At 67.1% G+C, this 56830-nt stretch carries 57 protein-coding genes, 1 tRNA gene and 3 pseudogenes (2 of these 61 only partly in view); 39 read left to right on the top strand and 22 right to left on the bottom strand.

Going from position 1 to position 56830, the window contains the following annotated elements; genetic code table 11:
- Positions 1-1471: pseudogene (locus tag BJF89_RS15645) on the bottom strand (aconitate hydratase); it reaches 1329 nt to the left of the window's first position.
- Between the two features lie 333 nt (positions 1472-1804).
- Here BJF89_RS15645 and BJF89_RS15650 point away from each other — a divergent pair.
- Both BJF89_RS15650 and BJF89_RS15655 read left to right on the top strand, forming a co-directional pair.
- Positions 1805-2287: a DUF6676 family protein gene (locus BJF89_RS15650; protein ID WP_075816003.1), complete on the top strand. Its 483-nt coding sequence runs from the start codon at positions 1805-1807 to the stop codon at positions 2285-2287.
- A gap of 519 nt (positions 2288-2806) precedes the next feature.
- The gene (locus BJF89_RS15655) at positions 2807-4672 is read left to right on the top strand and encodes a DIP1281 family NlpC/P60 protein (protein WP_255372694.1); all 1866 of its coding nucleotides are present in this window, start codon (positions 2807-2809) and stop codon (positions 4670-4672) included.
- 26 nt (positions 4673-4698) lie between these two features.
- Here the strand turns inward: BJF89_RS15655 and BJF89_RS19045 are convergent, their stop codons facing one another.
- Positions 4699-5562: a hypothetical protein gene (locus BJF89_RS19045; RefSeq protein WP_187344725.1), complete on the bottom strand. Its 864-nt coding sequence runs from the start codon at positions 5560-5562 to the stop codon at positions 4699-4701.
- 25 nt (positions 5563-5587) lie between these two features.
- Between BJF89_RS19045 and BJF89_RS15665 the strand changes: the two genes are divergently transcribed.
- The 3 genes from BJF89_RS15665 to BJF89_RS15675 are packed head-to-tail and all read left to right on the top strand — an operon-like array spanning position 5588 to position 8166.
- Complete coding sequence (locus BJF89_RS15665) at positions 5588-6454, top strand: DUF3097 domain-containing protein (RefSeq protein ID WP_187344726.1); 867 nt, start codon at positions 5588-5590, stop codon at positions 6452-6454.
- A gap of 17 nt (positions 6455-6471) precedes the next feature.
- On the top strand, positions 6472-6909 hold the full coding sequence (locus tag BJF89_RS15670; protein WP_075816005.1) for an NfeD family protein: 438 nt from the start codon (positions 6472-6474) through the stop codon (positions 6907-6909).
- Between the two features lie 3 nt (positions 6910-6912).
- On the top strand, positions 6913-8166 hold the full coding sequence (locus BJF89_RS15675) for an SPFH domain-containing protein (RefSeq protein WP_075816006.1): 1254 nt from the start codon (positions 6913-6915) through the stop codon (positions 8164-8166).
- Here the strand turns inward: BJF89_RS15675 and BJF89_RS15680 are convergent.
- The 3 genes from BJF89_RS15680 to BJF89_RS15690 all read right to left on the bottom strand — a co-directional run bounded on the left by BJF89_RS15680 (position 8063) and on the right by BJF89_RS15690 (position 9571).
- Entirely contained in the window at positions 8063-8701 is a 639-nt protein-coding gene (locus BJF89_RS15680; RefSeq protein ID WP_075816110.1) for a DNA-binding protein, read from the bottom strand. The genes BJF89_RS15675 and BJF89_RS15680 overlap by 104 nt on opposite strands.
- Positions 8702-8724: 23 nt before the next feature.
- The gene (locus BJF89_RS15685) at positions 8725-9402 is read right to left on the bottom strand and encodes a TVP38/TMEM64 family protein (protein WP_255372695.1); all 678 of its coding nucleotides are present in this window, start codon (positions 9400-9402) and stop codon (positions 8725-8727) included.
- An 80-nt stretch (positions 9403-9482) separates the two neighbouring features.
- Positions 9483-9571, bottom strand: a tRNA-Leu gene (locus BJF89_RS15690).
- Between the two features lie 278 nt (positions 9572-9849).
- On the opposite strand from BJF89_RS15690, the pseudogene BJF89_RS15695 reads away from it, so the two are divergent.
- Positions 9850-10377: pseudogene (locus BJF89_RS15695) on the top strand (YbhB/YbcL family Raf kinase inhibitor-like protein); the annotation flags it as partial.
- 14 nt (positions 10378-10391) lie between these two features.
- On the opposite strand, the gene BJF89_RS15700 reads toward BJF89_RS15695, so the two are convergent.
- On the bottom strand, positions 10392-11498 hold the full coding sequence (locus tag BJF89_RS15700) for a quinone-dependent dihydroorotate dehydrogenase (RefSeq protein ID WP_075816111.1): 1107 nt from the start codon (positions 11496-11498) through the stop codon (positions 10392-10394).
- Positions 11499-11538: 40 nt separating this feature from the next.
- Positions 11539-12681, bottom strand: coding sequence for a hypothetical protein (locus BJF89_RS15705; protein ID WP_255372697.1), 1143 nt, complete (start codon positions 12679-12681; stop codon positions 11539-11541).
- A 140-nt stretch (positions 12682-12821) separates the two neighbouring features.
- Between BJF89_RS15705 and BJF89_RS15710 the strand changes: the two genes are divergently transcribed.
- The 3 genes from BJF89_RS15710 to BJF89_RS15720 are packed head-to-tail and all read left to right on the top strand — an operon-like array spanning position 12822 to position 15392.
- On the top strand, positions 12822-13649 hold the full coding sequence (locus BJF89_RS15710; protein ID WP_075816009.1) for an undecaprenyl-diphosphate phosphatase: 828 nt from the start codon (positions 12822-12824) through the stop codon (positions 13647-13649).
- Positions 13650-13701: 52 nt separating this feature from the next.
- Positions 13702-14997 (top strand): cysteine--1-D-myo-inosityl 2-amino-2-deoxy-alpha-D-glucopyranoside ligase, encoded by a 1296-nt coding sequence (gene mshC, locus BJF89_RS15715; RefSeq protein ID WP_075816010.1) that lies wholly within the window; start codon positions 13702-13704, stop codon positions 14995-14997.
- Positions 14994-15392 carry a hypothetical protein gene (locus BJF89_RS15720; RefSeq protein ID WP_075816011.1) on the top strand — a complete coding sequence of 133 codons (399 nt, stop codon included), beginning with the start codon at positions 14994-14996 and terminating at the stop codon, positions 15390-15392. Before mshC ends, BJF89_RS15720 begins: the two co-directional genes overlap by 4 nt.
- A 13-nt stretch (positions 15393-15405) precedes the next feature.
- On the opposite strand, the gene BJF89_RS15725 is transcribed toward BJF89_RS15720, so the two are convergent.
- Complete coding sequence (locus BJF89_RS15725) at positions 15406-16227, bottom strand: thioesterase family protein (RefSeq protein WP_075816012.1); 822 nt, start codon at positions 16225-16227, stop codon at positions 15406-15408.
- 37 nt (positions 16228-16264) lie between these two features.
- Here BJF89_RS15725 and BJF89_RS15730 point away from each other — a divergent pair, with 37 nt between their 5' ends.
- The 6 genes from BJF89_RS15730 to BJF89_RS15755 all read left to right on the top strand — a co-directional run bounded on the left by BJF89_RS15730 (position 16265) and on the right by BJF89_RS15755 (position 21559).
- Entirely contained in the window at positions 16265-16957 is a 693-nt protein-coding gene (locus BJF89_RS15730; RefSeq protein WP_075816113.1) for an HAD family phosphatase, read from the top strand.
- 42 nt (positions 16958-16999) lie between these two features.
- Positions 17000-17263, top strand: a complete 264-nt coding sequence (locus BJF89_RS15735) for a phosphoribosyl-ATP diphosphatase (RefSeq protein WP_075816112.1) — start codon at positions 17000-17002, stop codon at positions 17261-17263.
- 59 nt (positions 17264-17322) lie between these two features.
- A complete protein-coding gene (hisG, locus tag BJF89_RS15740) occupies positions 17323-18168 on the top strand; it encodes an ATP phosphoribosyltransferase (protein WP_075816114.1) in 846 nt (281 codons plus the stop codon).
- Positions 18169-18212: 44 nt separating this feature from the next.
- Positions 18213-19733, top strand: coding sequence for an aspartate ammonia-lyase (gene aspA / locus BJF89_RS15745; protein ID WP_075816013.1), 1521 nt, complete (start codon positions 18213-18215; stop codon positions 19731-19733).
- Positions 19734-19828: 95 nt separating this feature from the next.
- Positions 19829-20620, top strand: coding sequence for a DUF1266 domain-containing protein (locus tag BJF89_RS15750; RefSeq protein WP_075816014.1), 792 nt, complete (start codon positions 19829-19831; stop codon positions 20618-20620).
- A gap of 9 nt (positions 20621-20629) precedes the next feature.
- Entirely contained in the window at positions 20630-21559 is a 930-nt protein-coding gene (locus tag BJF89_RS15755; RefSeq protein WP_075816015.1) for a Sir2 family NAD-dependent protein deacetylase, read from the top strand.
- A 14-nt stretch (positions 21560-21573) separates the two neighbouring features.
- On the opposite strand, the gene BJF89_RS15760 is transcribed toward BJF89_RS15755, so the two are convergent.
- The 3 genes from BJF89_RS15760 to BJF89_RS15770 are packed head-to-tail and all read right to left on the bottom strand — an operon-like array spanning position 21574 to position 25177.
- Complete coding sequence (locus BJF89_RS15760; protein ID WP_075816016.1) at positions 21574-22380, bottom strand: RecB family exonuclease; 807 nt, start codon at positions 22378-22380, stop codon at positions 21574-21576.
- Positions 22377-23771: an FAD-binding oxidoreductase gene (locus BJF89_RS15765; protein ID WP_075816017.1), complete on the bottom strand. Its 1395-nt coding sequence runs from the start codon at positions 23769-23771 to the stop codon at positions 22377-22379. Before BJF89_RS15765 ends, BJF89_RS15760 begins: the two co-directional genes overlap by 4 nt.
- A complete protein-coding gene (locus BJF89_RS15770) occupies positions 23768-25177 on the bottom strand; it encodes an FAD-binding oxidoreductase (RefSeq protein WP_075816018.1) in 1410 nt (469 codons plus the stop codon). The genes BJF89_RS15765 and BJF89_RS15770 overlap by 4 nt, the downstream gene beginning before the upstream one ends.
- Positions 25178-25262: 85 nt before the next feature.
- Here BJF89_RS15770 and BJF89_RS15775 point away from each other — a divergent pair, with 85 nt between their 5' ends.
- The 17 genes and pseudogenes from BJF89_RS15775 to BJF89_RS15855 all read left to right on the top strand — a co-directional run bounded on the left by BJF89_RS15775 (position 25263) and on the right by BJF89_RS15855 (position 44226).
- On the top strand, positions 25263-27233 hold the full coding sequence (locus BJF89_RS15775; protein WP_075816019.1) for a thioredoxin domain-containing protein: 1971 nt from the start codon (positions 25263-25265) through the stop codon (positions 27231-27233).
- 69 nt (positions 27234-27302) lie between these two features.
- Positions 27303-28139 (top strand): tRNA (adenine-N1)-methyltransferase, encoded by an 837-nt coding sequence (locus tag BJF89_RS15780; protein ID WP_075816115.1) that lies wholly within the window; start codon positions 27303-27305, stop codon positions 28137-28139.
- 87 nt (positions 28140-28226) lie between these two features.
- Positions 28227-29884: pseudogene (gene arc, locus BJF89_RS15785) on the top strand (proteasome ATPase).
- A complete protein-coding gene (gene dop, locus BJF89_RS15790) occupies positions 29881-31419 on the top strand; it encodes a depupylase/deamidase Dop (protein ID WP_255372698.1) in 1539 nt (512 codons plus the stop codon). Before arc ends, dop begins: the two are co-directional and overlap by 4 nt.
- A gap of 59 nt (positions 31420-31478) precedes the next feature.
- Entirely contained in the window at positions 31479-31703 is a 225-nt protein-coding gene (locus tag BJF89_RS15795; RefSeq protein WP_075816020.1) for a ubiquitin-like protein Pup, read from the top strand.
- Between the two features lie 29 nt (positions 31704-31732).
- A complete protein-coding gene (gene pafA, locus BJF89_RS15800; RefSeq protein WP_075816117.1) occupies positions 31733-33139 on the top strand; it encodes a Pup--protein ligase in 1407 nt (468 codons plus the stop codon).
- Complete coding sequence (locus BJF89_RS15805) at positions 33136-34137, top strand: YafY family protein (protein ID WP_075816021.1); 1002 nt, start codon at positions 33136-33138, stop codon at positions 34135-34137. Before pafA ends, BJF89_RS15805 begins: the two co-directional genes overlap by 4 nt.
- The gene (locus BJF89_RS15810; protein WP_075816022.1) at positions 34134-35189 is read left to right on the top strand and encodes a WYL domain-containing protein; all 1056 of its coding nucleotides are present in this window, start codon (positions 34134-34136) and stop codon (positions 35187-35189) included. The genes BJF89_RS15805 and BJF89_RS15810 overlap by 4 nt, the downstream gene beginning before the upstream one ends.
- Before the next feature lie 65 nt (positions 35190-35254).
- Positions 35255-35515 carry a Sec-independent protein translocase subunit TatA gene (gene tatA, locus BJF89_RS15815; RefSeq protein WP_038548646.1) on the top strand — a complete coding sequence of 87 codons (261 nt, stop codon included), beginning with the start codon at positions 35255-35257 and terminating at the stop codon, positions 35513-35515.
- A 3-nt stretch (positions 35516-35518) separates the two neighbouring features.
- Positions 35519-35728, top strand: a complete 210-nt coding sequence (tatA, locus tag BJF89_RS15820) for a Sec-independent protein translocase subunit TatA (RefSeq protein ID WP_075816023.1) — start codon at positions 35519-35521, stop codon at positions 35726-35728.
- Between the two features lie 85 nt (positions 35729-35813).
- Entirely contained in the window at positions 35814-36731 is a 918-nt protein-coding gene (gene tatC / locus BJF89_RS15825) for a twin-arginine translocase subunit TatC (RefSeq protein ID WP_075816024.1), read from the top strand.
- Positions 36718-39456 (top strand): RNA helicase, encoded by a 2739-nt coding sequence (locus BJF89_RS15830; protein ID WP_075816025.1) that lies wholly within the window; start codon positions 36718-36720, stop codon positions 39454-39456. Before tatC ends, BJF89_RS15830 begins: the two co-directional genes overlap by 14 nt.
- A 30-nt stretch (positions 39457-39486) precedes the next feature.
- Positions 39487-40590: a Xaa-Pro peptidase family protein gene (locus BJF89_RS15835; RefSeq protein ID WP_075816026.1), complete on the top strand. Its 1104-nt coding sequence runs from the start codon at positions 39487-39489 to the stop codon at positions 40588-40590.
- Complete coding sequence (locus BJF89_RS15840) at positions 40587-41336, top strand: SDR family NAD(P)-dependent oxidoreductase (RefSeq protein ID WP_075816027.1); 750 nt, start codon at positions 40587-40589, stop codon at positions 41334-41336. The genes BJF89_RS15835 and BJF89_RS15840 overlap by 4 nt, the downstream gene beginning before the upstream one ends.
- A 10-nt stretch (positions 41337-41346) precedes the next feature.
- Positions 41347-41838, top strand: coding sequence for an FxsA family protein (locus tag BJF89_RS15845; protein ID WP_075816028.1), 492 nt, complete (start codon positions 41347-41349; stop codon positions 41836-41838).
- Positions 41835-43406, top strand: coding sequence for an apolipoprotein N-acyltransferase (gene lnt / locus BJF89_RS15850; protein WP_075816029.1), 1572 nt, complete (start codon positions 41835-41837; stop codon positions 43404-43406). The genes BJF89_RS15845 and lnt overlap by 4 nt, the downstream gene beginning before the upstream one ends.
- A gap of 7 nt (positions 43407-43413) precedes the next feature.
- Positions 43414-44226, top strand: a complete 813-nt coding sequence (locus BJF89_RS15855) for a polyprenol monophosphomannose synthase (protein ID WP_255372699.1) — start codon at positions 43414-43416, stop codon at positions 44224-44226.
- Here the strand turns inward: BJF89_RS15855 and BJF89_RS15860 are convergent.
- A complete protein-coding gene (locus tag BJF89_RS15860; RefSeq protein WP_255372700.1) occupies positions 44223-45689 on the bottom strand; it encodes an HNH endonuclease signature motif containing protein in 1467 nt (488 codons plus the stop codon). The genes BJF89_RS15855 and BJF89_RS15860 overlap by 4 nt on opposite strands.
- Positions 45690-45828: 139 nt before the next feature.
- Entirely contained in the window at positions 45829-46200 is a 372-nt protein-coding gene (locus BJF89_RS15865; RefSeq protein WP_075816031.1) for an RNA polymerase-binding protein RbpA, read from the bottom strand.
- A 138-nt stretch (positions 46201-46338) separates the two neighbouring features.
- Here BJF89_RS15865 and BJF89_RS15870 point away from each other — a divergent pair, with 138 nt between their 5' ends.
- Genes BJF89_RS15870 through mgtE form a run of 4 tightly spaced genes read left to right on the top strand, consistent with a single transcriptional unit; the run spans position 46339 to position 48987 of the window.
- Entirely contained in the window at positions 46339-46698 is a 360-nt protein-coding gene (locus BJF89_RS15870; protein WP_075816119.1) for a hypothetical protein, read from the top strand.
- A gap of 34 nt (positions 46699-46732) precedes the next feature.
- Complete coding sequence (locus BJF89_RS15875; RefSeq protein WP_075816032.1) at positions 46733-47419, top strand: YceI family protein; 687 nt, start codon at positions 46733-46735, stop codon at positions 47417-47419.
- Positions 47420-47437: 18 nt separating this feature from the next.
- Complete coding sequence (locus BJF89_RS15880; RefSeq protein ID WP_075816033.1) at positions 47438-47623, top strand: hypothetical protein; 186 nt, start codon at positions 47438-47440, stop codon at positions 47621-47623.
- 29 nt (positions 47624-47652) lie between these two features.
- Positions 47653-48987 carry a magnesium transporter gene (gene mgtE / locus BJF89_RS15885; protein WP_075816034.1) on the top strand — a complete coding sequence of 445 codons (1335 nt, stop codon included), beginning with the start codon at positions 47653-47655 and terminating at the stop codon, positions 48985-48987.
- A gap of 445 nt (positions 48988-49432) precedes the next feature.
- Here the strand turns inward: mgtE and BJF89_RS15890 are convergent, their stop codons facing one another.
- Positions 49433-49954 (bottom strand): DinB family protein, encoded by a 522-nt coding sequence (locus tag BJF89_RS15890; RefSeq protein WP_075816035.1) that lies wholly within the window; start codon positions 49952-49954, stop codon positions 49433-49435.
- Between the two features lie 52 nt (positions 49955-50006).
- On the bottom strand, positions 50007-50420 hold the full coding sequence (locus BJF89_RS15895; protein WP_255372701.1) for a DUF952 domain-containing protein: 414 nt from the start codon (positions 50418-50420) through the stop codon (positions 50007-50009).
- Here BJF89_RS15895 and BJF89_RS15900 point away from each other — a divergent pair.
- The 3 genes from BJF89_RS15900 (at position 50419) to BJF89_RS15910 (ending at position 52327) form a co-directional block, all read left to right on the top strand.
- On the top strand, positions 50419-50805 hold the full coding sequence (locus BJF89_RS15900) for a RidA family protein (RefSeq protein WP_075816036.1): 387 nt from the start codon (positions 50419-50421) through the stop codon (positions 50803-50805). The genes BJF89_RS15895 and BJF89_RS15900 overlap by 2 nt on opposite strands.
- Positions 50806-50877: 72 nt before the next feature.
- Positions 50878-52008 carry an aminotransferase class V-fold PLP-dependent enzyme gene (locus tag BJF89_RS15905; protein WP_075816037.1) on the top strand — a complete coding sequence of 377 codons (1131 nt, stop codon included), beginning with the start codon at positions 50878-50880 and terminating at the stop codon, positions 52006-52008.
- A gap of 10 nt (positions 52009-52018) precedes the next feature.
- Entirely contained in the window at positions 52019-52327 is a 309-nt protein-coding gene (locus tag BJF89_RS15910; protein ID WP_075816038.1) for a thiamine-binding protein, read from the top strand.
- Positions 52328-52336: 9 nt separating this feature from the next.
- Here the strand turns inward: BJF89_RS15910 and BJF89_RS15915 are convergent, their stop codons facing one another.
- From BJF89_RS15915 to BJF89_RS15945, 7 genes are all read right to left on the bottom strand, one after another.
- The gene (locus tag BJF89_RS15915; RefSeq protein WP_255372702.1) at positions 52337-53335 is read right to left on the bottom strand and encodes an isopenicillin N synthase family oxygenase; all 999 of its coding nucleotides are present in this window, start codon (positions 53333-53335) and stop codon (positions 52337-52339) included.
- 31 nt (positions 53336-53366) lie between these two features.
- Positions 53367-53747, bottom strand: coding sequence for a hypothetical protein (locus BJF89_RS15920; RefSeq protein ID WP_075816040.1), 381 nt, complete (start codon positions 53745-53747; stop codon positions 53367-53369).
- 222 nt (positions 53748-53969) lie between these two features.
- On the bottom strand, positions 53970-54530 hold the full coding sequence (locus tag BJF89_RS15925; protein WP_075816041.1) for a hypothetical protein: 561 nt from the start codon (positions 54528-54530) through the stop codon (positions 53970-53972).
- A 20-nt stretch (positions 54531-54550) separates the two neighbouring features.
- Positions 54551-55336 carry a class I SAM-dependent methyltransferase gene (locus BJF89_RS15930; protein WP_075816042.1) on the bottom strand — a complete coding sequence of 262 codons (786 nt, stop codon included), beginning with the start codon at positions 55334-55336 and terminating at the stop codon, positions 54551-54553.
- Positions 55337-55338: 2 nt separating this feature from the next.
- The gene (locus BJF89_RS15935) at positions 55339-56154 is read right to left on the bottom strand and encodes a thioesterase family protein (RefSeq protein WP_222843857.1); all 816 of its coding nucleotides are present in this window, start codon (positions 56152-56154) and stop codon (positions 55339-55341) included.
- Positions 56155-56159: 5 nt separating this feature from the next.
- Positions 56160-56822, bottom strand: a complete 663-nt coding sequence (locus BJF89_RS15940) for a response regulator transcription factor (RefSeq protein ID WP_075816044.1) — start codon at positions 56820-56822, stop codon at positions 56160-56162.
- On the bottom strand, positions 56822-56830 hold the 3' end of the coding sequence (locus BJF89_RS15945; RefSeq protein WP_158026089.1) for a sensor histidine kinase. It continues 1206 nt past the right edge of the window; the window shows 9 of its 1215 coding nt (coding positions 1207-1215); its start codon lies off the right edge, out of view; its stop codon occupies positions 56822-56824. The genes BJF89_RS15940 and BJF89_RS15945 overlap by 1 nt, the downstream gene beginning before the upstream one ends.

Here is a 56830-nt window from a genome sequence, read left to right on the forward strand (position 1 = left end):
AGCTCGGCGGCCTTGCGGGCCAGCAGGCCGGCGCCGACCATGACGGAGGGGTTCGAGGTGTTGGTGCAGGACGTGATGGAGGCGATGCCCACCATGCCGTGGTCGAGGACCATGTCCTTGCCGTTGTAGTTGACCTCGATCGGGTTGGACGGACGACCCTGGTTGCCGGCGGCCGCGGACGGGAGGTTGCCCTTGGCGTCGGCGGCGGTGGTGGGGGTGCCGGTGTGTCCACCGACATTGCCGCCCTCGGCGACGAAGTCCTGCGCGTCCGGGTTGCCGGAGTTGCTGTCGGCGTAGTTGTGCAGGTCCTTGCGGAACTGTGCCTTGGAGTCGGAGAGCTCGATGCGGTCCTGGGGGCGCTTCGGGCCGGCGATGGAGGGCACGACGGTGGAGAGGTCGAGCTCGAGGTACTCGGAGTACACGGCGTCGTTCTCCGGGTCGAGCCACATGCCCTGTTCCTTGGCGTAGGCCTCGACGCGGTCCAGGGTCTCCTGGTCGCGACCGGTCAGTGCCAGGTAGTCGACGGTTTCCTTGTCGATGGGGAACATCGCGGCGGTGGAACCGAACTCCGGGGACATGTTGCCGATGGTGGCGCGGTTGGCCAGGGGCAGCTCTGCGACACCCTTGCCGTAGAACTCGACGAACTTCCCGACCACGCCGTGCTGGCGCAGCATGTCGGTGATGGTCAGCACCACGTCGGTGGCGGTGACGCCCACGGGGATCTCACCGGAGAGCTTGAAACCGACGACGCGCGGGATGAGCATGGAGATCGGCTGGCCGAGCATCGCGGCCTCGGCCTCGATGCCGCCGACGCCCCAGCCAGGATGCCCAGGCCGTTCTCCATCGTGGTGTGGGAGTCGGTGCCGACGCAGGTGTCGGGGTAGGCCATGCCGTCCTTGTCGAAGATCGACCGTGCCAGGTACTCGATGTTGACCTGGTGGACGATGCCGGTTCCGGGCGGGACGACGCGGAAGTTGTCGAAGGCACCGGTGGCCCACCGCAGGAGCTTGTAGCGCTCCTCGTTGCGCTGGTACTCGATCTCCACGTTGCGCTCGAGGGCGTTCTCGTCACCGAACGCCTCGATGATGACGGAGTGGTCGATGACCATCTCGGCCGGGTTCAACGGGTTGACCTCGTCTGCGTCACCGCCGAGGGCGACGACCGCGTCACGGATCGTCGCCAGGTCGACCACGCAGGCCACACCGGTGAAGTCCTGCATGACGACACGGGCGGGGGTGAACTGGATCTCGATGCTGGGGTCCGCGGACGGATCCCAGTTGGCGATGGCCTCGATGTGCTCGCGGGTGACGTTCGCACCGTCCTCGTTACGGAGGAGGTTCTCACCGAGGACCTTCAGCGAGTAGGGAAGCTTCTCCATGCCCGGGACCGCGCTGAGACGGTACATCTTGTAGGACCGGTCACCGACCTCGAGAGTCCCCTCTGCTCCAAAGGAATTCTTGCTTTCAGTCACGACAGTGCTCCTGAATCTCTTCTCGTTATCGTCGTCAGTTGTGTGACGTTCGTCTGACGTCATCCCGCCGCGTGGACCTCCGGACCTCGTCTGGACCTTGTCCCGGCACCGGGAAGAGTGGCGCCGACGCGGACTGCCACCATTGTGTCAGCAGTCGTCGCGGATTCCGTCAGAACCACTATAACAGTACGACCGTAATGCTTCATAACTGCAGGACGGAGTGATTCCGGCTCTCGCACGCCCGCGTGTCGGCACCCCCGAACGTCCCGTCCGGATGCTAAAAATCTATACAGCCAGATAACAACTCCCGCCCCGCCAGGAAATGAGTCAACCGTGGATTTCGAGAATGTCGACCTTCAGGCGGTGCTCGACGACATCGCCGAGTCCGGGTTCTCGGACTCACAGGCAGGCGATGACCTCACCCCGTCAGAGATCTCCGGATATCGCGAGCTGGCACACCAGGGGATAGATGTCGTGATCCTCGACAGCACCTCCGCAGAGGGGACGGGGCTGCGGAATCTCGCGCAGACCGTCAAGGACTCCACCCGTTCCGACGACTCCGACGGGGCACAGACCGTCGTGGTGCGGGCCCCACACAACACCCAGGTCGTCAGCGACGACATGTCCCGTTTCCAGATCGAGTCCAACCAGGGGATGCTCCATGGCTCGACGGCCCCGCAGGACGTCGCGGACTTCCTCGCCGATGCTGATGCATCCGAGCCGGACTTCACCGCCATTGTCGTGGCCGTCATCGTCGGCATCCTCCTCACCGTGGCAGTGTCCGCCGCGTTCGCGGCCCTGAGCTACCGCCGCTGACCACGCGGCACGGACCGTTTCCACACCAGTCCCGACCGACCCCAGGACCGGGGACAGCGAACGATGTTGCTCCCTAGGTCAAGGTCGGTGACTTGTCGATGCTCAAGTCAAGGTTCAGACTTTGAGTATGATGCGCCGCATTGTCGCAATCAGACACGCCGATGGCACCATCAATGTGACAAAGATCACAATATGGTTGTATGTGATCTCCCCTGCAGGTCAAGGCACACAGCGTGACAAGTGTTCCTCGTGATTCTTATGTGATTAGTGAGGTTCGGGTTTCGCATGTGTCTTGAGTGTCTTACGGTTCAGTTGTCGTCAATTGGTAACGATCCGATATCGGAACGAGACCTGTTCGTGACAATTCCGGCGGTGAACAACCGGCCCTCCGGAACCTGGGTATCGGGCCCTGGACCACCTCGCGGGGAAGCGCGGTGGACAGGTGGCCGTACCGGGATATGTCAAGGACGACGGCTTGACCTAGTTGACCCGGTACGCCACCCCAAGGAGAGACTCACCGTGGCACTTCGACTGAACGCCCGCGGCACAGCCCGCAGGTCGACCGTCCGGTCCACTCGGGCACTGCTGTCTTTCGCGGTGGCCGCAGGACTCACCGTCCCCGCGGCGACCGCCGTCGCGGCCCCCTCCGACAACTCCTCGAGCTCGTCAGACCAGACCGCCGAGGCCTACCTCGCTGACCTGGTCGGTGCCGTGTCCACGACAGAGGGTGAAGTCTCCTCCCTGGAGCTGGAACTCGGCGGCCTCCGCGAATCCGTGAACAAGGCCCGTGTCGATGTCGACCGGAGCCAGCGCGCAGCCCAGGAGGCCCAGAACAACGTCACTGAGGCCCGTGGACGCCTCGATGACTCGGACTCTGACGTCCAGGACGCGCAGTCGACCCTCGACGACATCGCTCGCTCCGCCTACACCCAGGGCGGAGACGCGGCCCCCGTCGTCCTCGCCTCCGGATCGGACGCGACGGCCGACAACATCGACCGCGCAACCTACATGCGACTGGCCGCAGAGAAGCAGCAGGCGGACATCGACCGCCTCGACCTCGCGCGGACTCAGGCAGCCAACGAGGAATCGTCGCTCCGTGTGTCCCGTGACGACGCCGACGGTCTCGTCCAGGACGCGCTGAAGGCGCACAGTGCGGCCGAGCAGGCGTTCACTGACGCACAGTCGTCGATCGCGGAGAAGTCCAAGGAGCTGACCCGGGTCAAGAACTCGCTCTCCGAAGCGAAGGACCGGCTGGCGGCGGCGAAGAAGGCGGTGGACAAGGTATCCGCGAACGCCGCAGCCAGTTCCTTCGACAAGCGTAGGGCCGCCGAGGCCGCCGCCGACCGCGTCGAAGCGAGCGACGACACTGACGACACTGACGACTCCGCAGACACCGGGTCTGCCGGGACCACCGGCGCCTCAGGTACCTCCGGCGCAGTCGGTATGAAGGACGAGGTCGTCGGACCCGAGACCCCCGACCCCTCCTCCGGCTCCGGCGACGGCTCCGCTGTCCCTGACGATGATCAGACGGTTCCCGAGGACCCGGATGAGGCCACCGACGGCAGCGTCGGAAGTGACGGGGCCGAGGTGGATCCTGAGGGTGAGGGAGTCCCCGACGTCGAGGGCGATCCCGCCGAGGATCCTGCCGCAGGCTCGGCGGAGGTCCCCGGGGTCGACGCGATCCCCGGGAGTTTCGAGGGCAGCTCCGAAGGCGATGAACTCCGACAGGCGGCGATCGACGGTCTCGTCAACGCCGCCGGCCAGGCGGCGTTCGCGGGAATCAACTCCCACCTCGAAGGCAACCCCGACGGAGCGTTCGAGGCCGCGGCTACCGCAGGACGGGACGCGGCGGCAGAAGCGTACGCGAATCTCCCGCAGGGGCAGGAGGGTGTCGATCCCGGCCTGCCGCCGTCGAACCCCGGTGGGGAACAGCCCGCCGAACCCGATGCCTCCGGTACGCGCGAGGAACAGATCGAACGGGTCATTGACCGTGGCATGGGCCAGCTCGGCGTGACGTACGCCTGGGGTGGAGGTAACCAGGACGGTCCCACCCTCGGGGTGCGGGACGGTGGGGTCGCCGACTCCCACGGCGACTACTCGAAGGTCGGCTTCGACTGCTCCGGCCTCATGGTCTACTCGTTCGCCGCGGTCGGGATCCAGCTCGAGAAGTACTCCGGCTACCAGTACACCTCCGGCACACAGGTTCCCGTCGGCGACGCCCAACGCGGCGACATGCTCTTCTGGGGAGCGGGCGGAAGCTCACACGTGGCGCTCTACCTCGGCGACGGGACGATGCTCGAGGCACCCCAGTCCGGCGACGTCGTCAAGGTTTCGCCGGTCAGGTGGGACGGTATCGAACCCATGGCAGTGCGCATGATCGAGTAGCCGGTACCGACGTACCGACTGCAGCGTCACCGCAGGAGTTCACGCATCGCGTGATCGACTGCGGTGATTCTCGCGGTGCGTACCGCGCCCGCCAGGGGGAGCAGATGGGGGTCGAGCGTCGCACCCTGATCCGTCGAGCGGGTGACCTCGATGACCGAGGCGACGACATCCGCCCGGGCCATGAGCTTCTCGGCGCGCGGGGACACCCCGGCGGGCAGACCGGGAAGTCCGAAGAAGTCCGTCAGTGCACCGACGGCGAGACGGGGGGAGCGGTGCCGGATCCGCGTGTTCCCCGACTGCTCGACCAGGGTCGCCGCAGCGTCGGTGGCCTCCCTGAGCTTCGCGTCGGCCTCACCGGGACCGTAGAACTCACCGGCCGGGACGCGTCCGACACAGCGGTACCAGACCCACTGCACCAGGGACGTGTCCACGACCTCCGGCACCACGACGTGGGTGACCAGGGGATCTGCGTCCGCCACAGCTATTCCCGCTCCTGCCCGTGAGACAGCGGTCGCCCCACGTGACCCTGCGGGGAGTGCCGGTGGGTCACCGGGTCCGGCGAGGACGAGGCTGACCAGTGGGCGGGAGGAGATCTCGACGGGCAGATCCCTGGTCACCTCGCGCACCGCGTGGAGCAGGTCGACGAGCCCCGTCGGCCGGTCGCTGAACCGGCCGTCGAAGGGGTCGTCACCCCCGGGATCGACGAGCAGGGCATGGGCCGGCCCCTGGACGTCCTGGAATGCGTCGATGACGTCATCGGCGGACACCACTCCGTGGAGCCACCATCCCAGCCATACGGTGGTGTTCTGCACCGGGGACCACAGTTGTTCACGCAACGGGGTGCCCCTCATCATGCCGGTGGTGTCACCGGCGGGGTTACTGGACGACATTGCACCTAGCCTAGAGTCGGTGTCCATGAGCTTCAACGACAGGTACGGCCGTGACATTCTCGGAGGGTCCGCATCCTCCCGAACCTCTGTCTCCTCCGGGCACGCCCGGCGCCCGGACCTACCTGAGGTACCGGCAGCGCCCGGCACCGTCGTGGAGGTCGCGGACGGTGGCTGGGTCGGTGCGGTGGTCGGCTTCGAGAAGACCTATGACGGGCAGTTCGTGCGTCTGGAGGACCGGCACGGGCGCGACCGGCTGTTCAAGATGCGCCCGGGCGGATTCCTCATCGACGGACGGCCGGTGACTTTGACCCGCCATGTGGCGACGTCGGAGACCCCGCAGGACCCGCAGCGGTCGAACTCCGGTTCCCGACGGGTCAAGGACGTCCGTGCCAAGGTCGCCGCACCGTCCAGGATCTGGGTCGAAGGCCTGCACGACGCCGCCATCGTCGAGCAGGTCTGGGGGCATGACCTACGTGTCGAAGGAGTCGTGGTGGAGTTCATCGAAGGTCTCGACAACCTCCCGGCCATGCTCGAGGACTTCCGTCCCGGTCCCGGACGCCGGGTCGGGGTCCTCGCCGACCACCTGGTGGAGGGCTCGAAGGAGTCCCGCCTCACCCGGGGACTCGGGCCGGACGTCATGGTGACCGGGCACCCGTACATCGACATCTGGGAGGCCGTGAAACCCGAGACGGTCGGTATCCGGGCCTGGCCGACGGTTCCCTACGGTGAGGACTGGAAGACCGGGGTGTGCCGACGCCTGGGATGGGGCACCCCCACGGACGGCTGGCGACACGTCTATTCGAAGGTGAAGACATTCCGCGACCTGGATGCCACCCTGATCGGTGCGGTGGAACGCCTGGTTGACTTCGTCACGGAGCCTAACCTCCCGTGAACTGATATTCTGCGGCCATGGGCCCGATTATCTGGTTGATTGCAGCGGCCGTCCTCGCGGTCGGCGAGTTCCTCATCATGGACTTCACGCTGCTGATGCTCGCGGTCGCCGCCCTCACCACCGCCGGTGTCTCGGCCATCGGTATACCGGTATGGGCCGAGGTCGGGGTGTTCGGCGTCACCTCCGCCGCATCCCTGCTGCTGTTGCGGCCGGTGTTGCGCCGCCGCTACATCGCCCAGGGGGAGGCCCGCGAGTTCACCTCCAAGGAGCTCGAAGGGCAGTCCGCTGAGGTGCTCAGCGTCGTTACCTCCGACAGTTCCGCCGGACAGGTGAGTATCGCCGGCGACATCTGGTCAGCCCGGGCGGCACACCCCGGAACATCATTCGCTGAAGGGGACCGTGTGCAGGTCGTCTCCATCGAAGGCACCACGGCTGTGGTGTGGAAGGGAGTGTGAACCATGGGTCCGTTGAGCATCCTGCTCATCATCCTCGTGATCCTGGTGGCGGTCGCGCTGTTCAAGTCCGTGGCGCTGATCCCCCAGGGGGAGGCGGCCGTCATCGAACGCCTCGGCCGCTACACCAGGACGGTGTCGGGTGGCCTGACCATCCTGGTCCCGTTCATCGACCGGGTACGCGACCGGGTGGACACCCGTGAACAGGTGGTCTCGTTTCCTCCACAGGCCGTGATCACGCAGGACAACCTGACCGTCGCCATCGACATCGTGGTGACGTTCCAGATCAACGACGCCGCACGCGCCATCTACGGGGTCAACGACTACATCATCGGTGTCGAGCAGATCTCCGTCGCCACGCTGCGCGACGTGGTCGGTGGCATGACGCTCGAGGAGACGCTCACCTCGCGCGACGTCATCAACCGTCGGCTGCGTGGGGAACTGGACGCCGCCACGACCCGGTGGGGCCTACGGATCAGCCGCGTGGAGCTCAAGGCGATCGATCCGCCGCCGTCGATCCAGCAGTCGATGGAGATGCAGATGAAGGCCGACCGTGAGAAGCGGGCGATGATCCTCACCGCGGAAGGTCAGCGCGAATCCGACATCAAGACCGCCGAGGGCAAGAAGCAGGCCCGGATCCTCGGAGCGGAGGGCGACAAGCACGCACAGATCCTCTCCGCCGAGGCGGAACGGCAGGCGCGGATGCTGCTGGCCGAGGGTGAACGCGCCGCGAAGTACCTCGAGGCACAGGGACAGGCGAAGGCCATCCAGAAAGTCACCGCGGCCATCAAATCGTCCCAGGTCACCCCGGAGGTGCTGTCCTACCAGTACCTGGAGAAGCTTCCCGAGATGGCCCAGGGCGACGCGAACAAGGTGTGGATGCTGCCGATGCAGTTCGGGGACTCCCTCGAGCAGTTCGCCAAGGCATTCGCGAACAAGGACGACGACGGCACCTTCCGCTATGAACCGGCGCCGGTGGACGAGTCCCTGCGGGACGTGGCCAATGAAACGACGTCCGACGACTGGTTCAGCACCGAGTCCGCCCCGGAAATCGCCAAGGCGGTGGCTGAGGCGAATGCCGTGGCCAACCGGTCGGTCGACGACCCGGACAACCCTCCGGTCCCGTCAGGGACCGATCAGACGGCACAGGCCGCGGTCACGCCGGGTGAAGAGTCTCCGTCCTGGCCAACATATGGACAGCAAGAAGCCACCCCGCCTGCTCAGCCTGCCACCCCGCAGCAGCCAGACGCTGAGACATAGCCTGTTTCGAGATCCCCACCATCTCAGCGGCCTCGCTCTGCAGATGGCCCTGCCTCACCAGTGCCGTCGCTTCCCTCCCTTCGGAGGTACGGCGGCTCAGCACGTGGGAGACGAGGGTGAACGCCGCCGCGATGTCTCCGGCGATGTCCGCCCCGAGCCCGGACGCCTGCACACCTCCCGGGCCGGGCGTCTCGACCCTCGCCTGGATGACGCCGGGACGACGCGCACCGCGGACCGCACGTGCCGCAGCGGCGACGAGATGGTCCCGTAGGGCCGCGTCGGCAGGGTCATCCGTGCCGTCCCCACCGTCGCCGAGGACCGCGCCTATTCCGACCGCGAAATCGCCGGCCTGGATGAGGTTCATGACCACGCCGGCCGCGCTGTCCGCGTCATCGGCGAGAACCGTGAACTCCTCGGGACCGTGGACCCGGACCTCGACGACATTGTGGGCGTTCCCCAGTGCGTCGGCGACCTGTCGGACATAGTCGGCGCGTCGGAGCGAGGAGCCCCGGTAGGTGGCGTGGACGGAGTACATGCCCGCCATCATACAGTTTCTGTCTACGGTGAGGGCTTGACCGGAGTGGGTTCCACGGACAACCGCGCACGTACCCGCCGCCATTCACCGGCCGTCAGCAGGACACCGGTCGCCGCGAGAGCCGCACTGACCGCGAGGAACCAGGGTTCGCCGCCGTTGACGAGAACGTCGGAGGACGCAACGACGGCCACCGTCAGCGGCGTTGATCCGACGACGGTGGCCAGCACACACGGGAGCAGGGGGATTCGACTGAGCCCGCAGGCGTAGTTGAGCAGACTGAAGGGGACCACGGGGATCATCCGCAGGCCGAGCACCGCAACCCATCCACGGTCCTCCAACGCCGCCTGGAGAGACCTGAAGCGCGGACTGCGTTCGGCCCGTCGTACCGCCGGGCCGCCGATCCACCGGAGGAGGACCAGTGACAAGGTCACCGACGCCGCCATGCCCGTGAGTGCGAGAAGGCTGCCCACGACCGGTCCGAAGAGCAAGCCTGCAGACACGGTCCACACGGTGCGGGGAACGGGCAGCTGCGTCGCACCGACCATCAGCACCAGAAAGGTGCCCCAGGCGAGGGTCCCGGTACCCCGGACACTGTTGCGGACCGTGTCGAGCCCCGGGGTGGGGAGCAGGATCGTCGCCACGACGACGACCAGTGCGAGAAAGACGAGTCCGATGAGCGACAACCGCTGGTTCCTGGTCATGTCCTGCCTCATTTCCACGACGGTGCCCTCCGCACGCGGGGTGAACGAAAAAAGAGACCCACCGTAGTGGGTCTCTTCTGTGGTGTCCGGAGGGGGACTTGAACCCCCACGTCCGTTAATAGGACACTAGCACCTCAAGCTAGCGCGTCTGCCATTCCGCCACCCGGACATGGATGCGGACGCCGGACACGGTAACGGTTGAATTTCAACCCTGTGTCCGTCGCACTCCGGTAACTATAACGAGTCGGCACGACGGTGACAAATCATCGGCCCGTCGCACCAGGAACCACAGGTCAACCAGGCGATTGGGGAGCCCGGGCGGGGGACTCGGCCAGGAACCTCCGGACATCATGACACCTAAATATATGAACAGAATCAGTTTCTGCAGGGCAGGTACTCCTGCGGCATACTGGGGGACATGAGCGACTCACCCCGTAACCACCAGCCACGTACCTCGACGACCGCTTTCCTGCGGCGGATCCGTACGCTCCAGTCACGGACCTCCCCGCGCTCACCGTCACCAGCGCGGACTTCAACGACGGCGACCGGCTCCCCGCCGCCCAGCTCGGTGGCAGTGACGTCTCCCCGCAGCTGTCCTGGTCCGGCGCCCCTGAGGGCACCGTCTCCTACGCCGTCTCCTGCTACGACCCGGACGCGCCGACGACGTCGGGTTACTGGCACTGGGCCGTGTTCAACATCCCGGCGTCCGTCACGTCGCTGGACGCGGGGACCGGTGACGCGGAACTGGCGGGGCTCCCCGACGGTGCAGTCGCCCTCCGGGGAGATTCAGGCAGCCGTGGGTACTACGGTGCCGAGCCCCCTGCCGGCCACGGGCCCCACCGCTACATCTTCGCCGTCCACGCACTCCCGCAGTTCCTGGAGATCGACGACAGGTCCACGCCGACGATCCTCGGCTTCAACCTGAACTTCACCGCCACCGCCCGGGGCCTGCTGTGGGGTTGGGCGGAGAACTGACCGGCTGAACGGCGTCAGTCGATCCAGGGGAGGTCGGCACCCACGGCTTCCGAGAGATTCATCAGGCCGTGGCGGCGGACCTGCTCTGCCAGCCCCCGGTGAATGTCGCGGATCCAGTCCGGCCCACCGTAGATGAAACCGGTGTACCCCTGAAGCAGTGTGGCACCGGCCCCGATGCGCTCCCAAGCCTGCTCCGGGGTCTCGATGCCGCCGACGCCGATGAGGACGAGCTTGTCTCCGGCGCGTGACCGGATTCTGCGCAGAACCTCCAGGGACCGGGCGGCGACGGGGGCTCCCGAGATGCCACCGGCGCCGAGCGCGGCCACGTCGGACGACGGTGTGCGGAGGTTCTCCCGGCTGATGGTCGTGTTGGTGGCGATGAGCCCGGTGAGCCCGAGTTCCAGGGCCAGGTCGGTCACCGCGTCCACGTCCGCGTCGCTCAGGTCAGGCGCGATCTTCACGAACAGGGGACGGTCGCTGGCCCGGCGGACGGCGTCCACGATCGGTCGGAGACTCTCCACCGCCTGCAGGTCCCGGAGCCCCGGGGTGTTCGGGGACGACACGTTGATCACCAGATAGTCGGCGACCTCGTCGACGGCCCTGGCCGACTCGAAGTAATCCGCCGGAGCCCGGTCAGCCGGGGTCGCCTTCGTCTTCCCGAGGTTCACCCCCACGGGCTCGGACTCGACCCGGGTCCGTAGACGGTTCGCGGCAGCCTGCGCCCCGTCATTGTTGAAACCCATCCTGTTCAGCAGGGCCCGGTCCTCGGACAACCTGAACAGTCGGGGAGTGGGGTTGCCAGGCTGGCGTACGGCGGTGACGGTGCCGACCTCGGCAGATCCGAATCCCAACGGGCCCCAGACGTCGACCTCCGTCGCATTCTTGTCGAATCCGGCGGCCAACCCCAGCGGGCGTGGGAAACGGACACCCGCCACCGTCTGGGCGAGCACCGGGTCGGTGACGACGAGGCTCCGCCGCAGAGCCGCACGCACCGACGCCGACCGTGCACCGGCGGAGAGGGCACCCGACATCAGCCCGTGAATCCGCTCGGCCCGGAGACGGAAGAGCTGTTTCAGGGAGGCGTCGTAGACCGTCCCCCGAATCTTGCGGAAGCTGGTCATCGAGGTCACAGAGGTCACAGGGGACACAGGGGACACGGGGTCAGTCCTTTCGGGGGAGGTCGGCAGAGGAGATCAGTTCACGTGTGCCGTCGGCGGTCACCAGGAGCAGATCCCCGCTGCCGTCATCGATGATGTGTCGGACGTCGGGCGCGGTGGGCACCTGCCCGACCTCGACCGGGGTCCCGGTGGACAACTCATAGCCGGTCAACATGTTGTCTCCGGTGGTGGACACCCACATCACCTCGCGCTCCGAATCCCACAGCACCGCCCAGGCCCCCTCGCCGGTGGGGACGGACTGGGTGTGCCGGATGACGTCGGTGAGCGTGTAGACCAGTGCCTGGTTGCGGCGCGCGTCGGACGCGACCAGCACACCGTCCGCCGCGGTCCCCGCCGAGACGGTACCCACCCCCTGGCCGATGCGCAGTGCCGCGACTCGGCTGTGGTCGGTGATGTTGATGTCGGTGACACTGGTCTGGGCCGCGTCGATCAACGCGGCCCGCCACTGCGGGTCATCGCCCTCGTCGTCACGGGTGTTGCCGACCAGCTGCATCGCGCTGGCGGTGGCGGTCATGTCCTCGGACCCTGCCTCCTCACCCTCGGGCGTGAACCAGTACACGTCACTGTCCGAGTCCACGGTCAGCGCCACCGTGCCGTCGGGATGGACTGCCGCCGAGGTCACCTCACCCGGGGCGTCGACGCGGCGTTGTTCCTTGCCCTCCGCGTCGAGGATGCGCACCGACGTCCCGCACCCCAGAACCACCCCGTCCACAGCTCCGGTGACGGTGGTGCAGCTGTCGTCGACGTCGACCGTGTCGGCCCGTCCCGCGGCGACGTCCTCGAGCGGCCCGATGCTCAGTCGACCCTGTTCCAGGGCTGCGACCGGAGCGGGGGAGTCCGCCGAGACCGTGTCGCCGAGACCAGCACGGACCAGGCCGAGGACCTCGTCCCCGTCGTCGAGTGTCCCCGTCGCGTCGGACGCCCCGGATGAACCGGGGGAGTCCGACGGCTCTGCGGCGACGCCCACCACGGTCTCACCTTCGCCGTCGGGACCGTCCTCACCGTCGGTACCGAACATCTGCTCGGCACATCCGGTCAGTGTCAGGGCCGCGACCGCCGGGAGCGCCACGACCGCCGCCATACTCTTCTGCGGCCACGTCCAGGGCCGGTTCACCAGGCTTCTCACGCCAATCACGCTACTACACCCGGCGCAGTACGCCGCCCCCGCCCGAGGTGAGGCCATGACCCCGGCAAGGTACGCTTCTCTGCCATGGAGCTCTCCTCACATCTCTCGCCGAGGCCGGCGACGCCGTCACCACCACCGACATGGGGTGGCTGCAGACCGTCATCCTGTCGATCGTCCAGGGACTCACCGAGTTCCTGCCCGTCTCATCCTCCGGGCACATGCGTATCGTCTCCCAGCTCCTCTGGGGGGAGGACGCCGGAGCGTCCTTTACCGCGGTGGTCCAGCTGGGTACTGAACTGGCCGTCCTGGTGTTCTTCGCCAAAGACATCTGGATCATCCTGTCCGCCTGGTTCGCCGGGGTCTTCGACCGGACGAAGCGGGACAACCTGAACTACCGCATGGGGTGGATGGTCATCGCCGCGACGATCCCGGTCGGGCTGATCGGCTTCCTCGCCAAGGACCTGATCCGCGACAACCTGCGCAACCTGTGGATCACGGCGATCGTGCTGATCCTGTTCTCCTTCGTCTTCATCTGGGCCGAGAAGGTGGGAACCCACCGGCGCACCTACGAGAAGCTGACGATGAAGGACGCGCTGATCATGGGGTTCGCCCAGTGCCTTGCCCTGATTCCGGGCGTGTCCCGGTCGGGTGCGACGGTGTCCGCGGGTCTTTTCCTGAACCTGGACCGCGAGGTCGCCACACGGTTCTCCTTCCTGCTGGCCATTCCCGCCGTCCTGGCCTCCGGGCTGTTCAGCCTGCCCGATGCCTTCGACCCGGCAGCGGGCCAGGCCGCCAGCGGCGTCCAACTGGTCGTCGGCACCTCGATCGCGTTCGTCCTGGGCTACATCTCGATCGCCTGGCTGCTGAAGTTCGTCGCCAACCACTCCTTCGCGTGGTTCGCCCTCTGGCGCATCCCGGTGGGCGTCGCCGTGATGATTCTCCTGGCGACCGGGACCATCAACGCCTGACGGACGGACCGGTGGGTGGGCGCCACCGTTCCGGTGACTAGAATCAGGCCCCATGCGTTCATGGTCCACCCCCGACGTCCCCGCCCTGGCGGGTGACGGTGTTCCCCTCACACTCCACGACACCGCCGCCGACCGCGTCCTGCCGGTCGACACCGGCCTGCTGACCGGCACGGGGGAGGTGGGGGTCTACGTCTGCGGCATCACCCCCTACGACTCCACCCATCTCGGCCACGCAGCGACCTACGTCACCTTCGACCTGGTGGTCCGTCAGCTGCTCGACAACGGGCACGGCGTGCACTACGTCCAGAACATCACCGACGTCGACGATCCCCTGTTCGAACGTGCCGAACGCGACGGAGTCGACTGGCGTGACCTCGGGTCGGGTCAGATCGATCTGTTCCGCTCCGACATGGAGGCACTCTCGGTCCTCCCTCCCCGCGACTACATCGGCGCGATGGAGTCCGTGGACGAGGTCATCGACATGGTGGACCGGCTTCTCACCGTCGGCGCCGCCTACCGGATGGACGACGAATTCCCGGACATCTACGTCGACTACACCTTCACCGAGCAGTTCGGGTACGAGTCCCGTTACGACGAGGAGACGATGAGCCGCTTCTTCGCCGAGCGTGGAGGGGACCCTGAGCGCCCCGGAAAACGTCATCCGATGGACGCGCTGGTGTGGCGTGCCCACCGGGACGGTGAACCCGCCTGGGATTCCCCGTTCGGCCCGGGGCGCCCCGGATGGCACGTCGAGTGCTCCGCGATCGCCACCAACCGGCTGGGGGCCTCCTTCGCGATCCAGGGCGGCGGCAGCGACCTGCGATTCCCGCACCACGAGTTCTCCGCCGCCCACGCCGAGGCCGCCCACGGTGTCGACCGGATGGCCGGCCACTACGTGCACACCGGCATGATCGGTCTGGACGGCACGAAGATGAGCAAGTCGCTGGGCAACCTGGTGTTCGTGTCCCGGTTGACCGCCGACGGCCACGACCCCTCCGCGGTCCGGCTGGGCCTGTACGAGGAGCACTACCGGCACGACCGCGACTGGTCCGCAGACGTCCTGGAACGGGCTGAACAGCGGCTCGAGCGGTGGCGCCGGGCTGCCGTGGCAGCCGGACAGCTTCCGCAGTCCCGTGCCGACCACCTTGTCGCTGACGTCCGGACAGCTCTGGCGGACGACCTGGACACCCCGCGTGCGGTCGCGTTGATCGACGCCTGGAGTGACAGCGTCACGGCCGGGGACGACACCGCGGCCCCTCACGAGGACGCGGACACCACCCCGGCCGACGGATCCGCCGGTGCCACGCTGCGTACCCTGTGCGCCTCCCTGCTGGGGGTGGCACTGTGAGCACCTCCGACGACAACAGCTTCGCGGCGGCCACCGACGCCGCCCGGCATGAGTTCATCGAGAACCTGACCTCGATGGCCACGGGAAGCTACCTGCGGGACGAGGACAGGGAGTTCTGGGAGGCACCTTTCCCCACCTCTGCGGTGGACGAGGCCGCCGAGATCCTCCACCGGCTGGTGTCGGGCGTGCGCGCCGACCCGTCCGGGGAGGTCGTCCTGCAGGTGATCTCCGCACACGACGCCCTGCGGGCGCTGAGCGACCGGCATGCCGGTGCCGTCTACGAGGACGAGGAGGTCGCGGACTTCCGCAGCCTGGTCACAGTCCTGTGCGAGGAGGTCGGTGCCGACGCCCGGCAGGTACTGGACGACCTCGACCGCATCATCGAGCAGGAATGACCTGCTCCGGCGGTTAACCGAACTTCTGGAGCAGGAGCGACTGGTTCGTCGAGCCGATGGGGCCGCGCTCGTCACACAGCCGTCCGATCGTGAGCCCGGCGCCGTCGGGGCCGAAGTTCGCCTCCGCCCGTACGCCGATCCACGCACTGACCGGAAGACGGTGGAGGGACACCGTGAGGTCGGTGTTCATGAACAGCCACTCCTTCGGGTCCAGGACGCGGTCCGTCCCGTTGGCGACGTCCGCCACGGACATCAGACGGCTCCACGGGGTGTCGTCGACACCGGCCACCACCGACATCCTGCTGCGTACCCACAGCTGGCCCGGGGCCGGACGGATGTCGAGTGACGCGGTGTACGGGCCCGGCCAGGCAGTGAGGAACGGGGTGTCCGGGCCCGGTTCGCTGGAGTCACTCAGCGGCACCAGGTCAGCCGCGCTGGGGACGTCGGGGTTCTCCAGTTCCGTGGTGTCGTGGGTTCGTACCCACCAGGCGCTGCCACGGACGACTTCACGTCCGGCGTCGTCCCTGACGACGGCTTCGAGGTAGCAGATGCGGCGCCCGGGCCTCACGATCCGGGCGGTGGCGTGGAGCCGTGCCACCGGCACCGCACCGAACAGCTCGGTGGTCACCCGGACCAGACGACCGCCCTCCGGGGCGATGCGTTCGATGGCGTGGGTGACCAGTGCCGACGGGGGAGCGCCGTGCTGCAGGTCCGGTCCCCACGGACTCACCGTGTGTTCTGTGGCCGTGTATTCGGTCCACACGGTCCCGGAGTCGTCGGTTGAGGATCCGCCCTGCAGGAAGTAGGCGTCGGTGTCGCTGGTGATGAAGCTCATGGTGTGTGATCTTATCGAGCCGGGCATGATGGCAGGGATGAGGGCGATACTCTGGGACATGGACGGCACACTCGTCGACACCGAGCCACGGTGGGGTGAGGCGACATACGCCATGGCTGCGGCCATGGGACGTGAGCTGACTCCCGACGTGCGGGCGGCGACGGTCGGGGGCACCGCCGACGGGACCGTGCGCCTGTGCGCGGAGTGGGCGGGGTTGGATCCCACCGACGACGAGGTCGGGGGCTGGATCAGGTGGCTCTACGACCGGGTCTCGGTCCTGTTCGCCCAGGGCCTCGACCTGCTGCCCGGCGTCCCGGGCCTGCTGGCGGAGGGGAGGGCCACCGGTGTGCCGATGATGGTGGTGACCAACACCTTCCGGTCCTTGACCGACCAGGCCCTCGAGACCATCGGTGCGGACGCGTTCGTCGGTTCGATCTGCGGTGACGAGGTCTCCGCAGGGAAACCCGATCCCACCTGTTATCTCACCGCCGCCGAACGACTGGGGGTCGCGCCCGGCGACTGCCTGGTGCTCGAGGACTCCACCAACGGCATGACGGCGGCGGTACGGGCGGGGTGCCGGGTCGTCGGGCTGCCGGCGGCCGACACCGAGGTTCCGGCAGGTGCCGTGCCGGTGTCCACACTGCGTGGAGGATCCACGGATCTGGACGGTCTGACCATTGCCGACCTGCGGGGCTTCTGGGAACACCTGGGGCGTAGCCGCGTAGGGTGACCGCATCACCGTGTCGGTGCAGGATGTGACAGAATGAGTGCCGTGAAGAACTTCGACTCCCTGTTTGAGGAACTGTCCCAGCGTGCCGCGGAACGTCCCGCCGGCTCCGGCACCGTGGAGGCACTCGATGCCGGCGTGCATTTCCAGGGCAAGAAGATCGTCGAGGAAGCCGGCGAGGTCTGGCTGGCCGCGGAGTACCAGTCCGACGAGGAGCTCTCCGAGGAAATCTCGCAGCTGATCTACTGGCTTCAGGTCGTCATGGTCGGCCGCGGGCTGAATCCGTCCGACATCTACAAGTTCCTCTGAGGGGTCCCGCTGTGACTGTGTCTGAATCTTCGTCGTCTGCTGCCGAAAACCAGCCCGACCTGCTGCGTGTCGCCGTCCCGAACAAGGGCTCGCTGTCCGAGACCGCCACGGAGATCCTCTCCGAGGCCGGGTACCCGGGCCGCGGCGACTCGAAGTCGCTCACCGTCGTCGACGCCGACAACGGTGTCGAGTTCTATTTCCTGCGCCCGAAGGACATCGCGATCTACGTGGCCAGCGGCCACCTGGACATGGGTATCACCGGCCGCGACCTCGCCGCCGACACCCGCGAGGAGACCGAGGAACTGCTCGAACTCGGCTTCGGCGACTCCACGTTCCGTTACGCCGCCCCCGCCGACGAGGACTGGACCGTGGAGGCCCTGGAGGGACGCCGCATCGCCACGTCCTACCCGAACCTGGTGCGCCGTGACCTCTCGTCCCGCGGTATCGACGCCACCGTCGTGCGGTTGGACGGTGCCGTGGAGATCTCCATCCGCCTGGGGGTGGCGGACGCCATCGCCGACGTGGTGTCGACGGGCCGCACACTCCGGCAGCAGGGGCTACGGCCGTTCGGCGATCCGGTGATCAGCTCCACCGCAGTGGTGGTGGGCCGCCGGGGAGCTTCCGTCGACGAACGCCAGCAGGTGCTGCTCAAGCGGATCGAGGGCATCCTGCACGCACGCAACTACGTGATGCTCGACTACAACTGCTCACGCGACATCCTCGACAGCGTCGCGGCAATCACCCCCGGCCTCTCGGCGCCGACCGTCTCACCCCTGGCCCAGGACAACTGGGTCGCCGTGCGCGCGATGGTTCCCCGCCGGGACGCCAACACGCTGATGGACAATCTCTCGGCACTGGGTGCCGAGGCCATCCTCGCCAGCGACATCCGCATCGCCCGTATCTGAGACCACACCACGAGTCGACCCCACCACGAAAGGTTCAGACCACCATGACTGTTCCCGAGTACCGCCCCGAATCCACGCCCGTCACCTCCTCGACGCAGTTGATCACGGCGGCCGAGACCCACTCGCTCAGCGCCCACGCCTCCGACAGCTTCCGCACGGAGGAGGACCTGCTGGGCACGATGCAGGTCCCTGAGCACGCCTACTACGGGATCCACGCGTTGCGCGCCGTGGACAACTTCCAGATCTCCCGGACCACCCTGAACCAGCTGCCGGAGTTCATCCGCGGCATGGTGCAGGTGAAGAAGGCTGCGGCGATCGCGAACCAGCGGTTGCACGCCCTGCCACGGGAGAAGGCGGAGGCCATTGTCTGGGCCTGTGACCAGATCCTCGTGGAGCACCGGTGCATGGACCAGTTCCCGATCGACGTCTACCAGGGCGGTGCGGGCACCTCGACGAACATGAACGTCAACGAGGTCGTCGCGAACCTGGCCCTGGAGTACCTGGGGGAGGACAAGGGCCGCTACGACATCGTCAACCCCAATGACGACGTCAACATGAGTCAGTCGACCAATGACGCGTACCCGACCGGTTTCCGTCTGGGCATCCACACCGCCTTCCAGGACCTGATCCGCCACCTCAGCGCACTGGAGCGGGCGTTCTCCAACAAGGGCGACGAGTTCCGCGACGTGATCACCATGGGACGTACCCAGTTGCAGGACGCGGTGCCGGTGAGCCTCGGCGACGAGCTCACCGCCTTCGCCCAGAACCTCTCCGAGGAGCAGTCACAGCTCAACCGGGCCGCGGACTTCATGCTGGAGGTCAATCTCGGCGGTACGGCGATCGGTACCGGTGTGAACGCCCCCTCCGGATACCAGCAGCAGGTCGTCGCCGCGCTGCGCGAGGTCACCGAGCTCAAGGTGCTCGCGGCCAATGACCTGCTCGAGGCCACCAGTGACACCGGGGCGTACGTCAACGCCAGCTCGGTGGTCAAGCGCGTGGCGATGAAGCTGTCGAAGATCTGCAATGACCTGCGACTTCTTTCCTCGGGGCCCCGCGCCGGACTGAACGAGATCAACCTGCCGGAACGCCAGGCGGGGTCGTCGATCATGCCGGCGAAGGTGAATCCGGTGATTCCGGAGGTCGTCAACCAGATCTGCTTCAAGGTCTTCGGCAACGACGTGACGATCTCGATGGCGGCCGAGGCAGGCCAGCTCCAGCTCAACGTGATGGAGCCGGTCATCGCCCAGTCACTGTTCGAGTCGATCCGTCTGCTCGCCCGTGCGTGCACCACGTTGCGGACGTTGTGTGTCGTGGGAATCACGGCCAACGAGGAGGTGTGCCGGTCCTACGTGGATCACTCCATCGGTATCGTGACCTACCTCAACCCGCTGATCGGGCACCACAACGGCGACCTGGTGGGCAAGGAGTGCGCCCGTACCGGCAAGTCGGTCCGGGAGGTCGTGCTGGAGCGCGGACTGCTCGACGCGGAGACGGTCGACCAGGTACTCAGCAAGGAGAACCTGCTGCACCCGGTGTGGCGCGGAAAGCTGTACGTCGAGTCCTGAACGGACAGCGGGGGTGTTCCCCAGGGGTCCCCGGATGAGGGTGACACCCCTCGTCCCCGCGCCACCAGTTAGTTCGCACAGCTAACATTGTCGGTGTGACATATCCTGCCGACACCTCCGCCACCACTGCCCCCACCTACCGCTCCATCCTGCGGGACGTCCCCTCGTCGGGACGTGGTCTCCGGTTGACCTGGGAGAGCGGCCGCAGCGATGACTCATCCCGGTCCTGGGGGCTGAGCCTGCCGCACGGGCTCACGGACGGCCGGGTCACCAACGGCCCGGCGGAAGCGCACCCCCCGAATGCGGGGTTCCAGAAACTCTTCGTCGTGGACCCGGGGGAAGCTCACCGCCACCACCTGGCGCGGGTGTTCGGCATCCGTACCACCCAGGACGTCCTCGACACCGCGTCCGCCCGCCTCAGGGACGCCGGTGACGCGGCCTACCGGCAGCACCGACCTCTCCTGGAAACACTGTGCAGCACCACGGGCCCGGAGCGTCCCGCGGCCCACACCGTGCTCGGCCCCGTCGATCCTGCGCATCACCACCTGATCATCCCGTTCCTCCAGGACGGTGCATGCACGGCACTCCCGGAGACGCCGCCGCAGGACACGACCGCCTGGGACATCTCGGTCGCGGTGCACCTGCTGTGGTTGGCTCACGGCGGCGGTCTCGTCACCGAAGACCAGTGCTCCGGGATGCTGGCCCGGGCCCTCGGCCTCGCCCAGGCAGCCTGCCCCACGTGGGAGGACTTCGCCGACGGTGTCGTGGTGGGCCGCGCGGTCGCTGACGGGCGGCTGGACGACTCCTGTCTCCGCTTCGTCCGGGACATCGCCGTGGTGCTGAACCACCCCGACTCCCCGTGGTTCCGGCTGCCCTTGCGGGCGTAGCCTGAGGGGATGCTCCCTGATCTCGTGGCTCCGGCACACCGCTCGGCCCTGCGGTCCATCGCCCGCGTGGTCTCCGAGACCACGACGCCGACGTCACCGGAGGTCGCACTGTCGTCGGTCACACACCAGCTCCGCCAGTCACCCGCCCTGGTGGTCACCGGTGCCGGAGTGTCCACGGACTCCGGCGTCCCCGACTACCGCGGGCCCTCGGGGTCACTGACCCGTCACCGGCCGATGACGTTCCAGGAGTTCCGCCATGATCCGGACGCCTCGCACCGCTACTGGGCGCGCTCCTTCGTCGGGTGGCGCCGAATGGCGGCGGCGCGCCCGAACCTCACGCACTTCATTCTCACCGAGCTCGAGCAGGCGGGGCTGGTCACCGGGGTCGTCACCCAGAACGTCGACGGTCTCCACGCCGACGCCGGCACCCGGAACCTGCTCACCCTGCACGGCGACCTCTCACGGGTGGTCTGCCTCCGGTGCGGGCACCTCGAGGACCGCCGGTCGCTCGACGCCCGGCTGGTGGAACAGAACCCCGGCTACCTCGAGAGCATCGACCTGGATCCGTCCCTGGTCAACCCGGACGGCGACGTCACACTCGACGAGACCCACGTCCGTGAGTTCTCCATGGTGGGGTGCCGACGGTGCGGGTCCGTACTTCTCAAACCGGACGTGGTCTACTTCGGCGAACCGGTACCGCAGGAACGTAAACAACGGGCGTCCCGGATGCTGGCCGAGGCCTCGAGCCTGCTGGTCGTCGGATCGTCGCTGGCGGTGATGAGCGGCTACCGTCTCGTCCTGGACGCACGGAGACAGGGCAAGACCGTCTCCGTCATCAACGGCGGTCCGGGACGTGCCGACCCCAAGGCCGATGTCGTCTGGCGGACACCCGTCGCCCCGGCGTTCCTCGACCTCGTCGACGCCCTCGGTATCTCCTGAGGCGGGGCCACCGGTCAGGAGAATTCCTCCGGTACACCCGGGTACTCGGGCGGTGTGCCGTTGAAGGCGGGGCATACCGCCTGGAAGGAGCACCAGCCGCAGAGTTTCGAGGTCTTCGGTGCGAAATCCCCGCTACGGGCGTCCCTCCCGATCTTCGTCCAGATGTCCCCGAGATCACGCTCCACGTAGTTGAGCTCTGTGGGGGTGGGGGAGAGCACCATGTCGTCCCGGACCTTCAGGTACATCAGCCGCAGCTGTTCGGGGATGTGGTCGAACATGCGCCACCACACCAGGGCGTAGAACCGCATCTGGAACACCGCCTGCGCAGAGAACCGCGGGATCGGTTTCTTGCCGGTCTTGTAGTCGACCACCCGCACCTGACCGGTGGGAGCGACGTCGACCCGGTCGATGAAACCACGCACCGGGACCCCGTTCGGCAGGGTGGTGTCCACGAACTTCTCCACCGACTCGGCGTCGAAGCCGGACGGGTTCTCCATCTGGAAGTAGCCTTTGACCAGTGACCGGGCCTCGACGAGGAAGTCCGTCGTCGATTCGTCGGGCACCAGCTCCTCAAGCTGCGCGTCGGACTCCTTCATCGCCGTCCAGTGCGGGGTGAGCATCTTCACCGCGGCGGGGTAGGTGCGCTCCTCCCGCGGCAGGCCGTGCAGGTCCTCCAGAACCGCGTGCACCAGTGTGCCCTTGACCTGCGCGACGGTACTGGGTTCCGGCAGCCGGTCGATCGCCCGCAGGCGGTAGAGCAGCGGACACTGCCGGTAGTCACCGACACGCGAGGGTGACAGGGCGAGGGGACGGCGGGTCACAGGGCCTCCAACATCTTTCCGGGGTTGAGGACGGCGGTGGGGTCGACGGCGTCCTTGATCCTGCGGTGCAGGCGGCGGTTCGCTTCATCAAGTTCTTGCGGAAGCCACGCCGACTTCAGGGCTCCGACACCGTGTTCGCCGGTGATCGTACCCCCGAGTTCAAGCCCGAGCCGCATGATGCGGTCGAAGGCCTCGGTTCCTGCGGCCACGGAGTCCTCGTCGGCGAGATCGTAGAAGACCGACGGGTGGACGTTGCCGTCACCGGCGTGGGCGACGAGAGCGACGGTGGTTCCGGTGTCGTCCCTGATCGCCCCGACACCGGCGCAGAAGTCGGCCAGGCGACTCCGCGGTACGCATACGTCGTCGATCATCTGGCCGCCGCCATGGGCGGCGGCATAACGTTCATTGGCGATCTGCACCGAACGGCGGGCGGCCACGAGGAGCTCGGAGTCTGTGGGGTTGTCGGCGAAGGCGACGTCCACGGCACCGTGTTCCTCGGCGACCGCCGCGAACGCCCGGGTGTCGGTCTCCGCGGTGGCTGAGTCGGACTGCATGATCAGCACGGCGCCGACCTCGGCATCGAGTCCGAAGTCCCCGATCTCGGCGAGCAGACCGATGGTCATCCCGTCCATCATCTCCAGCATCGACGGACGTGCCCCGGTGGCCATGTAGGACGCGACGGTGTCCACCGCGCGTCCCACCGTGGGGAAGGTCGCCAACGCGCTCAACGGGTCCGGCCCCAGGGGCACGACTTTCAACGTGGCCTCGACGATGATCCCGAGGGTGCCCTCGGAACCGGTGAACAGGGAGACCAGATCCAGCCCGGCCACCCCTTTGACGGTGCGGTGCCCCAGCCGGGTCACCTCGCCGTCGGCCAGCACGACGGTGAGCTCGCGGACGTACTCGCGGGTGACCCCGTACTTCACGCAGCACATGCCACCGGCGTTCGTCGCGATGTTCCCGCCGACGGAGGAGATCGCGACCGAGCCCGGGTCCGGTGGGTACGCCAGACCGTGGGGACGCAGCGCGTCCTTGAGGTCCTTGTTGATGATCCCCGGCTCCACGGTGACCGTCATGTTCGCCTCGTCGATGTCCAGGACCCGGTTCATCGACGCCACCGAGAGCAGGATGCAGCCGTGCTCGGCACAGGCTCCGCCCGACAGTCCCGAGCGCGCACCCTGGGGCACCACCGGAATCCCGCGGGAGTGGGCGAACCGCATGGTCACGGCAACGTCCTCCACGCACCCGGCGCGGACGACGGCGAGGGCGTCGCCCGTGCCGGGGTGGACGGATTCATCGGTGGAGAAGGCGGCGATGACGTCCGGGTCGGTACTCAGCGTGCCCTGGAGCCCGGCAGCCAGCGCGGTCAGGGAATCCGGCACGGTGTTCACAGGTGCTCCAGCATCTTTCCGGGGTTGAGGACCCCGGTGGGGTCGACGGCATTCTTGATCTCGCGGTGCAGACGCCGGTTGCCGTCGTCGAGTTCGGTGGCCAGCCAGCGGTTCTTCAGGTTGCCGACACCGTGCTCGCCGGTGATCGTGCCCCCGAGTTCCAGCCCGAGGGCCATGATGCGGTCGAAGGCGTCCTGGGCGGCCGTCACGGAGTCACGGTCAGCGGTGTCGAAGAAAACCGAGGGGTGCATGTTGCCGTCGCCGGCGTGACCGATGACGGTGACCAGAGCGCCGGTGTCGTCCCGGATGTCCTCGACCCGGTCGCAGAACTCGGCGATGCGGGAGCGGGGGACGCACACGTCGTCGAGGAGCTGGCCTCCACCGTGTGCCCGTGCGTAGTGCTCCCAGGCGGGCTGCGCGGAGCGCCGGGCTGCGACGAGGAGTTCGGAGTCTGTGGGGTTGTCGGCGAAGGCGACGTCCGCCGCGCCGTGCGTTTCGGCGACCCGGGCGAAGGCTTCGGTGTCCTGTGCCGCGGTGACCGAGTCGGACTGCATGATCAGCACGGCGCCGACCTCGGTGTCGAGACCGAAGTCGCCGAGCTCGTTGACCATGGCGATGGTGGCGGCGTCCATCATCTCCAGCAGCGAGGGGGTGGCTCCGGTGGACATGTAGGCCGAGACTGCTTCAGCGGCGGACCGTACCGTGGGGAAGGTCGCCAACGCGCTCAGCGGGTCCGGCCCCAGGGGCACGACTTTCAACGTGGCCTCGACGATGATCCCCAGAGTGCCTTCGGAACCGGTGAACAGTCCCGCAAGGTCGAGTCCTGCCACGCCCTTGACCGTGCGGTGCCCCAGGCGGGTGACTGTACCGTCGGCCAGCACGACGGTGAGCTCACGGACGTACTCGCGGGTGACCCCGTACTTCACACAGCACATGCCACCGGCGTTCGTCGCGATATTGCCGCCGATGGAGCACATGGCGACGCTGCCGGGGTCCGGCGGGTACGCCAGCCCGTGGGGACGCAGCGCGTCCTTGAGGTCCTTGTTGATGATCCCCGGCTCCACGGTGACGGTCATATTGGCCTCGTCGACCTCGAGGACGCGGTTCATCGACGCCACGGAAAGCAGCAGGCAGCCGTCCACGGCGTTCGCACCCCCGGAAATACCCGAGCGCGCACCCTGGGGGACCACCGGGACCCCGTGGGCATGGGCGAAGCGCAGGGTGGCGACGACGTCGTCCACCGTGGTGGCGCGGATCAACGCAGCGGGCGCCCCCACGGGACTGTAGAGCGACTCGTCGGTGGCATGGGAGGCGAGGACGTCCGGGTCGGTGGTCAGCGAGCCGGACAACTGCGGACCCAGTTGTGTGGTGATTCCGGTGACAGCGGGGGTAGTCGGAGACGTCATTGACGCCACTCTAGTCGTTGCCGTCCCCCTTCCCGCTCCGCACCGTCCCTGTGGCCGCCGGGCTCCTCCGGCTACCGTGGTGGGCATGAACTCCAACCGTCTCGCCGGATCGACGTCCCCGTACCTGCAGGCCCACGCCGACAACCCGGTGCACTGGCAGCCGTGGGGCCCGGAGCCTTTCGCCGAGGCACGGGAGCGTGGTGTGCCTGTGCTGGTGTCCGTCGGTTACGCGACCTGCCACTGGTGCCATGTGATGGCTGCGGAGTCCTTCACGGACCCGGACATCGCGGCACGGATCAACGACACCATGGTGGCGGTGAAGGTGGACCGGGAGCAGCATCCGGACGTGGACGCCTACTACCTGCAGGCGGCTGTGGCCCTGAGTGGGCAGGGCGGCTGGCCGATGACGGTCTTCACGGACGCTGACGGGCGGCCGTTCTTTGCCGACACCTATTTCCCACCGGAGCCGAAGCAGGGGCGCCCCTCGTTCCGGCAGGTACTCGAGGCGGTCTCGCGGACGTGGTCGGAGGAACGTGCCCGGGTGGACGAGCTGACCGCCCGGCTCAACGAGGCGATCGAGAACAGTGGGGAAGAGGACGGGGCCGAGGCGTCCTGGGCCGCCCAGGACGTCACCGCGGAACTGCCGACGCGGATCGTGCAGAAGATGCGGGCGTCGGAGCACCCCACCGGTGGGTTCGGTGGTGCACCGAAGTTCCCGCCGTCCGCGGCGGTGCTGGGTCTGGTGCGGTGGGCGGAGCGCACCGGGTCCGATACGGCGAGAACCCAGGTGCTCGACATCGTCGGTCGCACGACGGCGGCACTGCTGCAGGGCGGGTTGGTCGACCCCGTCGACGGCGGATTCCACCGCTACTGCGTGGACGAGAACTGGACGGTACCGCATTTCGAGAAGACCTTGTACGACAATGCGCTGCTGCTCCGCGCCCTGGCCGCCTACAGCGCACGACGACCCGACGACGCGCTCGTCGCCGAGGCCGTCGAGCTGACGCGGTCTTTCCTGACCCACGGGTTGGGCACCGGTGTTCCGGGACTGCTGGCCAGCGGGCTCGACGCCGACACCGTCGTCGACGACACACGGGTGGAGGGCTACACCTACACCTGGGACCCCGGCGAGTTGGAGAGTCTGGGACTCTCAGGCGAAGGGGACGTGGACGGACGGGTCGTACTCACCCGGCGCGAGGGGCTGCCGCTGTCGCCCGAGTTGCGCAGGGCCCTGCGGCAGGCACGCTCGTCCCGGCCGCGCCCCGCGGTCGACGACAAGGTGGTCACGGCGTGGAACGCCATGGCCGCGGTCGCACTCACCGAAGCCGGCGACCCGGTGGCGGGGGCTGCGGTCACCGCCGCACTGTGGGACCACGCCGTGACCACTGACGCCGACGGCGGCATTGTCGAGGTGGTGCGGTGCACCGGATCCCCGCAGGCCCCGGGCACTCTCGAGGACTGTGCCTGGCTGTTGCTCGCCCTCGTCCGTCTCTGGGAACACCAGGGGTCCGCCTACGGCACGCTGGAGGTCCCCGCGGCGGTCTCGGAACTGGTGCGCCACATCCAGGTCACCTTCCACCGTGGTCCCGGCACCTGGTACGACGCCGCGGCTCCGGTCGCCGGCACCGGGGTGCGCCCGCGCGACCCCTACGACGGGGCGACGCCCGCGGCGGTGGCGGTGCTGGCGGAGGCCCTGAGCATGGCCGGTACGGTGGCGACCTCCCTCGACGACGCGGATGTCCGCACCGTCGGGGCCCGGTGGTCGGCCGAGGCACGCCGGATCCTCGACGCCCACGCCGGTGTCGTCGACCGGCATCTGGCCCAGGCCGGCGGGTGGCTGTGTGCACTGGAGTGCCACCTCGCCGGACCGGTCGAGGCCACCGTCGCCGCAGCGACACCGGACCAGGTGTCGGCGCTGCGGGCTGAGCTGGGGACGTCCTGTCTCGTCCTGTCCGTGGAACAGGGTGCCCGGCTGCTGGGCGGCGACGGCCCGACCGGGGCAGCGGTGGTCCAGGTGTGCCGCGCGGGGGTCTGTGGGGTCCCCACCGCCCTCTGAGTCCTTGTGCGTCGACCGGCCGTTACACTGATCGGGTCCAACCGCCACACCAACGTAAAGGGGAACACCGTGGCCTACTCCGGCCCGTTCCAGCCCGGTGACCGGGTCCAGCTCACCGACGCCAAACGCCGTCACTACACCATCACCCTGGAGAGCGGTGGCAGCTACTTCACCCACAAGGGTGAGATCAGGCATGACGACATCATCGGCAGTGACGAGGGCACCGTGGTCGTCTCCCACGTCGGTGGCGAGTACCTGTGCTTCCGCCACCTGCTGGTCGACCACGTGCTGTCGATGCCCCGCGGGGCCGCGGTGATCTACCCCAAGGACGCCGCACAGATCCTGGTGGAGGGCGACATCTTCCCCGGCGCCACGGTGCTCGAGGCCGGTGCCGGTTCCGGTGCGCTGTCCATGACCCTGCTGCGCGCCGTCGGCGAGCACGGTCGGCTCATCTCCTACGAGATCCGCGACGACCACCTGGAGTACGCGGAGAACAACGTCGCCGAGTACATGGGGGAGCACCCGGCGAACTGGGACCTGCGCCTCGGCGACCTCAACGACGTCACCGTGGACGACACCGACGGTCCGGTCGACCGGGTCATCCTGGACATGCTCGCCCCGTGGGAGTGCCTGGAGACCGTGCGCGACCTGCTGATCCCGGGCGGGGTGTTCATGACCTACGTCGCCACCGTGCCGCAGCTGATGAAGGTCATGGAGGGCATCCGCGAACTGGGGTGCTTCACCGAACCGAAGGCGTGGGAGTCCCTGGTCCGCGAGTGGAAGGTCGAGGGCCTGGCCACGCGCCCCGAGCACCGGATGAACGCCCACACCGCGTTCCTGGTCTGGGCACGCCGGCTGGCCGACGGCACCGTCGCACCGAAGCCGCAGCGCCGGGCGCGTAAGTAACCGCCTGGTCCGCTCCGGGGGAGACCGAGGGGGCACTTCCGCGGTACTGGATAGGCTACCTTTCCTCCGCATGTAGACTGGCCCCCTATGACGCAGCACACCACGGACCAGAATCTCCACGACGGACCGACCGCCCGGGTCGACTCCGGCCCTGAGTCCTACCGCCAGCTGCAACTGGCCAACCGGACCCTGGGAACCCGCAACGCGAAACTCACCGAGATGCTCAAGTCCAGCCGAGACAAGCTGGACGAACTGAACTCCCGGCTGGACGCCCTCGCCGAACCTCCGAGCACCTACGGCACCCTGCTGGACACCGGCGACGGTGGCCTGACGGCCGAGGTCTACACCGCCGGACGGCGGATGCGGCTCGCTGTCAGCCCCCGCGTCTCCCCGGGCGAACTCCACCCCGGCGCGCTGGTGCGTCTGGGGGAGGGCCAGCAGGTCGTCGAGGTCTGCGGATACGCCGACGCCGGTGACATCGGCACCGTCGTCGAGGTCGTGGACTCCGACCGTATCGTCGTCGCCGACAAGCTCGGTGAGGAGGCGTTGATGAAGTGTGCCGGGGCCCTCACCTCGGAACTGGCGGCGAAGCAGGTGGGCCCCGGTGACAGTGTCATCGTCGACCGTCGCGCCGGGTACGCCTTCGAGGTGATCTCCCGCGCCGAGGTCGAGGACCTGGTGCTCGAGGAGGTCCCGGACGTCTCCTACACCGACATCGGCGGTCTGGAGAGCCAGATCGAACAACTGCATGATGCCGTCGAACTGCCTTTCCTGCACCCGGAGCTCTACCGTGACTACGGCCTGCTGCCCCCGAAGGGCGTGCTGCTCTACGGGCCGCCCGGGTGCGGCAAGACGTTGATCGCCAAGGCGGTGGCGTCCTCGCTGTCCCGCAAGATCAACTCCGACGCGGGCACCCCGGACGCGAAATCCTACTTCCTGAACATCAAGGGTCCGGAGCTGCTCAACAAGTTCGTCGGCGAGACCGAGCGGCAGATCCGGCTGATCTTCGAACGTGCCCGCAAGATCGCCTCCGCCGGCCAGCCGGTGATCATCTTCTTCGACGAGATGGAAGCCATCTTCCGTACCCGCGGCACCGGCGTCTCCTCGGACGTGGAGTCCACCGTGGTGCCGCAGCTGCTGGCGGAGATCGACGGTGTGGAGGGCCTGCGCAACGTCATCGTCATCGGCGCCTCGAACCGCGAAGAGCTGATCGACCCGGCGATCCTGCGCCCGGGGCGTCTCGACGTGAAGATCCGGGTGGAACGCCCCGACCGTGCCGCAGCCGCCGACATCCTGGAGAAGTACCTCACCGCGGACGTCCCGATGTCGGGTGCACTCAGTGCCGCCGCCGGGGGACCCGACGCCGCTGCCGCCCGGCTGCGGGCCCGGGTGATCGACAACCTCTACTCCGACGACCGCCCCTACCTCACGCTGCACTACGCCGACGGCACCCACACCGACCTGTTCTTCCGGGACTTCGCCTCGGGCGCGATGCTGGCCAATATCGTCGACCGGGTCAAGAAGCTCGCCATCAAGGACGTGCTGCGCGGAGACGGCGACGGTGTCACCGAAGCCACGTGGACACCGCGGTGGACGAGGAGTGCCGCGACAACGACGACCTGCCCGACACCACCAACCCCGCCGAGTGGGCCCGGATCTCCGGGCACTCGTCGCGCCGGGTCGTGGAGATCACCATGGCCGACCGTGGGGCTGGCCGTGTCACCGGCCGGGAGGGCGACCAGTGACCGACGCACCACGACGGCTGATCGGCACCGAAACAGAGTTCGGCATCATCGCCCCCGACGACCCCCACGCCAGCCCGATCGAGACCTCAACCCAGGCCGTCGTCGCCTACGCGGGGGCGACGGGCCTCGGCGTGAACCGGCGGACCAGGTGGGACTACAACGCCGAGTCACCGCTGCGTGACGTGCGTGGCTTCGACCTGCGCCGCTACCGCACCGCCCCGGTCATCGACCCCAACGCCCTGGGATCGGCGAATGTGGTCACCACCTCCGGCGCCCGGTTCTACGTCGACCACGCACACCCCGAGTACTCCTCACCGGAGACCACCAACGCCTGGGACGCGGTGATCTGGGACAAGGCCGGCGAGCTGGTGATGCACACCGCCGCCCAGGCCTCCGGGGAGATCGAGGACCAGCCCACGCTGAAGATCCACAAGAACAACGTGGACGGCAAGGGTGCCTCCTACGGATCCCACGAGAACTACCTCTACCCACGGTCCTACGACACCGAGGCCGTGCAGGCCGCCCTGATCCCGCACTTCGTGACCCGTCAGATCTACACCGGCGCCGGGCGCCTCGGTCTCGGGGCGGAGAGCCAGTCACCGGGATTCCAGATCAGCCAGCGCGCCGACTACATCGAGACGACCGTCTCCCTGGAGACGACGCTGAACCGCGGCATCATCAACACCCGGGACGAGTCACACGTCGGTGACGACTGGGCCCGGATGCACGTCATCATCGGCGACGCGAACCTCTCGGAGTACGCGACCTTCCTCAAGCTGGGCACCACCGCCCTGGTGCTCGACGCCGTCGGGGCGGGTGCGGACTTCTCGGACCTGGCACTGTACGACCCGGTGGACGCCGTCCGCCGGATCTCCCGTGACCTGGAGTGCTCGGCACCGCTACGGCTCTACGGCAACGTGGAGCGGACAGCGGTCGACATCCAGCGCGAGATCCGCCGTCGGGTCGCCGACGCCGTCCCCGCCGAGCAGCGGCACGACAAGGACGACCTGGTGCTCGAGCTGTGGGGGCAGGTCCTCGACGACCTCGACCGGGACCCGATGAGCACCGCAGACCGGCTCGACTGGACGGCCAAACTCAGTCTGCTCACCGCCTACCGTGCCCGTGGCCTGGACTGGGACCATCCGACGATGGCGGTGGTCGACATCCAGTACCACGACATCGACCCGGCGAAGGGGCTGTACAACGCCCTGGTCCGGAAGGGCCGGATGCGCACACTGGTCCCTGCCGGGGATGTCGCCGCCGCAGCGGCGCAGGCACCCACCGACACCCGCGCCTGGTTGCGCGGTGAGGTGGCCCGACGGTTCTCCGGTGAGCTGCTGGCGGCGAACTGGGACACCCTGGTGCTCGACACCCCCTACGGGGCGTCGTCGACGACCCGGGTACTGCTCGCGGACCCGTTGCAGGGGACCGCGGGGCAACTGCAGGAGGCCCTGGCCGACGTCGATGACGCCGCCGGCCTCGTCCGGGTGCTGGGCGAACTCATTCCCGGCTCCCTCGACGGTGTCGACTGCTAGCCTGTAGGCATCAGAACGTATTTTCACCGACTCTCCATTCATGAAGGAAGTGGTTCCACATGACAGCCGGATCAGGCTCGACGGGTGGCTCTGGCCAGGGCCAGGTGCACGGGGGCCGCGGGCCCGCCGACGAGGACGCCCCAGGCACCACTGACCCCACCGCCTCCGGCCAGGAGCAGCTCAAGGTCAGCGGTACCGACGACCTGCTCGACGAGATCGACGGCCTGCTGGAGTCCAACGCCGAGGAGTTCGTGAAGTCGTACGTCCAGAAGGGCGGGCAGTAGTCACGGCGACCGTGTTCACCCGGCGGATCATGGGCCTGGAGACCGAGTTCGGCATCACCAGCGTCCTCGACAGCCACCGCCGACTCGGCCCGGACGAGGTCGCCCGGCACCTCTTCGCCCCGGTCGTGGAGAAGTACCGCAGCAGCAACGTCTACTGGCCGAACGCCTCACGGGTGTACCTCGACGTCGGCGCACACCCGGAGTTCGCCACCGCCGAGTGCGACTCACTGCACCAGCTGGTGACCTACGACCGGGCGGGGGAGCACATCTTCCACGGACTGGCCTCCCGGTGCGAGGCGTCGCTGAATGAGCGGGGGATCGGCGGCAAGGTCTACCTGCTGAAGAACAACACCGACTCGGTCGGCAACTCCTACGGCTGCCACGAGAACTACCTGGTGGGCCGCGACATGCCGCTGAAGAGCCTGTCGGCCCAGCTGCTGCCCTTCCTGGTGACCCGCCAGCTGATCTGCGGGGCAGGGAAGATCAGCGTGCCCACCGCCGGCGCCCCGAACGAGAACTTCGGTCCCGGCTACTGTCTCTCCCAGCGCGCGGACCACGTGTGGGAGGGGGTCTCCTCGGCCACCACCCGCTCGCGTCCGATCATCAACACCCGGGACGAACCGCACGCGGACTCCTCCCGGTTCCGTCGGCTGCACATCATCGTCGGCGACTCGAACATGTCCGAGACCACCACCGCACTGAAGGTCGGTTCGACCCTGCTCGTCCTGGAGATGATCGAGGCCGGGATCGCGCTGCCGGACTGCGAGCTGTCCAACGAGATCCGCTCGATCCGCGAGATCGCCCGCGACCTCACCGGCACCACACCGCTGGCCCTGCGCAACGGCGACACCGCAACACCGCTGGGCATTCAGCGCGCCTTCCACGCCGCGGCGACGCAGTGGCTCGACGACCGCCCGGAGCCCGCCGACGGTGAGACCGGAACCCCCCGCGACCAGCTTCTCCCGGTGGTCGACCTGTGGGGACGTGTACTCGACGGCGCGGAGTCCGGTGACTTCTCCGGGGTGGACACCGAGATCGACTGGGTGATCAAGAAGAAGCTCATCGACCGGGTCGCCGACCGCGGCGGCCTCGACATCACCGACCCCCGGCTGGCCCAGGTCGACCTGACCTACCACGACATCAACCCGGACCGCGGCCTGTTCCACATGCTGGCGCGCCGGGGGCAGGTCGCCACCCTCGTCGACCCCGCGGACATCGACACCGCCGCACAGACGGCGCCGCCGACCACCCGTGCCGCAGCACGCGGCCGGTTCCTCACCGCCGCCGAGTCCAGCGCCCGCCAGACCACGGTGGACTGGACACGCCTGAAGGTCAACGGTGACGGCGGCGCCGAGATCGTCCTTCCCGACCCGTTCGCCCCTGACGCCGACGGACTTGACCAGCTCCTCGAGATCCTGGGGGAGGACCCGCGGTGAGCACCCGGAACCGGCCCACGGAGGTCCACTGGGACCCCGCCGCCTCCCGCCTGCTCAATCTCGTCCTGGCGCTGACGGACCGGCCCCGCTCCGTCGGATGGATCCGCACCCACGTCGACGGCTACACCGGCGACGCCGAGACCGTACGTAAACGCTTCGACCGGGACCGCACCCTGATCGACGATCTCGGCCTGGTCATCACCGAAACGACCGGCACCGACACTGACGGACACCCCGAACTGCAGTACGGCATCGACCCCACGTCCAGCTTCCTGCCGGACCTCACGGTCACCGACGCCCAGTGGCAGGCGCTCCGCCCGGCCGCGCAGTGGGTCCCGAACCAGTCCCTGGCCGCACCCGTACGTCACGCACTGCAGAAACTGTCGACCGTGGCACCGGCCTCCGACACCGACGGGGGTCCGGGCTTCTCCGCCCCGGTGCCCGACGCCGTCGACCTCACCGACGCCGACATCGAGGCCCTGAACATCGCCCTGGACCGCAACCTGAGCCTGCGGTTCCACTACTGGCCCGCCCTGACGGAACAACCCCGGCTACGCCACCTGGACCCGTGGGGAGTGGCCGCCGTCGACGGTCGGCTCTACCTCACCGGGTACGACCTCGACCGGGACCAGCAACGCACCTTCCGTCTGTCCCGTATTGCCGGGTTGGAAGCTACCGCGACCCTGATCCGTCACCGCGCGCCGGGCCGTCCCGTCGCCGACCTCGTGACCGAGGGGCTCCGGGACGCCTCATCCATGGTCACCGCCCGCGTCCGGTTCCTCACCGACGGTGCGCAGGAGCTCCGGGTACTCGCCGGACCGGCCGACAGCGACGGCGGGCGCCCGCTCGGGCCGGTCGACCGGCAGTGGCTGATCCGCACGGCCGCGTCCTACGCCACCGACGTCCTCGTGGTCGATCCGCCGGACGTCGTCGCCGACATCATCACGCACCTGGAGGACGCCGTGCGCACCTTCGGGGGAGAGGAGGACCTGAGGTGACCGAGCCTGTTCCCCGTCGACGGAGCGTCGGCTACACCACCTGGCAGGTACGCCGCGTCCTGGCGGTCATCGCCTGGTTCCGGCACCATCCGGACGGTTCGTTGATGCGTGCGGCCGCCCAGTTCGGTGTGACCGTGCCCCAGTTACGCCACGAACTGACGCAGGCGGCCACCTGCGGGGTGCCGCCGTACCTGCCGGGGTCGCTGCTGGAGTTCACGACCTCGGGGATGCATGTCGATGTCGTGACCTCACTCGGGCTCGACCGGGCGCCGTCGCTGACCGCAGCGGAGTCCGGGGTGCTGCTGATCAGCCTGGAACGGCTGGCAAGTGTCGTGACGGGCCCGGGCCGGGCTGACGTCGAGTCGGCCGCCGGGATGATCCGCGACCTGCAGCAGGACGTGCGGGACCGGCGTGACCGGTTCACCCCCGACGAGTTCACCACCCCCTCCCGCGCAGACACCGGCACCAGCTCCGGTGCCGGTCAGGACGGGACGTCCGGTGTACTGGCGGAGAACCTGCCGCCACTGCGTGAGGCGCTCACCACCCGGAGGTGGGTGGAACTGACCTACCGGTCGGCCTCCTCGGACTCGGTGGGCACTCGCACACTGGTCCCGGACCAGCTGGAGTTCATCGACGGCCAGGCGTACCTGTGGGCCCGCGACGACGCCGATGTGCAACGGTGTTTCAACGTGTCCCGGATGTCGCAGGTCACCGTCACGGAACGCGGTGCGCCGGAGATCCGTGAGCGCACGATCGACGCCGACGACCCGTTCGGGTTCGACCGTGACGGACAGCGCTGGGCCGAGATTGACCTGGAGGACGGCGCGGCGTGGATGTTCGAGTACCTGCCCATCTGGCAGGTCGACACCCCCGGGACGCTGCGGGCGGCGATACCGGACACCGGCGACTGGCTGGAACGGTTCCTGCTGGCGTACGCCCCGAGTATCCGGGCGGTCGTCCCGCAGTCCACCGAAGACGCACAGTGTGATCTCGGCCACCGCGTGGCCCGCCGCGCCAGCGCTGCGCTGGATGCCTACCGTTCTCTGGCGTAGGGTTACCGGTATCTGATCCACACCGTGGAACACACGCTGTATGACCGACGGAAAGGCCGGTACTGATGGGTGGCATAGGCCCGTGGCAAATCCTGATCATCGTCCTGATTATCCTGCTCCTCTTCGGAGCGTCGAAGCTGCCGACTCTGGCGCGCTCCGCTGGTCGCTCCATGCGCATCTTCAAGTCTGAAATGACGGAGATGAAGAACGACGGTCAGCCCTCCGTCGAGAGCGCGAAGCCGACCACCAGCACGGACGGAATCTCCGACGACATCAGTGCCGAACCGGAGTTCCGTCCGAACAACAACCAGTCACAGGAGCGGTGACCGATGCCTGGTGCCACTGAATGGCTCATCATCGCCCTGGTCGTCGTGCTCTTGTTCAGCGCGCCGAAGCTGCCGACCATGGCCCGGTCACTGGGCCGCTCCATGCGGATCTTCAAGTCCGAGATGACAGAGATGAAGAACGACGGGGCGCCTGCCGTACCCTCAGCCGCCCCTGTATCTGAACCGAAGGTCACCCCGCCCAGCAATGACTGACAGTTCCCCCGACGCTCCTCGGCGAGTCCGTGTGCCGCGCACACGGCGCTCGCTGAAACGAGGACGTCGCCCCACGGAAGCGGAGATGTCTCTGGTCGAGCATCTCAAGGAACTCCGTCGCAGGATCCTCATCGCTCTCGTCGCGATCGGGGTCGGCACGATTCTCGGATACATGTGGTACGGCAACGGTGTCTTCGGCACTCCCAGCCTTGGTGACCTGCTCAAGGACCCGTACTGCGAACTGCCGCCGGAGTTGCGGTTCGGCGGTGACATCGCCAATGAGTGCCGCCTGTTGGCCACCAGCCCGTTCGAGATGTTCATGCTGCGGCTGAAGATCGGCTTCCTTGCCGGCCTGGTGTTGTCCGCACCGGTGTGGCTGATGCAGTTGTGGGGTTTCATCACACCGGGGCTGAAGAAGAACGAGAAGATGTGGACGCGCACTTTCGTGACTGCGGCGACCCTGCTGTTCGTCCTCGGAGCCGTCCTCGCGTACTTCGTGCTCTACTTCGGTCTGGAGTTCCTGCTCACCATCGGTGACGAGACCCAGATCGCGGCGCTCAACGGTACGGCGTACTTCAGCTTCCTCCTGACGCTTCTCCTCGTGTTCGGTGTGAGCTTCGAAGTGCCGTTGATCACCGTGATGCTCAACCTCGTAGGGGTGCTCAGCTACCAGACGTTGAAGGACAAGCGCCGCTACATTATCCTCATTCTCTTCGTCCTCGCCGCTTTCGCCACGCCCGGCGGCGATCCGGTGTCCATGCTGATCCTGGCGCTCTCGATGTGTCTCATGATCGAGATCGCGATCCAGATCGCCCGGATCAACGACAAGCGACGTGCGAAGAAGGCCGGTATCGACGGTGTCGACCAGGTACCCGAGGACCTCGACGATGAGACAGCATCCTCGATCGCCCCTGCCGCGCCGATGAATGCCCCCCGCACCTCACCGAACCCCACCCCGACAACACCCAGGATGGACCACAACAATCTCGATGACCTCCTCTGACCCGGACACCCTCCCGGCACCGGTCGCGGCATTCGCTGCCGCATACCCTTTCCCTCTGGATGAATTCCAGCTCACCGCGTCCGCCTCCATCGCGGAGGGACGCGGCGTCCTCGTCTGTGCACCCACCGGCGCAGGAAAAACGGTGGTGGGGGAATTCGCCGTGCACGAAGCGTTCCGGCGTGACGGCACCTGCTTCTACACCACCCCGATCAAGGCGCTGAGCAACCAGAAGTACCACGATCTCGTCGCCCGCTACGGCGAGGACCGTGTGGGGCTGCTCACCGGCGACGTCAGCATCAACGGTGACGCTCCGGTAGTGGTCATGACCACCGAGGTGCTACGCAACATGATCTACGCCGGGTCAGACCGTCTCGACACCCTCACCCACGTGGTGATGGACGAGGTCCACTTCCTCGCCGACCCGTCCCGCGGCCCGGTGTGGGAGGAGACCATCCTCAACCTCGACCCGTCGGTGATCCTGGTCAGCCTCTCAGCGACGGTGAGCAACGCCGAGGAATTCGGCTCCTGGCTCTCCACGGTGCGGGGTCAGACCGATCTCGTCGTCACCACCCACCGTCCGGTCCCGCTGCACCAGTCGATGATGGTCGGTTCCCAGATCCTGCCGCTGTACGGGAGCGGGAGGGACGGCGACGTCAACCGCGCGGTCGTCGCCGCAGCCAGCCGTGCGGAGGAGTCGGGACGGCGGCAGGGGCCGAAACGTTCCGACGTCGTCGCCCAGATGCGCAGTGCATCGATGCTCCCCGCCATCTACTTCATCTTCTCCCGCGCCGGTTGCGACGGTGCGGTCCGTCAACTCCTCGTTGACCGGGTCCGCCTGACCACCGACGCCGAACGCGACGCCATCCTCGCGACCGTCGACAGGGGAGTGGAGGGTATCGCCACCGAGGACCTCGGCGTCCTCGGATTCCGCCAGTGGCGACGGGCGTTGGGCAACGGTTACGGGGCGCACCATGCCGGTATGCTGCCAGCCTTCCGGCACATCGTCGAAGAACTGTTCTCCCGCGGGCTGATGAAGGTCTGCTTCGCCACCGAGACCCTGGCCCTGGGCATCAACATGCCGGCACGCACCGTGGTGCTCGAGAAACTCGTCAAGTTCAACGGTGAGGCCCACGTGGACCTCACACCGGGTCAGTACACCCAGCTCACCGGACGTGCCGGGCGTCGTGGCATCGACACCGAAGGCCACGCCCTGGTGCTGTGGTCCAAAGGCATCGACCCGTATGCGGTGGCGAACCTCGCCCAGACCCGCACCTACCCCCTGGACTCGACGTTCCGGCCCGGGTACAACATGGCGGTCAACCTGATCTCCACCAAGGGGTACACCGAGTCCCACCGTCTGCTGGACCGGTCCTTCGCCCAGTACCAGGCGGCATCCACCGTGGTGGAGCAGGCGGAGCGGGCCAGTCGCCGGCGTCGTGACCTGGCCAGCCTCGAACGGGACCTGTCGAAGACCCTGTCCTCCCTGAAGGGCGCGCAGGTCAGCGCAGACGACGTCATCGAGTACGCGGGGCTGCGCCGCGACCTCACACTGGAGGAGCGACGGGCGAAGAAGGACTCGGCAGCGGACCGCCAGGCTGAGACCGCCCGGTTGCTGTCCAGCCTGTCTGTCGGTGACATCATCGCCCTGCCGACGGGGCGTCATCCGCAGCTCGCCACGGTCGCGCGCAGCGACTCCGACCACCGTCACCCCCGGCCGTGGATCATCACCGAGGACGGGTGGTGCGGTCCCGTGACCGCCGAGACGTTCGGAAACGTCCCCGTGCCGCTGGGCCATATGTCGCTGCACAAGGGGGTGCAGCGCAGCCCGAAGCGTAACTCCCGCGCTGTGGCGTCCAACCTTCGGCGGCAGAAGGTCGACCGGCCCCGTGTCCTCAAACCGAAGGCGAAGAGCGGGTCGCGTAAGGCCGCCGAACTCCGGGACAAGGTGCACGTCCATCCCGTCCATCTTCTGGCGGAGCGCGAGGATCTGGTCCGCCCGGCGGAGCGGGTCGTTGCGGCGCGACGTACCCTCGACCGCGAGATGGAGATCGCTGCACCGGAGACCGAGTCCCTGTCCCGGACCTTCGACCGGATACTCGACCTCCTCGGCGAGTTCGACTACGTGGAACAGGACGGTACTGACGACGCTGACAATGCTGACGATGCTGACGATGCTGTCCCGTCTTCCGACCGGACCACGACCCGCATCACGGCTGAGGGCCGACGACTGGCCCAGGTCCACCATGAGGCGGATCTCCTTGTCGCCCAGTGTCTGCGGCGCGGTGTGTGGGATGAGCTCGATCCCGCCGAGCTCGCCGCCGTGGTGTCGACGTGCGTCTTCGAGAACCGTCGGGAGAGCGAGGGCCGTCACGAGGACGGTGTCCCGACCGAGCCGCTGGCCGACGCGGTCACCGCGGTGTTCCGTATCCACGGCGAACTCGTCTCCGACGAGGCACGGCACCGCCTGCCGGTGACCCGCGAACCGGACATGGGGTTCGCCACGGCGGTACACCAGTGGGCCGCCGGCGCACCCCTGGACTACTGCCTGCGTGCTGCGGAGGCGTCCGGTGCCACGCTGAGCGCCGGCGATTTCGTGCGCTGGTGCAACCGGGTCATCGACCTGCTGGAGCAGATCCGTCACACCGGTTACTCGTCGTCGGTGAAGGCCTCCGCCCGGAAGGCTGTACCGGCGATCCGGCGGGGCGTGGTGGAACTGGGCGCGTAGCGGACCGGCTCTGGCCTACACTGGCTTCCCATGAGCTTTCCTGTCTCCACCTACACCGCCCGTCTCGATGCCGTCGGGGACCTCCTCGACGAGCAGGGCATCACCGCGGCTGTCCTCACCCCTGGGCCGGACCTGCGGTTCCTCCTCGACACCGACATCGAGACCCACGAACGTTTCGCCGCCCTGGTGATCACGCCGTCAGCGCGCCGGATCGTCGTACCCGGCGTGGATGCCGCGGTGCTACGCAGTGGCGTGGCGGGGGAGGCCGGAGTGGACGTCGTGCCGTGGAACGACGGGGAGGACCCGGTGGAGTTGCTCGGCCTGCCCGACGGCGCCACCGTCGCGGTCTCGGGCACCATGACCGCCGACCACCTGCTCACCATCCAGGGCAGGGGAGTGCAGACCCTCAACGCCACCACCGTGCTCCGCGACGTCTTCATGGTCAAGGACGACGTCGAGATCGCCGAGCTCACCCGCGCGGGCCACGCCATCGACGCCGTGCACCGTCAGGTCCCGGGTCTGCTGCGCGCGGGACGTACCGAGCGCGACGTGGCCGCCGACCTCACCACCATGATCCTCGCCGAGCACGTCGCCGTGGACTTCGTCATCGTCGGTTCCGGCCCGCACGGAGCCGACCCGCACCACAGCTACTCCGACCGCGTGCTGGCCGAGGGCGACGTGGTCGTCGTCGACATCGGCGGCACCCTCGACTCCGGTTACCATTCCGACTGCACCCGCACCTACGTGCTCGGTGCCGCGTCCCAGGCACAGCAGGACGCCTACCTCGTGCTGCAGCAGGCGCAGGACGCCGGTCGTGCCGCCGCGCGCCCCGGCGTCACCGCCGCCGAGCTCGACGCCGTGGTCCGCGACATCATCGAGGACGCCGGCTACGGCGACTACTTCACCCACCGCACCGGTCACGGCATCGGCGTCTCCGGCCACGAGGAACCGTTCATCATCGCCGGAAATGACACCGTACTGACCGAGGGGATGGCCTTCTCCATCGAACCGGGGATCTACGTGCCCGGACAGTGGGGTGCCCGGATCGAGGACATCGTGGTCCTCACCGCCGACGGCTGCGAGCCGCTCAACACCACCACACACGACCTCACCACCGTGGAGGTGCCCGCATGAGTACTCCGGGATCCCCGAGACGGATCGTCCTGTTCGGCGCCACCAGCGAGATCGGGGAGCAGATCATCACCCGGCTCGCCGCCGGCAATGACCTCGTCCTGGCTGCCCGACGTCCCGACGCCCTGACAGACCTGGTGACGGCCTGTGAGGAGGCCGGGGCGACGCGGGTGGAGACCGTCTACTTTGACGCGTCAGACTGTGCCGGTCAGGCAGACGTCATCGACACCATCGAGGAGTCCGGCCCGATCGACACCGCAATCGCCGCCTTCGGTGTGCTCGGTGACCAGGATCTCGCGGAGCGTGACGGTGCGGAGGTGGAGCGCATCCTGCACACCGACTTCACGGCCCAGGCCGTCCTGCTCACCGACCTGTCCGCCCGTATGACGGCCCGCGGTCGCGGCGATCTGGTCGCCTTCTCGTCGATCGCCGGTGCGCGTGTCCGCCGGCCGAACTACGTCTACGGTTCAGCGAAGGCCGGGCTCGACGGCTTCTGCCAGGGCATGCAGGATGCGTTGCGCGGCACCGGGGTGCGGCTGACGGTGGTCCGTCCCGGTTTCGTCATCGGACGCATGACGGAGGGGATGGACCCGGCACCGATGTCGGTGACGCCGGACGTCGTCGCCGAGGCCACCGTGCAGGCGCTGACGTCACGGCGGTCGGATGTGTGGGTGCCCCGCAGGCTCGCGCTCCTCGCCAGGGTCATGCCCCTGGTCCCGAGAGTCCTGTGGCGGCGGGCACCACGCTAGGGTGGGGAGTATGTCCCGACTGCTGCCCCTGCTGTACATCGTCGCCGAAATCCTCGTGTTCTTCCTGCTGGGAAGCTGGATCGGCTTCGGTTGGACGATCCTGCTGGTTCTGGCGACCTTCATCGGCGGCATGATGCTCGCCGGGTGGCAGTTCCGTGAGCTGGTCCGCCGGTCCATGACCGACCGCGCGCACCCGGGACAGCTCACCGCCGACGCCGCTCTGAGTGCCGTCGGCGCCGTCCTCGTCGCCCTGCCCGGCCTCGTCACCGCGGTGCTCGGCATCGTCCTGCTCCTGCCGCCGACCCGCTCCCTGGTACGTCGTGGCCTGGGCGGTGCCCTGCGTCGCAGGATCACCAGCTTCGGGGGTGCATCCTTCACGACGGTCTCCGGTGTGAGCATGCCGCAGACGAAGGACGTTGACGGGTGGGGTGAGGTCATCGACCACCGGGCCGATGAGTTCGACGACCGGGACGACAGCGACGACTGGGACGACAGGGCGTGATCCGTTTTCTCCTGCTGACGGCCGCTGCAGCGGCCGCCGGGGTGGCTCAGTTCGCCTCCTACCAGCCCACCGGCCTGTGGTGGGCGGCCCCGCTGGGCTTCGCGCTCTTCTTTGTCGCGGTGGACCGCGCGGTGTCAGGCGCCCCCACGGACGCGACCGGGCCCCGCAGCATCCGACGGTGGGTGATGTGGCTCAGCTGGGTCCAGGGCCTGGTGTGCTTCCTGTTCCTGTTGCCCTGGGTCGGCGAGTACGTCGGCGCTATCGCGTGGATCGGGCTGTCCCTCCTCGAATCCCTCTACAGCCTGCTCTTCGGGCTGGGACTGGGACTGATCTGTGTCATGGCACGGACATGGGGCAGCAGCGGTCGTGGAGGTCACGGAAGTCACGGACGATCCGCTCTGCTGCTCGTGATGGTGCCTGCCTGGTTCGTGGCCACGGAGTGGCTCCGCGCCTCGTGGCCCTTCGGCGGATTCGGATGGGCCCGGGTCGCGTGGGGCCAGATCACCGGCCCGTTGGCGGAGTGGTCGACGGTGGCCGGTCCCGCTCTGGTCACTTTCGCGGTGGTACTCACCGGCGTGGCCCTGGCGCTGCTGGTCCGCCGCAGCTACATTACGACCGCCTCCACCGTGGCGCTGACGGTCGGCGGAGGCCTTGTCCTGGGCGCTGTACCCACCTCGTGGGGTGGCGAGGTCGACCAGACGCTGAACGTCGTCGCGGTGCAGGGCAACGTGCCGCGACTCGGCCTGGACTTCAACTCCCAACGCAGCGCCGTCCTGAACAACCACCTCACGCAGACATTCAAGCTGGCCGAGGAGATCGACAGTGGTGAACGACCGCGCCCGGATCTGGTGATCTGGCCGGAGAACGCCTCGGACATCGACCCCTTCGTCAATGAGTCTGCCGCCGAGCAGATCGGCGCCGCAGCCGAAGCCGTCGGAGCCCCGTTACTGGTCGGGACACTCACTCGGGATGAGGGGGGTTCGCGGAACACGGCCGTGGTGTGGGACCCGGAGACGGGGCCGGGCGACCAGCACGTGAAGAAGTTCCTCCAGCCCTTCGGCGAGTACATGCCCTACCGTGATCTGCTGCGCCACGTCAGCCCGTATGTGGACATGGCCGGGAACTTCAAGGCCGGCGACGGGGACGGCGTGGTCGACATGGACGGCGTTCCCGTCGGAGTGGCGACCTGTTACGAGGTGAGTTTCGACGGTGCCTTCCGCGACGCCGTGCGTGCAGGCGCCACGGTGTTCGCGAGCCCGACGAACAACGCGACGTTCGGTTTCACCGACATGACGTTCCAGCAGTTGGCGATCAGCCGGATGCGTGCGATCGAATACGACCGGTCCGTGGTCGTCGCGGCCACCTCAGGGGTCTCGGCGATCGTGTCGCCGGACGGAGCTGTGACGGACCGGACAGAGATTTTCCGCGCGGGTCTTTTGCAGGAGGACGTTCCGGTGAGCGATACTGAGACGTTGTCAGCACGCATCGGCCCCGTCGGCGAGTGGATCCTCGCCGCCGTCGGCGCCGCATTCGTGCTCTATGCAGGTTTCCGGCAGAAGAAGAGGTAGGCAGAGGTTGGCTACGGGACATTCGACGAACCCCAGTGACCGCACCCTGGTCATCATCCCGACCTACGAGGAGTTGGAGAATCTCCCGCTCATCGTGGGTCGCCTCCGTGCGGCTGAGCCCGACCGCGTGGACATCCTCATCGTCGACGACAACAGCCCGGACGGTACCGGGGAACTCGCCGACGAACTGGCTGCCACTGACGGGCACATCAACGTGCTCCACCGTGAGGGCAAGGGCGGTCTGTGCGGCGCCTATGTCGCGGGGTTCCGGTGGGGGCTGGAGCGTGACTACCAGGTGCTCTGTGAGATGGACGCGGACGGTTCCCATGCTCCTGAACAGCTCAACCGACTCCTGGACCAGGTCGACGCCGGTTCGGACCTGGTCATCGGCTCGCGCTATGTGCCCGGCGGCAAGGTCGTCAACTGGCCGTGGAACCGGTGGTTCCTGTCGAAGGCGGGGAACATCTACATCTCCATCGCCTTGGGCGGTGGGCTTTCCGACATGACCGCCGGCTACCGTGCGTACCGTCGGTCGCTGGTGGAGTCCCTGGATCTCGACGAGCTCTCGAACGCGGGGTACATCTTCCAGGTGGACCTTGCGTTCCGCGCGGTCGAGGGTGGGTTCGCCGTGGACGAGGTGCCGATCACCTTCACCGAGCGTGAGATCGGCGAGTCCAAGTTGGCCGGTAGCTTCGTCAAGGACAGCCTGATGGTGGTGACGGCATGGGGGATCCGCCACCGTGCCGCCCAGGTCAGTACTCTTGCCGGGGCGTTCTGGCGGTTGGGCAGGGATTCGGTCAGGCAGAAGATCGGTCTCTAGAACGGCGCCTCTTCCGTGCTCGCTCTGCGTGCCGCAGCGAGTACCGCTTGCTGGGATGCACGTACTGCCTTTCGTCGCTCATTGTGCTCCCGGACTGTCCGGTAGCGTCTGGTCGCACGGCTGGCGAAGCTGGTTCTCGCGAATCCTGCGAGAGGCCCCGTCGGTTCAGTGACGTAGGTGCGCCCGTCGTCGACGCTCGACCACATCACCGCGCCGTCACTTCCCTTGGTGGCATCGACCCAGCCGAGTGTCTTGAGGAGATGGTGGGAACGGCACAGGGGATGGAGGTTCCCGGTGTCGGTCGGCCCGCCGGAGTCCGGATCCTCGTGGTTGTAGCGGCGCACATGGTCGATGTCGCACTTCGCCGCGGGGACCTCGCACCCGGGGAAGGTACAGCTGGTGTACACGCCTTCCAGGAACTCCACCATCCTCCTGGTGGGCGTATAGGTGTCCGTGGCGTCGTGACCGGGAATCCGGAGGTGGGTGACGCGCTCCATGAATGCGTCGGTCGCCACGGCGTCGAGCCAGTGCCCGCCTGATGTCGCAGCGACCTCACTGTTGATCTCGCGGTAGATGTTCAGGGTCACGCTGACATCGGCGGTACCGCGGACGAGGTGAAGCAGACCGTCCGCGCGTGAACACGACATTTCACGGCAGACTGCATCGAGAACGGCAATCACCTCCTCAGCTTCTTCGGGCGGGAGTGTTGCGGTGATGGCGGTGGAGCAGGGGTCATAGGTGTCGACACTGACGCGGCGGGTGGGTGTACCGCAGTCGCGAGGATCAATACCGGCGGGCGGCTCGACGGTGCCGGTGGCGAGGCCCGACTCCGTCGTCCCGATCATCTCCGCGCAACTGACGGGTGGTGGTTCAGGATCCGTGTGGTCGACGGGACGCGCGAGTGCATCGATCCTGTGCACTGCCTTGAGAATCTTCTTCACCATGGCGCGCGGCCCCGGCATCACCTGCTTGTCCCGTCGGGGAGTGAGGACTGCGATCAGGGCTTTCTCCGCTGCGACGGTGTCGTCAGGACGGATACCGTCCGCGCTACGGGCCAGTAACCGGAGATGGTCGAAGCTCAGCATCCCCCGGAGCAGGTGGGTTTTGAGTCGGGGCATGCGGGCACACAGCAACCCGATATCCGTGTAGGTTTCAGCCCTGCACCGCGTCAGCGACAGCCTGGACTGAAGGCGCGCGTGATGAGCCACGACATCGGCGGTGTCGTGAGGAACGCACTGGACAGCGATCTCGATCATGGCACGGTTCATCTTTCTGACTGCGACGGCAGCAGTGTCCGTCGATGACTCGATCGACCACCGTCGGAACGTGAACGAGGGTTCGTACAGTTCACCCCAGTCGATGAGGATCCCGGAAACGAACACGAGATCAGGATGCCCCGGCCTGGCCTGTGGAGGCTCGTGCTCGGGAGGCGGGGGAGCAGGCTGTGACGATGTGTCATCCATATCGAACACACTACCGAACAATGAAGACACAGAATGATGAAACTAAAGGAAGATCGAACATATGATCGAAACTAAAGAAGGCAAAGCAGAAGCCCTCCGGCACCACCGGAGGGCTTCTACCAGGTCGTCATAGAAAGACTCAGGAGTTCGCGGCCTGCTCTTTCATGAGCTTCATCGCCGTACGACGACGCTTGCGCAACAGTTCGATGCGCTCCTCGAGCAAGACGTCGAGCTCTTCGAGCGACCGGCGCTCGCGGAGCATGTCCCAGTGGGTGCGGGCCGGCTTCTGCGGCTTCGCGTCCTGACCGACACCCTCGATGAGCTGGCCGAGCTGCCCGTTCTTGCACATCCACTCGCTGGGGATCTCCGCGTCGTTGGCGAAAGCGACCTCGAAGATCTCACCGGACTCGGTCTGGTATTTGGTCCTCTGGCGGGGGGCCAGGTCGTGGTCGCGGTCCGTCTCGTAGGACACCGCTCCCATTCGACTGCCACGCAGTACACGATCTGCCATCGGTGCATCACCCTTCTCATCATGCGGACGTGGTGGATCATTCCTCCGGTACAACGGACGAGATGCCCGGATAATTCCCGGGCGACACCACAAAGCTCAACCACAACACTCTACCGCAGAAGTGCAATGATGGACGACATGACCGACCACGCCACCGATGCACAGCGGACGACACCTCACCGGTGCGCATGGTGCAACCGCGAGATAGCCCAGGAAGGGCCGGGACGACGGCGCCGCTACTGCAGCCAGTCCTGCCGTCAGCGCGCCTACGAACAACGCCAGTCGCTCAAGGACACGACCATTCCCGCGGACTCCGTCATCCTCTCGAAAGCAGCTGCAGAGGAACTCACTGACCGTCTTTTCGAGGTCCGTTGCGCAGCAGAAGACATCCGCGAAGCCGTCGCCGACGGCGAGCCGTCCGACAGCGTCCTGCAACTCTGTCAGGAACTCGTCACCCTCGCCAGGGATGCGGAGGGGGTCCGGGGGAGAAGCGAATAGGGTTCGCGGGCGGCGGCGGCTAGCATGGACAGACATGCGGAAAGGTATCGTCACGCTGGTCGTTGTCACCGTCGTCGCACTGGCCATCGCCATTGTCGGCCCGCCGGTGTACAGACTTCTCACCAGTGAGGGACTGCAGACCGCATCCATCGCCGACGGAAGCGGCGAGCCGGCTACGGTGGGTGTGGACGGCCACTGGGACGTCGTCAGCGGAGCAGGGGAGAACTCCAGCGAAGCCGGATACACGTTCAATGAGGTCCTTCCGGGCCAGGAGAAGTCAACCTCAGGCAGGACGTCCTCCGTGAGCGGTTCGCTCGTGGTGACCGACGGGATCCTGGAGGAGGGCAAGGTGACTGTCGACGTCGACAGCATCGAGTCCGACATAGAGAAGCGCGACATCCACGTCCGGGACAACATCCTGCACACCGACCAGTACCCTGAAGCGACGTTCACCATCTCCGACCCGGTGGATCTGTCGTCTCTTCCCGAGGACGGTAGTGTTGACACGGTAACCGTCAACGGCGAGCTCACCATGCACGGCAAGACCAATGACGTCACCGCTGAACTGACAGTGCTCAGGACAGGGGAGAACGTCATCGTGGAAGGCCAGGTGCCGGTGGAACGGGAAGCTTTCGGAATTGTCTCGCCGGAGTTCGTCGCGTCACAGATCGCCGAAGAAGGCACCGTGGACCTGCTGTTGGTCTTCGGGCTCCAGAGCTGACCCTGAGAGGACATCACCATGGACAGAGACGTCATGGTCTTCACCCGGTGGATCCGGCTCGTCGCACTTGTCGCGGCCACGGGGTTCATGGTCTTTACGGGCGGAACGCTCGGATATATCTTCGCTGCCGTCTGTGTGGCGTTCCTCGGACTCACCATATGGCAGTTACTGAAGCTGTACAGGGATGACAGATACCGCACGTAACAGGAGACGCACAGCCTTCAGGAGGCCCCATGGGACAGGACATCACGAGCCTTCTGGAGCGGCAGGATGTGGCTGCACTGCAGGTCGAGCTCAACGGAATGACGACCGTCGCCGTCGCCGACGAGATGTCTCGGCGAAGTACCGACGAGCAGGCGGTCATTTTCCGGCTCCTTGACAAAGACCGGGCGATCCAGGTGTTCGAGTACCTGGACGTTGTCCACCAGGCCGATCTGATGACGGGACTGAGAGAGGCCCGCTTCGCCGACCTTCTTCTCACTTTGCCGGACGACGACCGCGCCCAACTGCTCGGCGAGATGCCGGCCGCTGTCGCCGCCCGCATGATGACCGGGCTTCCCGCGGACCGCCGCAAGATCACAGCAGAGCTGCTGGGCTACCCGGATGAGTCAGCGGGTCGCGTCATGACGCCGGTACCGACCGTGATCGACGTCGGCAACAGCAGGGAACAGGCGTTGAAGAAGCTCCGGGGCCGTGAGTTGAGGAACCGGGATATCGCGGTTCTCGCTGTCACGGATTCCACACGGCAGCTTGTCGGCGTCGTGAACCTCGCATCGTTGGTCACCGCCGCCGACGGCACTCCGGTATCCGAGTTGATGAACGTCGAGACCCATGCCGTCAATGCCACCGAGGACCAGGAGGTCGCCGCACGCCTCGTCCAGGAAGCCGACCTGCTCGCACTGCCGGTCGTCGATGACGAAGGGCGTTTCCTCGGCATGATCACGGTCGATGACGCCATGGAGATCCTCGAGCTGGAGGTGACCGAGGACGTCTACCGTTCTGGCGGCTCTGAGCCACTGAAGCAGCCGTATCTGACGGCGACGGTCTTCCACCTGGCCCGCAAACGCGGTGTCTGGCTCCTGGTGCTGATTCTGACGGCTGTGCTGACAGTCAACGTCATGTCTTTCTTCGAGGACACATTGTCGAAGGTGGTTGTGCTGGCGACCTTCGTGCCGATGATCACCGGAACGGGCGGTAACGCAGGATCACAGGCCGCGTCGTCCGTGGTTCGTGCGCTTGCCGTTGATGAGGTCCGGCCACGAGACATCTGGCGGGTCATCTGGCGAGAGGTCCGCGTCGGATTCATCCTGGGAGTCTTCCTCGGTGCATTGATCTTCCCGTTTATCACGCTGTTCTATGAATGGCGCATCGGCGCGGTGATGGCGCTGACGATTGTGGGCATCTGCACCTGGGCATGCATCGTCGGCGGAGTGCTCCCGCTGGTCGCCCGAAAAATCGGCGTGGATCCGGCCGTGTTCTCGACCCCGGTGGTTTCAACGCTGGTGGACGCGACCGGTCTGGTCATCTACTTCAGCATCGCCCAAATTATCCTGTCGAGCATGCTCTGAGCGTGACTGACAAAGGGGAAAGGTCGCTACCATTACGTCACAGTGACGTAATGGTAGCGACTTTCCCCGTGGTGTACGACACGGGGAACTGAACTCCATACGGCGCCATCCGTTACGGCAGACCGGCACATCGCACTCCGAACAGGCTGCCGGCCCATAACGTCGCCATGTCACGACGGGCCGACAAACCCAACGAGATCCAAGGGGTCAGGCGCGACCTGCCAGGCGCGGCCACATCGACACAGCCGTCCGAACAACCAGCATCCGGGAACGCCGAGGTTCAGAGTGCAGACCGGGACGCCGACGCATCAACGTTCGAGGGCGGCCGACGGTACGCGCCACATTCCCGCCCCATCGAGCTCAGTCCATATTTCGCCGATAATATACATTATGACACTTCGAAGGTCTAGACGACTGGTGCCAGACACCGGTGTCGTCGACGTGGCTACCCTCTGCCACCGCTCCCCGTGTCGGTCCCCAGCACATATGCCGCCTGACCAAGGTGTATCACCGCGTCATGCAGGATACTGATGAGGCGAACACCTCTGGTGACGGGCGGATCCCAGGCATCGTCGACGACTGCATCGAGATCCGCGTCACCCAATGTGGAGAGATAGGCGTCCACGGCATCACAGACGGTGGTCACATAGTCGATGACAGGACCAGCCTCAGCGGCAGTCACCTCCCGTGCCTGAGTAGGCGACTGCCCGAAGCCCATCGACTCACCCGCGCCACGAATGCCTGAGGAACTGTCGTACCCCTCGGACGTCCAGACCTGCTCGTCGGACGTCAGCCCGGACAACTGGACATCAAGTTCCCGGCCGGTGTGCCACAACAGCCAGACCAGTGAATTCGGGTGGCCCGCCGGATGCGCATTGACTACCTCTGCGGGTAGGTCCCGCGGAATCTCTCCCGCGGCATCGCGGACTCGACCGGCAAGATCCTGCAGAACTTCTGTCGCCTTCATACCCGTCCACCGTACGCGCAGCGGACTCGGGGTGACCAGCGACAGGCCAGAGTCACCAGACGAAGCGACCGTCTGTTCCAAACTCCCCCGGGTGCACCGTGATGACCCACTCCGGATCCAATGGTCCGTAAATGTGCGGGTACCACTGCCCGTCGTCTCCGCTTTCCTCGCGGATCTCAGTTCCCGAATGTTGGACGGCTGACTCATCAATGGCCAGGACACACAGCGGGACGGTCTCATCCTGATAGAAACGTTCCGCGGTCGGCACGACCTGAGCTGCCGTAGAAGCATGAATGTACCCGACCTCATCCAAGGACATACCTGATGTCGAGACGCGGTACTCCCCTTCCCTCTGCGCATCGGTCCAGTCGGGAACGCGGGCGATGTGGTAGATCGTCATTCCTCCACTCTGCCGCAGACCGAGCTGCTGCGGGGCGTGTCCCGTCAGTTTAAGCTGAATTGCCATGGATCACTTCTTCAGCACCATGCTCCATCAGTCCTCGGCACCGTTCTCTCACCTGACCACACACAACGGGGTCGCATACACCGCTGGGATCATCGGTCAGGACCGTTCGACCGGCGAGCTCACATCGAACAACGTGAGTAAGCAGTGCGAACTGATGATGGAGAACCTCGGTGTGCTTCTCACTGAGAATGATCTCACCTGGTCCCAGGTCATGAGAACGACGGTCTACCTGACCTCCTACGACGACTTCGACGCCGTCAACAAGGAGTACGCCCGCTGGCTCACAGAGCCGTATCCGGCACGGACGACCATTCAGGTCGCTGCACTCCCCCTCGGCGCATCCGTCCAGATCGACGCCATCATCGCGACCGATGACAGAGCCTGACCACGTCGAATCACCCGGGCAGTTGTCACCCCTCATGCTGAGAGACAGATCACTCTGTGGGAGAATAAGAGCATGAACCTCCCACACAATGATATCGACCCCGATGGACTGCTCGAATACTCCGTCGTCTTCACGGACCGGTCCCTCAACCACATGTCGGCCCGGTTCACGAAGGTCATGCAGGATATCCGCGACATCCTGACAACAACCTACGACGCCGCCACCGTCGCCGTGGTGCCCGGCGGCGGCAGCTACGCCATGGAGGCTGTCGCGCGCCAGCTCGTCACGGGGAAACGCGCACTCATCGTCCGCAACGGTCTGTTCTCCTTCCGCTGGTCGCAGATCATCGACGCAGGCAGGATCACCGACGACGTGACCGTCCTCAAGGCCCGGCAGACCGGTGACGAGCCGACCTCCACCTGGGTCCCCGCCCCGATCGAGGACGTCACCGCCGCGATCCGTCGCGAACGTCCTGAGGTGGTCATCGCCCCGCACGTGGAGACCGCCGCCGGCATCCAGCTCACCGACAGCTACATCACCGCCATGGCCGAGGCCGCCCACGAGGTCGGCGCACTCGTCGTCCTCGACTGCGTCGCCTCCGGCGCCTCCTGGGTCTCCATGACCGACACCGGTGTCGACGTACTGGTCAGTGCCCCACAGAAGGGATGGAGTGGCACCCCCTGCGCCGGCTACGTCATGCTCAGCGAAGCAGGACGCGACGCCGTGAACAACTCCACCTCCACCAGCTTCGCCGTCGACCTCAAGAAGTGGCTGTTCATCACCGACGAATACGGCGAGGGTCGTACCCCCTACCACGCCACGCTGCCGACCGACGGACTGGCGCACAACGCTGAGCTGATGGCCGAGGCACGCGACCGCGGGTTGGAGAACCTGCGCGCGGCACAGATCGACCTCGGCACCAAGGTCCGCGCCCTGCTTGACGAGCACGGCATCACCACGATCTCCAGCGGAGAGTTCGCCGCCCCCAGCGTCGTCGTGGCCTACACCGATGACCCGGCCGTGAAGTCCGGCGCGAAGTTCAAGGAGGCCGGCGTGCAGGTCGCCGGTGGTGTTCCCCTGCAGTGCGGTGAGCCGGAGGATTTCTCCACGTTCCGTCTGGGCCTCTTCGGCCTCGACAAGCTCGCCGACGTCGACGGCACCGTCGAGCGTCTGCGGACGGCCCTGGAGAAGCTGGGAATGTAGGCTGGCCGGTATGTTGTTCGCGTTCTCCATCGCCCCGGCGACCACCCCGGAACCCGACGGCTCCATGGCCCACATCGTGGCCAGGGCAGTCGACGTCATCCGGGAATCCGGTCTCCCCCACGAGACGACATCGATGTTCACCACCATCGAGGGCGAGTGGGACGAGGTGATGCCGGTCGTCAAGCGTGCCTGCGAGGCGGTCGGCGAGTACTCCCCTCGCGTCTCACTGGTCCTGAAGGCGGACCTGCGCCCCGGGCGCACCGGGGAAATCAGTGGAAAAGTCGAACGGCTGAACCGGGCCCTCGGCGAGGACGCGTGACGGACCGGTTCAGCTCACCGTCGCGGCCGCGTTACGTTCGCTGAAGTACTCCGCAGCCCGCACCGGCGTGTAGTCCGCTCCCCCGCCTGCTGGCGGGGCGAGGGGTTCGACCACCTGTGTCATGTCAGGCTCCATGAACGCGATGATGCTGTACAGCTCCTCAGAGGGCGCATCCTCACTCGGTGCCAGGACGCGGTGACGGGTGGACCGCCACCGGTCCCCGGTCCAGCGCGCAAGCAGGTCGGCGATGTTGATCGTCAGCGCCCCCTCGACATAGGGCGCGTCCTGCCATTCTCCGTCGGCGGTCTGGACCTGGAGTCCGCCGTAGCCGGGTTCACGGTCGAGGATCGTCACCAATCCCCAGTCCGTGTGCGGCGCGATCCGGTACTGGTCCTGCTTGGCGCGCCCCACCACGGAGAGCGCCGGATAGCGGTTGATGTTGAAGGTGTGCGGCGAATTCTCCGCGCGGTCGACGAAAAAGCGCTCGTCCAGACCCAGTGCGGTGGCGAGCATTTCCAGCAGGTCGCGGTAGAGATCACGGGCTGCTCCTGCCCAGCGGCTGACCAGAGCTTCCAGCGCCGGAACCTCGTCGGGGTACACGTTGGGGCGGAAGTACACCGCGTCGATGTCCTGGTCGCCGGTGCGGTACTCACGGCCGAAAGTCAGGGTCTCCTTGAGGTCGGCCGTGTCCGGGTCGACCTCCTCACCGTAGTAGGCGTTGGCTTCATCGCCGGTGCGTATCCAACCGCGACCTCCGACGACGGTCCGGTACTTCTCCTTGGTGGCGTCCGGCAGGTGGAAGAACTCCGCCGCCGCGGTACGGAGTTCGGCCGACCAAGTGTCCTCGATACCGTGGCCACTGACCATGAAGAACCCGGAGTCCTGCATGGCGCGGTCCAGGCGCTCGGCGAGTTCCCCACGTCGTTCCACCGGTGCGGTGCGCCATTCCGCGACATCGATCAGGGGGATATCCAGCATCGTGCCCGTCAAAGGTTTGCCTTTCTTCATGCTGAGGTGTGGGCAATATCGTACACGCCCGTCACACTCCCGCCGGGATCTCCTTCAGCACGGCACGCATCGACTCCCGTTGTTCGGCAGACACCATGCCGGAGACGGTGAGCGTCACCGTCACCCGCGTCTCATTCTTCGGTGCCACCGCGACCTCGAGGGAGGTTCCGTCCTCGAGGGAGCATCGCCAGTAGGACCGTTTCGGCGTGTCAGAGACACGCGGTTCCCCGCGCAGCCGGACAGGCTCGTCGGCGACGATCCTCGCGCCCACCCTGTCACGGACGACGGCTGGAGCGTCCTCCCCTTCCGGCACCTCCGCCCCGGCACCCACGGTGCGTGACGCCGCCACCTGGAAGTCCCCCGCACTCGACTGCCCGGTGATACGACGGCCGATCTGCTTCTCGTAGGCCACCTCGTGCCCCCTGCCCCCACCACCCGGGGTTGTCGACTCCGGAGTCGACCATCAGGGGATGCACCGCGGCCGCCAGCTCGGCGTGGGGTGACTCCGCACCACCGGCAGCCTCAAAGGCGCGGACCATGATGTCCCAGGCCACTCCGGTGGCCTGTACCACCCGGGCGATCTCAGCATCCACAGCTGGCGTCCGCGGCATTGTCCCCTCCTGTCCCGGCTCCCCTACCTCACGCGGGCAGACTCGATACGCGTCGGCGCCACATAGGCCGTACCTGCGGTGCACAGGATCGCGCCGAGGGTCAGCAGCGTATTCCAGTCCCCGTCCAGTAACCCGCCCAGCAGGACGTACACCACACCCGCGGCAATGGCGAGGGCGAGGATCGCGGCGCCGAAGAGATTCTCGTTCCCGGTTCCGACCACCGGGATGTACAGCAGACCGGCGAGGACGCCGACAATGCCGGCGATCGCACCGTAGACGACCGCGGCACCCGGTCCCTGGGCGGCCCAGCCGGTCACGGCGGAGACGATGAGGTCGATCACCAGCAGGACGGCGAAGGAGATCACCGCGCAGAGCACACCGAGGATCACCAGGTTGATGATGACCTTCTTGGTGTCGAACCGCCCGGCCAGCAGATTCTCGGGCCGGGGAGGCTGGGGCGACTGAGACTGCTGCTGGTAGCCCTGGTTCTGCCGCGGCTGTTGCGGCGCGTACTGCCGTGTCGGCTCGTACTGCTGGCCGTAGCCACGGTTCGGGTCCTGACGGTAGGGCTGCTGGTTACTCATGTGACCAGTCTTCCATCCGGTCACACCCGGATCAACAACTCACCGTGCGGCATCACGAACACCGCGGCCTCATCCTCACGCCATGTCCGCCATCCGGCACAGATTCGGTCGGTGGCATCTGCGGGGACTGCACCGGACTCACGGGTGCGGCGGGTCCAGTTGTCCGCCAGCCACGAGGCCCCCGCCCCGGCACTGTACTGCCATGTCGTCGTGCTGAAGGTGATCTGCCCGGGGCCGAATCCGGCGGCGCGGGCCCACTCCGGCAGGTGGCGTCCGGCATCGGGCTCTCCGCCGTTGGCCCGTGCCCGACGCCGGTAGTCGTGCTGCCATTCCAGCATTCCCTCCGGCTGCGGATAAAAGAACATGGCGTCGTAGTCGGCGTCCCGTACCGCGACGATACCGCCGGGGGCGGCGACACGTGCGCATTCACGCAGAGCGCCGACCGGGTCACCCAGGTGCTGGAGCACCTGGTGTGCGACGACGACGTCGAAGGTCCCGTCCTGGAACGGCAGTGCCTGTGCGTCACCGGTCATGAACACCGCACCGATACCGCGGCGGCGAGCCAGCTCCTCGGCAGCGGCCACAGGTGCCGGGGTGTTCTCCACACCGATGACCTGGGACGCCGCCCCGCCCTCACCGGCGATGGCAGCTGCCAGGTCCAGGGTGATCGATCCGGGACCGCACCCCACGTCGAGGACCCGGGAGTCGCGGTGCAGGTACGGGAGGACGAACGCCATGGAGTCCTGTGCCGTGCGTGTCACGTGGTTGGCGAGGACCGCCGGACCGTGTCCGTGGGTGTACTTCATGGTCAGGAGAACCGGATCCCGGCGAACTGGTGGGACTGGGCGACGAGCGTACCTGTCGCATCCCACACTGTCGCCGACTCATCGACCCGGTCGCCCTGGACGAGATTGGCCTTCAACAGGACGTTCACCGGTCCGGGCGCGGGCACCGCCCGGACATATGTCGACAGTTCAATGGTCGGTACCCACCCGCCGGGCTGGACGTCGAACGTCGCCGGCGGGAGCACGTCGGCGGCGAGCAGCAGGGACTCCGGGGTGAAGTTCTCCCCGTCCGGCAGCTCGACCCACGCCCGCACCTCGCCGAGTCCGCGGGGTTCACCGGCGGTGAAGGCGGTCTGCCCGGGGTGCAGGTACAGCCCGGCGTGGTGGAGGATCTCCACGGGAAACTGCTCGGGCGGCGGGGTGAAGCGCACACACTCGTCGAACGCGGCCCCCGGCGCGGGGAGATCCGCCGTGGACCAGTCGACGTCGGCGTCACCGAGTTCTCCGAGGGTGAACAGTGATTCGCCGGTGATCTGCCCGTGCTGGCTCATCCGGACGCGGACCTGTGTGGTGGTCCGGCCGCTGCGCAGGAGTTCGGAAGCCAGCTCCACCGCTCCCGGGCGTGGTGACCGTAGGAAATGGGTGGAGGCGGCGACGGTATGGGGGTGGACGCTGGCGTCGGTGGACTGTTCGGCCTCGGCCACTGCCGCCCGTGCCATGACCGTCTGCAGGTAGCCGCCGTTCGGGTTGCCCAGAATCGTCCATCCCGGGTCGATCTCTGCGCTCCAGAGGTGGTCGCCGCTCGGTGTGACGGCGCTGACGTCTGCGTATTCGCTCACCCGGATCACTGTACCCGGTGTTCCCGGTGCCACAGGGCGGCTTGGAGCCGCGAGACCGCACCGATTTTGGCGAACAGGTTACCCAGGTGGGTTTTCACCGTGGTTTCACTGATGTGGAGGTCTGCTGCGATCTGACGGTTGGGCAACCCGGCGGCCACCAGTGCCAGGACCTGATCTTCCCTGGCGGTGAGGTGAACGTCCCCGGGGTCGGGTACGGGCTCCGTGCGTTCTGTGCGCTCGGCCCGTTGACGGAGGGCGGTGAGCACGGCGGTGGTCGTTTCATTGGAGAGTGCTGCGTCCCCCTGGACCACGGACCGGATCGCAGCGAGGATATTGGCCGGGCGTTCCGTCTTCACCAGGTATCCATCGGCGCCCGCGCCGATGGCGTCGAGGACGTCACCGTCGAGGCCGTAGGCGGAGATCGCAAGGACCCGGCACCCGGCGGCGCATAAGGCAGGGGTGATTTCGATTCCGCTGGCGCCGGGCATCCGCACGTCTGTCAGGACGATGTCTGGGCGGGCCCGGAGGGCGACGTCCACCGCCGACGGGCCGTCGTCCGCTTCCCCGACCACGGACATGTCGGGAGCGGATGCGATCAATGTGACGATCCCCGTCCGGAAGGCTGCCTGGTCGTCAGCGACGACGACTCTGATCGGTGCGCTGGGCATTATCGGCC

Source organism: Corynebacterium sp. CNJ-954, assembly GCF_001942345.1.
GTDB lineage: Bacteria > Actinomycetota > Actinomycetes > Mycobacteriales > Mycobacteriaceae > Corynebacterium.

Coding starts and splice junctions, on each gene's coding strand:
- BJF89_RS19045 (WP_187344725.1), bottom strand. CDS start 5,562: ATGTCGTCCAGTAACCCCGCCGGTGACACCACCGGCATGATGAGGGGC.
- BJF89_RS15665 (WP_187344726.1), top strand. CDS start 5,588: ATGAGCTTCAACGACAGGTACGGCCGTGACATTCTCGGAGGGTCCGCA.
- BJF89_RS15670 (WP_075816005.1), top strand. CDS start 6,472: ATGGGCCCGATTATCTGGTTGATTGCAGCGGCCGTCCTCGCGGTCGGC.
- BJF89_RS15675 (WP_075816006.1), top strand. CDS start 6,913: ATGGGTCCGTTGAGCATCCTGCTCATCATCCTCGTGATCCTGGTGGCG.
- BJF89_RS15680 (WP_075816110.1), bottom strand. CDS start 8,701: ATGTACTCCGTCCACGCCACCTACCGGGGCTCCTCGCTCCGACGCGCC.
- BJF89_RS15685 (WP_255372695.1), bottom strand. CDS start 9,402: ATGACCAGGAACCAGCGGTTGTCGCTCATCGGACTCGTCTTTCTCGCA.
- BJF89_RS15700 (WP_075816111.1), bottom strand. CDS start 11,498: ATGACCAGCTTCCGCAAGATTCGGGGGACGGTCTACGACGCCTCCCTG.
- BJF89_RS15710 (WP_075816009.1), top strand. CDS start 12,822: ATGGGGTGGCTGCAGACCGTCATCCTGTCGATCGTCCAGGGACTCACC.
- mshC (WP_075816010.1), top strand. CDS start 13,702: ATGCGTTCATGGTCCACCCCCGACGTCCCCGCCCTGGCGGGTGACGGT.
- BJF89_RS15725 (WP_075816012.1), bottom strand. CDS start 16,227: ATGAGCTTCATCACCAGCGACACCGACGCCTACTTCCTGCAGGGCGGA.
- BJF89_RS15730 (WP_075816113.1), top strand. CDS start 16,265: ATGAGGGCGATACTCTGGGACATGGACGGCACACTCGTCGACACCGAG.
- aspA (WP_075816013.1), top strand. CDS start 18,213: ATGACTGTTCCCGAGTACCGCCCCGAATCCACGCCCGTCACCTCCTCG.
- BJF89_RS15755 (WP_075816015.1), top strand. CDS start 20,630: ATGCTCCCTGATCTCGTGGCTCCGGCACACCGCTCGGCCCTGCGGTCC.
- BJF89_RS15770 (WP_075816018.1), bottom strand. CDS start 25,177: ATGACGTCTCCGACTACCCCCGCTGTCACCGGAATCACCACACAACTG.
- BJF89_RS15775 (WP_075816019.1), top strand. CDS start 25,263: ATGAACTCCAACCGTCTCGCCGGATCGACGTCCCCGTACCTGCAGGCC.
- BJF89_RS15795 (WP_075816020.1), top strand. CDS start 31,479: ATGACAGCCGGATCAGGCTCGACGGGTGGCTCTGGCCAGGGCCAGGTG.
- pafA (WP_075816117.1), top strand. CDS start 31,733: ATGGGCCTGGAGACCGAGTTCGGCATCACCAGCGTCCTCGACAGCCAC.
- tatA (WP_038548646.1), top strand. CDS start 35,255: ATGGGTGGCATAGGCCCGTGGCAAATCCTGATCATCGTCCTGATTATC.
- tatA (WP_075816023.1), top strand. CDS start 35,519: ATGCCTGGTGCCACTGAATGGCTCATCATCGCCCTGGTCGTCGTGCTC.
- tatC (WP_075816024.1), top strand. CDS start 35,814: ATGTCTCTGGTCGAGCATCTCAAGGAACTCCGTCGCAGGATCCTCATC.
- BJF89_RS15830 (WP_075816025.1), top strand. CDS start 36,718: ATGACCTCCTCTGACCCGGACACCCTCCCGGCACCGGTCGCGGCATTC.
- BJF89_RS15835 (WP_075816026.1), top strand. CDS start 39,487: ATGAGCTTTCCTGTCTCCACCTACACCGCCCGTCTCGATGCCGTCGGG.
- BJF89_RS15840 (WP_075816027.1), top strand. CDS start 40,587: ATGAGTACTCCGGGATCCCCGAGACGGATCGTCCTGTTCGGCGCCACC.
- BJF89_RS15845 (WP_075816028.1), top strand. CDS start 41,347: ATGTCCCGACTGCTGCCCCTGCTGTACATCGTCGCCGAAATCCTCGTG.
- BJF89_RS15860 (WP_255372700.1), bottom strand. CDS start 45,689: ATGGATGACACATCGTCACAGCCTGCTCCCCCGCCTCCCGAGCACGAG.
- BJF89_RS15865 (WP_075816031.1), bottom strand. CDS start 46,200: ATGGCAGATCGTGTACTGCGTGGCAGTCGAATGGGAGCGGTGTCCTAC.
- BJF89_RS15870 (WP_075816119.1), top strand. CDS start 46,339: ATGACCGACCACGCCACCGATGCACAGCGGACGACACCTCACCGGTGC.
- BJF89_RS15875 (WP_075816032.1), top strand. CDS start 46,733: ATGCGGAAAGGTATCGTCACGCTGGTCGTTGTCACCGTCGTCGCACTG.
- BJF89_RS15880 (WP_075816033.1), top strand. CDS start 47,438: ATGGACAGAGACGTCATGGTCTTCACCCGGTGGATCCGGCTCGTCGCA.
- mgtE (WP_075816034.1), top strand. CDS start 47,653: ATGGGACAGGACATCACGAGCCTTCTGGAGCGGCAGGATGTGGCTGCA.
- BJF89_RS15890 (WP_075816035.1), bottom strand. CDS start 49,954: ATGAAGGCGACAGAAGTTCTGCAGGATCTTGCCGGTCGAGTCCGCGAT.
- BJF89_RS15900 (WP_075816036.1), top strand. CDS start 50,419: ATGGATCACTTCTTCAGCACCATGCTCCATCAGTCCTCGGCACCGTTC.
- BJF89_RS15895 (WP_255372701.1), bottom strand. CDS start 50,420: ATGGCAATTCAGCTTAAACTGACGGGACACGCCCCGCAGCAGCTCGGT.
- BJF89_RS15905 (WP_075816037.1), top strand. CDS start 50,878: ATGAACCTCCCACACAATGATATCGACCCCGATGGACTGCTCGAATAC.
- BJF89_RS15910 (WP_075816038.1), top strand. CDS start 52,019: ATGTTGTTCGCGTTCTCCATCGCCCCGGCGACCACCCCGGAACCCGAC.
- BJF89_RS15915 (WP_255372702.1), bottom strand. CDS start 53,335: ATGAAGAAAGGCAAACCTTTGACGGGCACGATGCTGGATATCCCCCTG.
- BJF89_RS15925 (WP_075816041.1), bottom strand. CDS start 54,530: ATGAGTAACCAGCAGCCCTACCGTCAGGACCCGAACCGTGGCTACGGC.
- BJF89_RS15930 (WP_075816042.1), bottom strand. CDS start 55,336: ATGAAGTACACCCACGGACACGGTCCGGCGGTCCTCGCCAACCACGTG.
- BJF89_RS15940 (WP_075816044.1), bottom strand. CDS start 56,822: ATGCCCAGCGCACCGATCAGAGTCGTCGTCGCTGACGACCAGGCAGCC.